Source organism: Bradyrhizobium sp. Ce-3, assembly GCF_022835695.1.
Taxonomy (GTDB): Bacteria; Pseudomonadota; Alphaproteobacteria; order Rhizobiales; family Xanthobacteraceae; genus Bradyrhizobium.
The window spans coordinates 336,491-391,299 of sequence record NZ_BQUV01000008.1; the positions used below are offsets into that span (position 1 = coordinate 336,491).

55 protein-coding genes (2 of these 55 running past the window's edge) are annotated in these 54,809 nt (G+C 64.9%); 27 read left to right on the top strand and 28 right to left on the bottom strand.

Going from position 1 to position 54,809, the window contains the following annotated elements; translation table 11 throughout:
• Positions 1–194, bottom strand: the 5' end (the start) of a protein-coding gene (locus tag BRSPCE3_RS27140) for a hypothetical protein (protein ID WP_076864932.1). 325 nt of this gene lie to the left of the window's left edge; 194 of the gene's 519 nt are visible here — the first part of the coding sequence; it begins with the start codon at positions 192–194; the stop codon falls past the left edge of the window.
• A 319-nt stretch (positions 195–513) separates the two neighbouring features.
• On the opposite strand from BRSPCE3_RS27140, the gene BRSPCE3_RS27145 reads away from it, so the two are divergent.
• From BRSPCE3_RS27145 to BRSPCE3_RS27155, 3 genes are all read left to right on the top strand, one after another.
• On the top strand, positions 514–810 hold the full coding sequence (locus BRSPCE3_RS27145; RefSeq protein ID WP_018269780.1) for a co-chaperone GroES: 297 nt from the start codon (positions 514–516) through the stop codon (positions 808–810).
• Positions 811–942: 132 nt separating this feature from the next.
• Positions 943–2,589, top strand: coding sequence for a chaperonin GroEL (gene groL / locus BRSPCE3_RS27150; RefSeq protein ID WP_244069382.1), 1,647 nt, complete (start codon positions 943–945; stop codon positions 2,587–2,589).
• Between the two features lie 95 nt (positions 2,590–2,684).
• Positions 2,685–2,975: a hypothetical protein gene (locus BRSPCE3_RS27155; protein WP_244069384.1), complete on the top strand. Its 291-nt coding sequence runs from the start codon at positions 2,685–2,687 to the stop codon at positions 2,973–2,975.
• A gap of 179 nt (positions 2,976–3,154) precedes the next feature.
• On the opposite strand, the gene BRSPCE3_RS27160 is transcribed toward BRSPCE3_RS27155, so the two are convergent.
• Positions 3,155–3,523 carry an antibiotic biosynthesis monooxygenase gene (locus tag BRSPCE3_RS27160; RefSeq protein WP_244069385.1) on the bottom strand — a complete coding sequence of 123 codons (369 nt, stop codon included), beginning with the start codon at positions 3,521–3,523 and terminating at the stop codon, positions 3,155–3,157.
• A gap of 96 nt (positions 3,524–3,619) precedes the next feature.
• Between BRSPCE3_RS27160 and BRSPCE3_RS27165 the strand changes: the two genes are divergently transcribed.
• From BRSPCE3_RS27165 to BRSPCE3_RS27175, 3 genes are all read left to right on the top strand, one after another.
• Positions 3,620–4,096 carry a MarR family winged helix-turn-helix transcriptional regulator gene (locus BRSPCE3_RS27165; protein ID WP_244069386.1) on the top strand — a complete coding sequence of 159 codons (477 nt, stop codon included), beginning with the start codon at positions 3,620–3,622 and terminating at the stop codon, positions 4,094–4,096.
• A gap of 107 nt (positions 4,097–4,203) precedes the next feature.
• The gene (locus tag BRSPCE3_RS27170) at positions 4,204–5,403 is read left to right on the top strand and encodes a hypothetical protein (protein WP_244069387.1); all 1,200 of its coding nucleotides are present in this window, start codon (positions 4,204–4,206) and stop codon (positions 5,401–5,403) included.
• A gap of 436 nt (positions 5,404–5,839) precedes the next feature.
• Entirely contained in the window at positions 5,840–6,304 is a 465-nt protein-coding gene (locus BRSPCE3_RS27175; RefSeq protein WP_173640586.1) for an ester cyclase, read from the top strand.
• 193 nt (positions 6,305–6,497) lie between these two features.
• Here the strand turns inward: BRSPCE3_RS27175 and BRSPCE3_RS27180 are convergent, their stop codons facing one another.
• From BRSPCE3_RS27180 to BRSPCE3_RS27190, 3 genes are all read right to left on the bottom strand, one after another.
• On the bottom strand, positions 6,498–6,965 hold the full coding sequence (locus BRSPCE3_RS27180; protein WP_244069388.1) for a PaaI family thioesterase: 468 nt from the start codon (positions 6,963–6,965) through the stop codon (positions 6,498–6,500).
• Positions 6,966–6,983: 18 nt separating this feature from the next.
• Complete coding sequence (locus tag BRSPCE3_RS27185; protein ID WP_244069389.1) at positions 6,984–7,562, bottom strand: bifunctional transcriptional activator/DNA repair enzyme AdaA; 579 nt, start codon at positions 7,560–7,562, stop codon at positions 6,984–6,986.
• Between the two features lie 76 nt (positions 7,563–7,638).
• Entirely contained in the window at positions 7,639–8,103 is a 465-nt protein-coding gene (locus tag BRSPCE3_RS27190; protein ID WP_244069503.1) for a GNAT family N-acetyltransferase, read from the bottom strand.
• 232 nt (positions 8,104–8,335) lie between these two features.
• Here BRSPCE3_RS27190 and BRSPCE3_RS27195 point away from each other — a divergent pair, with 232 nt between their 5' ends.
• Positions 8,336–8,962, top strand: a complete 627-nt coding sequence (locus tag BRSPCE3_RS27195; protein ID WP_244069390.1) for a hypothetical protein — start codon at positions 8,336–8,338, stop codon at positions 8,960–8,962.
• A gap of 15 nt (positions 8,963–8,977) precedes the next feature.
• Here the strand turns inward: BRSPCE3_RS27195 and BRSPCE3_RS27200 are convergent, their stop codons facing one another.
• Complete coding sequence (locus BRSPCE3_RS27200; protein ID WP_244069391.1) at positions 8,978–9,394, bottom strand: META domain-containing protein; 417 nt, start codon at positions 9,392–9,394, stop codon at positions 8,978–8,980.
• 144 nt (positions 9,395–9,538) lie between these two features.
• Positions 9,539–11,209 (bottom strand): L-lactate permease, encoded by a 1,671-nt coding sequence (locus BRSPCE3_RS27205; protein WP_244069392.1) that lies wholly within the window; start codon positions 11,207–11,209, stop codon positions 9,539–9,541.
• 309 nt (positions 11,210–11,518) lie between these two features.
• Here BRSPCE3_RS27205 and BRSPCE3_RS27210 point away from each other — a divergent pair, with 309 nt between their 5' ends.
• On the top strand, positions 11,519–13,261 hold the full coding sequence (locus BRSPCE3_RS27210; RefSeq protein WP_244069394.1) for an ABC transporter ATP-binding protein/permease: 1,743 nt from the start codon (positions 11,519–11,521) through the stop codon (positions 13,259–13,261).
• Between the two features lie 84 nt (positions 13,262–13,345).
• Here the strand turns inward: BRSPCE3_RS27210 and BRSPCE3_RS27215 are convergent, their stop codons facing one another.
• From BRSPCE3_RS27215 to BRSPCE3_RS27235, 5 genes are all read right to left on the bottom strand, one after another.
• The gene (locus BRSPCE3_RS27215) at positions 13,346–14,341 is read right to left on the bottom strand and encodes a TorF family putative porin (protein ID WP_244069395.1); all 996 of its coding nucleotides are present in this window, start codon (positions 14,339–14,341) and stop codon (positions 13,346–13,348) included.
• A 404-nt stretch (positions 14,342–14,745) separates the two neighbouring features.
• A complete protein-coding gene (locus BRSPCE3_RS27220) occupies positions 14,746–15,159 on the bottom strand; it encodes a histone (RefSeq protein ID WP_244069396.1) in 414 nt (137 codons plus the stop codon).
• Between the two features lie 245 nt (positions 15,160–15,404).
• On the bottom strand, positions 15,405–16,721 hold the full coding sequence (gene glcF, locus BRSPCE3_RS27225) for a glycolate oxidase subunit GlcF (protein ID WP_244069398.1): 1,317 nt from the start codon (positions 16,719–16,721) through the stop codon (positions 15,405–15,407).
• Positions 16,718–17,956, bottom strand: coding sequence for an FAD-binding protein (locus BRSPCE3_RS27230; protein ID WP_244069400.1), 1,239 nt, complete (start codon positions 17,954–17,956; stop codon positions 16,718–16,720). The genes glcF and BRSPCE3_RS27230 overlap by 4 nt, the downstream gene beginning before the upstream one ends.
• A 32-nt stretch (positions 17,957–17,988) precedes the next feature.
• A complete protein-coding gene (locus BRSPCE3_RS27235) occupies positions 17,989–18,678 on the bottom strand; it encodes a helix-turn-helix transcriptional regulator (protein WP_244069401.1) in 690 nt (229 codons plus the stop codon).
• 192 nt (positions 18,679–18,870) lie between these two features.
• On the opposite strand from BRSPCE3_RS27235, the gene BRSPCE3_RS27240 reads away from it, so the two are divergent.
• Positions 18,871–19,353, top strand: a complete 483-nt coding sequence (locus BRSPCE3_RS27240; RefSeq protein WP_244069402.1) for a putative quinol monooxygenase — start codon at positions 18,871–18,873, stop codon at positions 19,351–19,353.
• A gap of 55 nt (positions 19,354–19,408) precedes the next feature.
• Here BRSPCE3_RS27240 and BRSPCE3_RS27245 read toward each other — a convergent pair whose 3' ends face one another.
• A complete protein-coding gene (locus tag BRSPCE3_RS27245) occupies positions 19,409–20,671 on the bottom strand; it encodes an acyltransferase (protein ID WP_244069403.1) in 1,263 nt (420 codons plus the stop codon).
• 28 nt (positions 20,672–20,699) lie between these two features.
• Entirely contained in the window at positions 20,700–21,869 is a 1,170-nt protein-coding gene (locus tag BRSPCE3_RS27250; RefSeq protein ID WP_244069405.1) for an acyltransferase, read from the bottom strand.
• 315 nt (positions 21,870–22,184) lie between these two features.
• On the opposite strand from BRSPCE3_RS27250, the gene BRSPCE3_RS27255 reads away from it, so the two are divergent.
• Positions 22,185–22,598: a hypothetical protein gene (locus tag BRSPCE3_RS27255; RefSeq protein WP_244069406.1), complete on the top strand. Its 414-nt coding sequence runs from the start codon at positions 22,185–22,187 to the stop codon at positions 22,596–22,598.
• On the opposite strand, the gene BRSPCE3_RS27260 is transcribed toward BRSPCE3_RS27255, so the two are convergent.
• Positions 22,595–24,088 carry an FAD-linked oxidase C-terminal domain-containing protein gene (locus tag BRSPCE3_RS27260; RefSeq protein WP_244069407.1) on the bottom strand — a complete coding sequence of 498 codons (1,494 nt, stop codon included), beginning with the start codon at positions 24,086–24,088 and terminating at the stop codon, positions 22,595–22,597. The genes BRSPCE3_RS27255 and BRSPCE3_RS27260 overlap by 4 nt on opposite strands.
• Positions 24,089–24,323: 235 nt before the next feature.
• Here BRSPCE3_RS27260 and cycA point away from each other — a divergent pair, with 235 nt between their 5' ends.
• Positions 24,324–24,716: a cytochrome c-550 CycA gene (cycA, locus tag BRSPCE3_RS27265; protein ID WP_244069409.1), complete on the top strand. Its 393-nt coding sequence runs from the start codon at positions 24,324–24,326 to the stop codon at positions 24,714–24,716.
• A gap of 81 nt (positions 24,717–24,797) precedes the next feature.
• Here the strand turns inward: cycA and poxB are convergent, their stop codons facing one another.
• Positions 24,798–26,534 (bottom strand): ubiquinone-dependent pyruvate dehydrogenase, encoded by a 1,737-nt coding sequence (gene poxB / locus BRSPCE3_RS27270; protein WP_244069411.1) that lies wholly within the window; start codon positions 26,532–26,534, stop codon positions 24,798–24,800.
• 83 nt (positions 26,535–26,617) lie between these two features.
• Positions 26,618–27,595 (bottom strand): alpha/beta fold hydrolase, encoded by a 978-nt coding sequence (locus BRSPCE3_RS27275; RefSeq protein WP_244069504.1) that lies wholly within the window; start codon positions 27,593–27,595, stop codon positions 26,618–26,620.
• Positions 27,596–27,955: 360 nt separating this feature from the next.
• Here BRSPCE3_RS27275 and BRSPCE3_RS27280 point away from each other — a divergent pair, with 360 nt between their 5' ends.
• Positions 27,956–28,132: a hypothetical protein gene (locus tag BRSPCE3_RS27280; RefSeq protein ID WP_167350153.1), complete on the top strand. Its 177-nt coding sequence runs from the start codon at positions 27,956–27,958 to the stop codon at positions 28,130–28,132.
• A 99-nt stretch (positions 28,133–28,231) separates the two neighbouring features.
• Here the strand turns inward: BRSPCE3_RS27280 and BRSPCE3_RS27285 are convergent, their stop codons facing one another.
• A complete protein-coding gene (locus BRSPCE3_RS27285) occupies positions 28,232–28,903 on the bottom strand; it encodes a tetratricopeptide repeat protein (protein WP_244069412.1) in 672 nt (223 codons plus the stop codon).
• Between the two features lie 125 nt (positions 28,904–29,028).
• Positions 29,029–29,154, bottom strand: coding sequence for a type B 50S ribosomal protein L36 (gene ykgO / locus BRSPCE3_RS27290; RefSeq protein WP_002718645.1), 126 nt, complete (start codon positions 29,152–29,154; stop codon positions 29,029–29,031).
• A gap of 475 nt (positions 29,155–29,629) precedes the next feature.
• Between ykgO and BRSPCE3_RS27295 the strand changes: the two genes are divergently transcribed.
• The 4 genes from BRSPCE3_RS27295 (at position 29,630) to BRSPCE3_RS27310 (ending at position 32,747) form a co-directional block, all read left to right on the top strand.
• Positions 29,630–30,514, top strand: coding sequence for an amidohydrolase family protein (locus BRSPCE3_RS27295; protein ID WP_244069413.1), 885 nt, complete (start codon positions 29,630–29,632; stop codon positions 30,512–30,514).
• A gap of 144 nt (positions 30,515–30,658) precedes the next feature.
• Entirely contained in the window at positions 30,659–31,501 is an 843-nt protein-coding gene (locus BRSPCE3_RS27300) for a dienelactone hydrolase family protein (RefSeq protein WP_244069414.1), read from the top strand.
• Positions 31,498–32,241 (top strand): haloacid dehalogenase type II, encoded by a 744-nt coding sequence (locus tag BRSPCE3_RS27305; protein WP_244069416.1) that lies wholly within the window; start codon positions 31,498–31,500, stop codon positions 32,239–32,241. The genes BRSPCE3_RS27300 and BRSPCE3_RS27305 overlap by 4 nt, the downstream gene beginning before the upstream one ends.
• Before the next feature lie 20 nt (positions 32,242–32,261).
• Entirely contained in the window at positions 32,262–32,747 is a 486-nt protein-coding gene (locus BRSPCE3_RS27310; RefSeq protein ID WP_244069418.1) for a YbaK/EbsC family protein, read from the top strand.
• A gap of 3 nt (positions 32,748–32,750) precedes the next feature.
• On the opposite strand, the gene BRSPCE3_RS27315 is transcribed toward BRSPCE3_RS27310, so the two are convergent.
• From BRSPCE3_RS27315 to BRSPCE3_RS27330, 4 genes are all read right to left on the bottom strand, one after another.
• Positions 32,751–33,125 (bottom strand): hypothetical protein, encoded by a 375-nt coding sequence (locus BRSPCE3_RS27315; RefSeq protein ID WP_244069419.1) that lies wholly within the window; start codon positions 33,123–33,125, stop codon positions 32,751–32,753.
• Positions 33,126–33,256: 131 nt separating this feature from the next.
• Positions 33,257–34,246, bottom strand: coding sequence for a tripartite tricarboxylate transporter substrate binding protein (locus BRSPCE3_RS27320; RefSeq protein WP_244069420.1), 990 nt, complete (start codon positions 34,244–34,246; stop codon positions 33,257–33,259).
• A 165-nt stretch (positions 34,247–34,411) separates the two neighbouring features.
• Complete coding sequence (locus BRSPCE3_RS27325; protein ID WP_244069421.1) at positions 34,412–36,871, bottom strand: hypothetical protein; 2,460 nt, start codon at positions 36,869–36,871, stop codon at positions 34,412–34,414.
• Between the two features lie 190 nt (positions 36,872–37,061).
• Positions 37,062–37,976, bottom strand: a complete 915-nt coding sequence (locus BRSPCE3_RS27330) for a LysR family transcriptional regulator (RefSeq protein WP_244069422.1) — start codon at positions 37,974–37,976, stop codon at positions 37,062–37,064.
• A gap of 128 nt (positions 37,977–38,104) precedes the next feature.
• Here BRSPCE3_RS27330 and BRSPCE3_RS27335 point away from each other — a divergent pair, with 128 nt between their 5' ends.
• From BRSPCE3_RS27335 to BRSPCE3_RS27350, 4 genes are all read left to right on the top strand, one after another.
• Positions 38,105–38,857 carry an SDR family NAD(P)-dependent oxidoreductase gene (locus BRSPCE3_RS27335; RefSeq protein ID WP_244069424.1) on the top strand — a complete coding sequence of 251 codons (753 nt, stop codon included), beginning with the start codon at positions 38,105–38,107 and terminating at the stop codon, positions 38,855–38,857.
• Between the two features lie 72 nt (positions 38,858–38,929).
• Complete coding sequence (locus BRSPCE3_RS27340; RefSeq protein ID WP_244069426.1) at positions 38,930–39,628, top strand: pirin family protein; 699 nt, start codon at positions 38,930–38,932, stop codon at positions 39,626–39,628.
• Positions 39,629–39,719: 91 nt separating this feature from the next.
• Positions 39,720–40,319, top strand: coding sequence for an NAD(P)H:quinone oxidoreductase (wrbA, locus tag BRSPCE3_RS27345; protein ID WP_244069427.1), 600 nt, complete (start codon positions 39,720–39,722; stop codon positions 40,317–40,319).
• A 170-nt stretch (positions 40,320–40,489) separates the two neighbouring features.
• The gene (locus tag BRSPCE3_RS27350; RefSeq protein ID WP_244069428.1) at positions 40,490–41,437 is read left to right on the top strand and encodes a DUF5996 family protein; all 948 of its coding nucleotides are present in this window, start codon (positions 40,490–40,492) and stop codon (positions 41,435–41,437) included.
• A 22-nt stretch (positions 41,438–41,459) separates the two neighbouring features.
• Here the strand turns inward: BRSPCE3_RS27350 and BRSPCE3_RS27355 are convergent, their stop codons facing one another.
• Positions 41,460–42,650, bottom strand: a complete 1,191-nt coding sequence (locus BRSPCE3_RS27355) for a GNAT family N-acetyltransferase (RefSeq protein ID WP_244069429.1) — start codon at positions 42,648–42,650, stop codon at positions 41,460–41,462.
• 29 nt (positions 42,651–42,679) lie between these two features.
• The gene (locus BRSPCE3_RS27360) at positions 42,680–43,627 is read right to left on the bottom strand and encodes a cupin-like domain-containing protein (RefSeq protein ID WP_244069430.1); all 948 of its coding nucleotides are present in this window, start codon (positions 43,625–43,627) and stop codon (positions 42,680–42,682) included.
• A gap of 195 nt (positions 43,628–43,822) precedes the next feature.
• Here BRSPCE3_RS27360 and BRSPCE3_RS27365 point away from each other — a divergent pair, with 195 nt between their 5' ends.
• Positions 43,823–44,914 (top strand): hypothetical protein, encoded by a 1,092-nt coding sequence (locus tag BRSPCE3_RS27365; RefSeq protein WP_244069431.1) that lies wholly within the window; start codon positions 43,823–43,825, stop codon positions 44,912–44,914.
• On the opposite strand, the gene BRSPCE3_RS27370 is transcribed toward BRSPCE3_RS27365, so the two are convergent.
• The gene (locus tag BRSPCE3_RS27370; protein WP_244069433.1) at positions 44,911–46,236 is read right to left on the bottom strand and encodes an O-antigen ligase; all 1,326 of its coding nucleotides are present in this window, start codon (positions 46,234–46,236) and stop codon (positions 44,911–44,913) included. The two genes, BRSPCE3_RS27365 and BRSPCE3_RS27370, sit on opposite strands and share 4 nt — an antisense overlap.
• A complete protein-coding gene (locus BRSPCE3_RS27375; protein ID WP_244069434.1) occupies positions 46,233–47,228 on the bottom strand; it encodes a glycosyltransferase family 2 protein in 996 nt (331 codons plus the stop codon). The genes BRSPCE3_RS27370 and BRSPCE3_RS27375 overlap by 4 nt, the downstream gene beginning before the upstream one ends.
• Positions 47,229–47,635: 407 nt before the next feature.
• Between BRSPCE3_RS27375 and BRSPCE3_RS27380 the strand changes: the two genes are divergently transcribed.
• Positions 47,636–48,724, top strand: coding sequence for a radical SAM protein (locus tag BRSPCE3_RS27380; RefSeq protein ID WP_244069435.1), 1,089 nt, complete (start codon positions 47,636–47,638; stop codon positions 48,722–48,724).
• Positions 48,725–48,796: 72 nt separating this feature from the next.
• On the opposite strand, the gene BRSPCE3_RS27385 is transcribed toward BRSPCE3_RS27380, so the two are convergent.
• Positions 48,797–49,765: a hypothetical protein gene (locus BRSPCE3_RS27385; RefSeq protein ID WP_244069436.1), complete on the bottom strand. Its 969-nt coding sequence runs from the start codon at positions 49,763–49,765 to the stop codon at positions 48,797–48,799.
• Between the two features lie 418 nt (positions 49,766–50,183).
• Here BRSPCE3_RS27385 and BRSPCE3_RS27390 point away from each other — a divergent pair, with 418 nt between their 5' ends.
• The 5 genes from BRSPCE3_RS27390 to BRSPCE3_RS27410 all read left to right on the top strand — a co-directional run.
• A complete protein-coding gene (locus BRSPCE3_RS27390) occupies positions 50,184–51,110 on the top strand; it encodes a DUF6492 family protein (protein ID WP_244069437.1) in 927 nt (308 codons plus the stop codon).
• Complete coding sequence (locus BRSPCE3_RS27395) at positions 51,104–52,552, top strand: lipopolysaccharide biosynthesis protein (RefSeq protein WP_244069438.1); 1,449 nt, start codon at positions 51,104–51,106, stop codon at positions 52,550–52,552. Before BRSPCE3_RS27390 ends, BRSPCE3_RS27395 begins: the two co-directional genes overlap by 7 nt.
• Before the next feature lie 4 nt (positions 52,553–52,556).
• Complete coding sequence (locus BRSPCE3_RS27400; protein ID WP_244069439.1) at positions 52,557–53,369, top strand: bifunctional 2-polyprenyl-6-hydroxyphenol methylase/3-demethylubiquinol 3-O-methyltransferase UbiG; 813 nt, start codon at positions 52,557–52,559, stop codon at positions 53,367–53,369.
• A complete protein-coding gene (locus tag BRSPCE3_RS27405) occupies positions 53,369–54,121 on the top strand; it encodes a polysaccharide deacetylase family protein (RefSeq protein WP_244069440.1) in 753 nt (250 codons plus the stop codon). The genes BRSPCE3_RS27400 and BRSPCE3_RS27405 overlap by 1 nt, the downstream gene beginning before the upstream one ends.
• 153 nt (positions 54,122–54,274) lie before the next feature.
• Positions 54,275–54,809, top strand: the 5' end (the start) of a protein-coding gene (locus tag BRSPCE3_RS27410; RefSeq protein WP_244069441.1) for an exopolysaccharide transport family protein. The gene runs 1,784 nt beyond the window's last position; only the first 535 of its 2,319 coding nucleotides appear in the window; its start codon is at positions 54,275–54,277; the stop codon falls past the right edge of the window.

Genomic DNA, 54,809 nt, shown 5'->3' on the forward strand with positions numbered 1-54,809 from the left:
CCCCAGCGGCCGACGATTTCGTCGGGACGGATCGACGCGGGCATTTCCGGGGCAACCCCGGGTTCGACGGGCGCCGGCTCGGGGTTCGACGACAGCGACGGCAGGCTCATGCTGCCGCAAGCCCCCAAGAGTGTCGTCAGCGCCGAAACAGCCGCGAACCGTGCGACCAATCGCGCGTTGAGTGACCTGATCATATGCATCCCCCGACTATGTCCCGGCCGCACCCGTCCTGCAGCCAAGCGTAAAACTTAAGACGGAGCAATGACGTCTGACAAAATTACGTCATCGCTACGATTTGGTTTCTGGTCCACCATCCTATATTGGCCTCACCAAGGCCTTAACCCGGTTTGCTTGACAGAAACTGCGCCAAGCCATATTTCCCGGCGCACAATTAGCACTCTCGCACCACGATTGCTAAATGCGCCGGGCCTCCTGCCCGGCGCCGACCGGACCGGCATTCAACGCCGGTCTCGATGAACCGGACCTGAAACCGAGCCTCCAAGAGGGAACGTCATGGCTAAATCCACTTTCCGCCCACTGCATGACCGCGTCGTGGTCAAGCGTATCGATGCCGAGGAGAAGTCCAAGGGCGGCATCATCATTCCGGACTCGGCCAAGGAGAAGCCGTCGCAGGGCGAGATCGTCGCCGTCGGCCCCGGTGGCCGTGACGAGGCCGGCAAGCTGATCCCGATCGACCTCAAGGTCGGCGACCGCGTGTTGTTCGGCAAGTGGTCGGGCACCGAGGTCAAGCTCGACAACCAGGAGCTCCTGATCATGAAGGAGTCCGACATCATGGGCGTGCTGGCTTAAGCCCACCTCTTCCCGTCACCCTGAGGGGGCAGCGAAGCTGCCGTCTCGAAGGGGCGCATCCACAACTCATCCTTCGAGACGCGGGCCAAGGCCCGCTCCTCAGGATGACGCTTTTCCCAGGAGTTCAAATCAATGGCTGCCAAGGACGTAAAATTCGCCGGAGACGCCCGCGACCGCATGCTGCGCGGTGTCGACGTGCTCGCCAACGCCGTGAAGGTGACGCTCGGCCCGAAGGGCCGCAACGTCGTCATCGAGAAGAGCTTCGGCGCTCCCCGCATCACCAAGGACGGCGTCACCGTCGCCAAGGAGATCGAGCTCGACGACAAGTTCGAGAACATGGGCGCGCAGATGCTGCGCGAGGTCGCTTCCAAGACCAACGACACCGCCGGTGACGGCACCACCACCGCGACCGTGCTGGCGCAGGCCATCGTCCGCGAGGGCGCCAAGTCGGTCGCCGCCGGCATGAACCCGATGGACCTCAAGCGCGGCATCGACACCGCGGTTGCCGCCGTGATCAAGGACATCGAGAAGCGCGCCAAGCCGGTCGCGTCCTCTTCGGAAGTCGCCCAGGTCGGCACCATCTCGGCCAACGGCGATGCCGCGATCGGCAAGATGATCGCGCAGGCGATGCAGAAGGTCGGCAACGAGGGCGTCATCACCGTCGAGGAGAACAAGTCGCTCGAGACCGAGGTCGACATCGTCGAGGGCATGAAGTTCGACCGCGGCTACCTCTCGCCCTACTTCATCACCAACGCCGAGAAGATGACCGCCGAGCTCGAGGATGCCTATATCCTGCTGCACGAGAAGAAGCTGACCGGCCTGCAGTCGATGCTGCCGGTGCTGGAAGCCGTGGTGCAGTCGGGCCGTCCGCTCTTGATCCTCGCCGAGGACGTCGAGGGCGAGGCGCTGGCGACGCTGGTGGTCAACCGCCTGCGCGGCGGCCTCAAGGTTGCTGCCGTCAAGGCGCCGGGCTTCGGCGATCGCCGCAAGGCGATGCTGGAGGACATCGCGATCCTGACCGGCGGCCAGCTGATCTCCGACGATCTCGGCATGAAGCTCGAGAACGTCACGGTCAACATGCTCGGCCGCGCCGGCAAGATCGTGATCGACAAGGAGAACACCACGATCGTCAAGGGCGCCGGCAAGAAGAAGGACATCGACGCCCGCGTCGGCCAGATCAAGGCGCAGATCGAGGAGACCACCTCGGACTACGACCGTGAGAAGCTGCAGGAGCGTCTTGCCAAGCTCGCCGGCGGCGTTGCCGTGATCAAGGTCGGCGGCGCGACCGAGGTCGAGGTCAAGGAGAAGAAGGACCGTGTCGAGGACGCGCTGAACGCGACCCGCGCCGCGGTGCAGGAAGGCATCGTGCCCGGCGGCGGCGTGGCGCTGCTGCGCGCCAAGAAGGCGGTCGGCCGTCTCACCAACCCCAATGCCGACGTCCAGGCCGGCATCAACATCGTGCTCAAGGCGCTCGAAGCTCCGGTTCGCCAGATCTCGGAGAACGCCGGTGTCGAGGGCTCGATCGTGGTCGGCAAGATCCTCGAGAACAAGTCGGAGACCTTCGGCTTCGACGCCCAGACCGAGGACTATGTCGACATGGTCGACAAGGGCATCATCGACCCCGCCAAGGTGGTGCGCACCGCGCTGCAGGACGCCTCCTCGGTGGCCGGCCTGCTGGTGACCACCGAAGCCATGGTCGCCGAAGTGCCGAAGGATGCGGCGCCGGCGATGCCGGGCGGCGGCGGCATGGGTGGAATGGGCGGCATGGGCGGCTTCTGAGCCTCCGTCGTCACATCGCGATCGAGATCGAAGGCCGCCTCCGGGCGGCCTTCTTTTTTGCGATTTGATGACGATCGAGATGTAAGGATCAGCGCATGTCCCGCGACGCCAAATCGCTAACGTCAACGCTCGTGCTGTTCTACGCGATCGGCGCGGTGCTCGCGTTGGGCGCGTATGTCTCGAACAGCATCGATGATTTCGCGATCGTCCTGACGTTCTGGTTCAAGCAAACGCTGACGTTTGCCGTGCTCGGCGCGGCCTATGGCCTCTATTACGCCGTTGCTGGTTCGACCGGTCATCGTCCGAAAGCGCCGCTGCGGTTTCTGGACATAGCTTTCCTGGCTGCAGCTGCCACGCTCGGTGTCAGCATGCTGGTGCACAGTTGAGCGTTGACCGGCTCCAACGTTCGCTTTTTTGCCCGCCCCGACAGGATGCTTGGCATCGCCGTCATTGCGAGGAGCTCGCGACAAAATTGCAAAGCAATTTTGCGCTGATGCGACGAAGCAATACACTTTCCGCTTGCGGCGCCATGGATTGATTCGCTTCGCTCGCAATGACGCACGCTTCAAGCCACGCAGATGTCCGGCACCGCCACCTTCTGGAACAGATGCGGCGAGGCCACCGCGGAGGCCGGATAGGCCGCGAGCTTGGCCCTGAACTCGGGGTTCGCAAAGGCTGCGCGGAACGCGGCGGTGGATTCCCAGACTGCATAATTCAGATAGGCCGGGCTGTCGCCGAGCGCGCGGTGCAGCTGGGTCGAGATGAAGCCCGGCTGCCGCTTCATGATGGCGGCGTCGGCCTGCCAGGCTTTCAGGAAGGTGTCCTCGTCGACCGCATCGAGCGTGAAGAGGTTGACGAGCACGACGTTGGCGGCATCGACCGCGAGCTGGCGGTCGATCGGGAATGCGGGGTCGAGGGGGCGCATCTGCGGCATGGTTGGCTCCGCTAGTTTGGTGCTATGATGTCACTTCGATACGATGGATACATAATTATTTGACATCATGATGTCAATATAAACTTATGGTGACAAATGCCGCATGCCAAACGAACACCGGCCGGCGAGGCCCTGAGCTCCCTGATTCTCGACCTGTTCAGGCTGAACAGCCTGCTGTTCACCGCCGGTGACCGGATGGTGGCGGGACTGGGCCTGACCAGCGCGCGCTGGCAAATTCTCGGCGCCATCGTCGCCGCCGAGCGCCCGCAACCGGTCGCGTGGCTGGCGCGTGACCTCGGCGCCGCCCGGCAGAACGTGCAGCGGATCGTCAACGACCTGCAACGGGACGGGCTCGTCAGCTTCGAGACCAACCCGCATCATCGCCGCGCCCAGTTCGTCGTGCTGACCGAGAAGGGGCGACAAAGTTTCGACTCGGCGATGCGCCTGCAACTGCCCTGGGTGAACGGTCTCGCCGACGGGCTTGCGCTCAAGGACCTCGAAGCGACCTCCCGCGTCGTGAGCGCGCTGCGCGGCAGGCTGGAGGGCAGCGAGGAACCTGACGAGCGCGCATGACGGCGATTGTGCAAGCGCCGCCGTTAGGCGGCCTTCTTTTTTGGCCAATGACACGGAGGTTTGCTAGTTACGACGGAACCGATTCTGCCCCTTCGAGGACTTATCGTATGCGCGCGCTCCCGCTCCTGCTGCTCGGTCTTGCCGTCGCCTCGGCACCTGCCCTCGCCCAGATGAAGCTGCAAACCAAGCAGGCCCCGTCGAACGGCCCCGAGACGCGCTATTTCACCGCGATCGACGGCCTGATGGACGGCAATGCCGACGTCGTGCTGAAGGAAACCCGCCAGGGCAAGACCGTGACCGCGGCCGTGCTCGACGTCTGCTACCCCGCCGACAAGAGCTCCGACCGCAAGGACCGCTTCGTCGCCAATTTGACCGTCAACGGCCAGACCCTCACCGGCACCACCCAGAGCGTCGCCGACAAGCAGCCGGTGACCGTCAAGCTGAACCGCAAACAGACCGGCGACGGATTTGAGTTCCGCGGCCAGATCACGATCGGCCAGACCGTGACCGAAGTGGCGTCATCGGACAATTCCGATCTCAGCGAGAAGGAATTCCAGGACAACCAGGCCACCGAGGACGGCATCACGCCGCAGCCGAAGGACTTCACCGACGTCTCGCCGGAATCGATCGGCGTGCGGGTCAAGCTCGATGCGGCGTCGGATTTCCTCAAGGGCTTGAAGGGCGAGGCCGTCGAGATCGGCACCTCCAGCCTCTCCGTGACCTGCGATGCGATGCGCTCCGGCGAGCAGACCATCAACCTCACGGTCGATCCCGAGCACGCCGGCGCGCTGCTCGCCAAGGCGAAATCGGCTCCCGGCGTGACCGCGGCGGGCTGGACCAGCGGCGTGGTCGAGATGGACCGCACCATCCGGTTTGCCGCCGCCGACTGGCGCGACGGCGACAAGCTCAACCGCGACAAGGTCGCAACCGCGATCGCGGGCGTGCTGGCGAAGACGCTTGCCGCAAAGCCAGCCTCCGCGACCTGGAATGCGAATACCGGCAAGCTCAAGCTGGTGCTGAAGCGGCCGAGCGCGATTTACCCCGCGCTTGGCCTCACCCAGAACTACGAAGTCACCGCCCTCGTCTCGCCCGACAAGCCCGGGAGCACGGACCGGCTGATGCTGTGGGTGTCGAGCCCGACCGTCTCGACGTCGGACGACAGCGCCGGCGCCAAGCTCAATCTGTCCGACGATTCCAGCAGTGACGAGGAAGGCAGCGAGGCCAAGGACGACAACGGCGCGATCGATGCGCTGCTCAAGGAGTTCAAGGGCCAGCGCTGGGATGCCGACAAGTCGGTGTGGCGCTGATGCCGGCGCGCTGCTGATTCAAGCGACCCTCGTCCTCAGCGGCACGACGTTGTTGCACGCCGTCTCCGGAGCAGCGTCCGGACCGGCCTGCAGCATCCCATCGCTTCTGACGAACAATTCGGAACGCGGCTCGGTCGCAGCGCGATCGAGCAACGCCCGCAGCTCGGGGCGATCGCATCGAAGTTGCGCATGATGTTCTCCTGTGATCACGAAGAGGTTTCGCGTTCGTGTTGCGCAAGCCACCCGCTTCCCGATTGCGCGGCAACATTCGAGAAGCGGCGCTAAGCGCCATATCGACAAAGCGGAATCTCGTCTGAATGCCGACGCCACGCCCGATCTGGAATCGGGTGGCACGATACCCGTCTCGAGATGCCTAATGCGTGCATCGACACAAGGCCGGTCGCGATACCGGCAACACGCAAATGGAGACGATCCGATGTCAGAGGAAAACAAGAGCGTCGTGGGCCGGTGGTTCGAGGGCTTTTGGGGAAACCCATGGAATCCGCGCATCATCGATGAGCTCGCGACACCAGACATTGTCGTGCACTACCCGATGCACGAACCTAAGAAGGGCCGCGCTGCGGTCACGCAATTCATCACCGAGTTTCGTGAAGCGTTTCCGGATCTCAATTTCTGGGGCGTCGGCGATCTCGTCGCGGAAGGTGATCTCGTCGTTGGCCGCTGGGAAGGCGGCGGTACGCACACCGGGCCTGCGTTCAGCGACTTCCGCCTCGGCTCGCTGCCCGCGGCCTCCGGCCGCAAGATGACGTTCGCCGGCACCACCGTGTTGCGCGTGCGGGACGGACGGATCGCCGAGGAGCTCGGACAGGAAGATGCGCTGACCGCGATGCTGCAGCTCGGCCTCATTCGCTTGCCCGAGCAGAGCGGCTACGCCGGGTGAACCGGCATTTCATCGACGATCGCATCGCGGCTACCCGAGCGCACGTTCCATGCGCTCGGGTAGCGCAAGCGATCGGCTCGGTGAAATTGAAGCGCTCTAAGCCGCAGGCTCGCTGGAGGCATTCCAAAATCGTTGCGCCGGCATCGCATCTCCCGATGCAGTGCCGGCGCAACTGTTCCGCAGCAATTTTGCATCAAGCCGGAAAGATCAGGCACGTCGTCGTGCCGTGGGCGAGCAGGCGTCCCGTTTCGTCGGTCACCCTGCCTTCGGCGGTGCCGATGCGGCGACCGCAATGGAGCACCTGGCCCTCGGCCCGGATCGGACCGGTGTCCGGCGTGATCGGCCGCAGCAGCGAGATCTTGAACTCGAGCGTGGTCTGGCTGGTGCCGGCATCGAGCGTCGACTGCACCGCGAGCCCCATGCAGCTGTCGAGCAGCGTCGCGGTGAGCCCGCCATGCACGGTGCCGGCCGGATTGAGATGCGCGTCGGTCGGCAGCAGCGTGACCACGACGCGGCCGTGCTCGGCCTCGGTGACGTCATAACCAAGCGTCCGCGCGATGGTGTTGAGCGGCAACGCGCCAGAGGCGAGACCCTGGACGAATGCGAGCCCGCTCATCTCACGTTTCTGTTCCGCACTGACGGTGCCGTAGCTCTTGGGCATTGCCGATCTCCCTCGGGGTTATTGCATCGTGACGCCTGGCAACCGTCTCCGTCGCAACGACGTCGGCGAGCGTCCGTAAAGTCTTGCGAATGCGGCGGTCATCCGCCGTGCGCTGGAAAAGCCGGCGCGCTGCGCCACCACGAAGAGCGGAAGATCGCTCTCGTCGATCAGGCGCTTGGCGCGCTGTACGCGCAGCGACAACGCGACCTGCAGCGGTGAGGCATCGAGATGCTCGGCAAACAGCCGCGACAGATGCCGCGCGCCGATGCCGAGCCGATCGGCAAGCGCTTCGACATCGCCGCAGTCGAGCGCGCCTTGCTCGATCAGCGCCAGCGCGCGCTCGACGGTGGTCCGGGTGCCTTTCCATGCCGGGCAGAACGGCGCTGCCTCGGGACGGCAGCGCAGGCAGGGCCGGTAGCCGGCGCGTTCGGCCGACGCGGCGCTGCCATAGAACCGCACATTGCGGGCGAGCGGCGTGCGTGCCCGGCACACCGGGCGGCAATACACGCCCGTCGTCCTGACCGCGACGAACACGATGCCGTCCCAGGCCGGGTCGCGGCGTTGAAAGGCGGCATACTGTGCGGCGAAGTCGAGCATGCAACCGCTATAGCCGCGGCCATGCGCCGCGACGACCCGCTTTGCGGAGACGACGTCCGGAAACGACCGCGTGGCGTCAGAGGCGCTTGGTCATGAACAGGCTGAGCGGATCGGGCGCGTAGCCGTCGAACGGCGGGCAGTCCCGGTAGCCGGCGGCTTGGTAGAGCCCGATCGCCTCCGGCTGCCGGATCCCGGTCTCGAGGCTGATGCGCGCGATCTGCCGGCTGCGCGCTGCCTCTTCCAGCGCCTCGAGCAGGCGGCGGCCGAGCCCCTGCCCGCGCGCATCGGCGCGCACGAACATCCGCTTCATCTCGGCATGCCCGGGCGCGATGAGGCGGAAGGCGATCGAGCCGAGCGCCTCACCGTCGCGCCGCGCGACGAGAAACACGGTGCCGGGGGCGGCGAGCGCCGCGACGTCGACGAGATGGTTGCTGTCGGGCGGATAGAGCGCCTCGAGATAGGCGTCCGACAGCGCGATCAGCCGCCGCACCTCCGGCTGCCTGGGGTCTTCGGGGCCGATGCTGATCTCACCCTTGCGCATCTCGGACATGGCTCGGCGCCTGCTGTTGGGGTCGCCGCCCGCAACTGTCCGACGGCGCCGCCACCCCGTCAATCTACGGGCCTGCGACCAAAAGACTTCGTGCCGCCGCAGTTCGGTCACCGAAAATTAAGGCTCGATTTAGTTTCGGGGATCATCCTTTGCGTCACCGAACACAGGTCACGCCATGCAAGACCGCGAGCCGATCAATCCTGGGAGCATCTGGCCAACGGATGTGACGGAGGGTCATTCGCCGGCGCAGACGGCGGACCTCTGGGATGTCTCAGGCGAAAACCACGATGCCGCCCTGCTGCTGCGGGAGCCGTTTGCCGACCGCATCGGCACCGCGCTGCTGGCGGCCACCGCGCTCGCCGCAGCCTTCGTGCTGGGATGGACCGGGGGCGCCAACTGGCACGACTTCGCAATGCCTGCCGCGGTCCCGGTGGCGCAGAAGGAGGCGCCGGTCCCGCACGTCGCCGAGGCGCCGCCGAACCGAAAGAGCGAGAGCCCGCGGCGGACCGCATCCAACGCCGAGCCATCAGTCACCGGCAGCATTCCCAAATCCGCCGCCAATCCACGGCCGCAGGCGCTGGGCGCAGCACCGACGACGCTGAACGCGCAAGCCATGGCGCTCGGGCCGAAGCCGGCGGTGGCAACAGCGCCGGAAACGCGGCCGAGCACTATCCCCGGATGGTCGGTGGTCGAGGTCCGTGACGGCACCGCCGTGCTGGAAGGGCCGGAGGGCGTCAAGATGGCCGCACGCGGCGACGTTGTCCCCGGCCTCGGACGGGTCGATTCCATCGTGCGCTGGGGCAACCGCTGGATCGTCGCCACGGCGAGCGGATTGGTCGCGACGCCCTGAGCTGCGGATCGTTCCCTAGTTGCTGTTGATCACGAAACGCAGCGGCTTGCTTCCGATGAACGTGACCTGATCACCCTGCCGCCGCCAGCTCGTCATGTCGCCGAGCGCAGCCAGCAGATCCTTGTCGGCCTGCGCCCGCTCCGGCGTGCAGCTGCGGTTCTCCATCGCGCCGGGAACGAACACGATGGTGTTGCCGGCAACCGAGAACTGGCCCTTGCCGCCATCGCACCACAGTTCGAGGATCACCTCGCCATTGTCGCCGACCTCGATCGAGGGAATCCGCTTGGAGCCCGGCATGCGCGCGGCATCGAGCGTCATCACGAAACCGAACGGGAATTCTTCCTGGGCCCGCGCGGGCCCCGTGCCGACAGCCGCGGCAATCAGCGCCAATGCGGCCATGCCGCCGTTCAAAGCTCGCTTCATCGAGATCATGCCATTCCCCGCAATTGCGACCGCCCTTGTATGGGACGAGGCCGCGATTGGCCAGAATGGCGGCGCGAGAAAAAGCGCTTGAAAAGCAAAATCCCCGCGGGCTCGCACCCGCGGGGATCCTGGTTTCGGCGACGCCTCGCCGCGTTATTTCAGGACCATCGCCGTGAACGGATAGACATAGGCCTGCAGGGTCACGAACAGACCGACCAGGCACGCCAGCACGATCGAGTGCACGAATACGTAGCGCAGGATCGTGCCCTCGTGGCCGTACCAGTTGGTTGCGGTCGAGGCGACCACGATCGATTGCGCGTCGATCATCTTGCCCATCACGCCGCCCGAGGAGTTCGCCGCCGCCATCAGGATCGGCGGCAGGCCGAGCTGCTCGGAGGTGATCTTCTGCAGATTGCCGAACAGGATGTTGGAGGCGGTATCCGATCCGGTCAGCGCCACCCCGAGCCAGCCGAGCAAGGTGCCGAAGAAGGGATAGAGCACGCCGGTCGCGGCGAAGGCGAGGCCGAGCGTGGCGTCGACACCGGACAGCCGGGTCAGCGTGCCGATCGCCAGCATCGCCGAGATCGTGATCAGCGAGATCGCGCAGAGGCGGATGGTGCGGCCATATTCGGAGATCATCTTCAGCGGCGAAAAGCCCGCCAGGAAGCCCGAAATGATCGCAGCAACCAGCATGCCGGTGCCGGTGAACGACAGGTAGGTGAAGCCGAACACGGCACCTTCCGGCGTCGGCTTGGCGGCCACCGGCGGCACCTTGAGGATCAGCTTGTCGAGCTCGGGCACCGGATAGTTCCAGACGAAGTTGGCGTTCGCCCAGGTCTTGAAGGCGCCGTTGCCCCAGATCAGCATCAGCACGCAGACGATGATCCACGGCAGCAGCGCGCTCCACAGCTCGCGCTGCGTCAGCGGCGTCTTGTCCATCGGCGGAGCGGCCTGCATCGTCGCCGCCGATTCATCGCGGCCGCGCAGCGCCGGCGACAGCCAGAGCTGCCGCGGCTGCCACACCTTCAGGAACAGGATCAGCGCGCCCATCGAGATCAGCGACGCCCCGATGTCGACGATCCAGGGGTTGATGTAGTTCGAGATCACATATTGCGGGATCGCAAACGACACGCCGGTGACCAGGATCGCCGGCCACACTTCCTTCATGCCGCGCCAGCCCGCGAACGCCCACACCACCCAGAACGGCACGATCAGCGAGAACAGCGGCAGCTGCCGCCCGACCATGGCGCCGAGGATGTAGGGATCGAGCCCGGTGACCGAGGCGAGGCCCTGGATCGGCGTGCCCAGCGCACCGAACGCGACCGGCGCGGTGTTGGCGATCAGCGACAGGCCGGAGGCCGCGAGCGGCGAGAAGCCGAGGCCGATCAGCACCGAACCGGTGATCGCGACCGGCGTGCCGAAGCCCGAGGCGCCCTCGAAGAAGGCGCCGAACGAGAACGCGATCAGGAGAAGCTGCAGCCGGCGATCCTCGGTGACGCCACCGACCGCCCGCTTGAGCAACTCGAACTGGCCGGTTGCGACCGTGAGCTGGTAAAGGAAGATGACGTTGAGAACGATCCATCCGATCGGGAAGAAGCCGGAGACGATGCCGAGCACCGAAGCGCGGATCGACATGTTGGCCGGCATCGTGAACACGAAGATCGCGATCAGATTGGTCAGAATGACTGCGATGATGGCCGCGATATGCGCCTTGACCTTGCCGCTGGCGATCATGACCAGCAGCGTGACCACGGGAATGGCGGCGGCGACCGTCGACAGCCCAGCATTGCCCAGCGGATTGTAGATTTGATTCCAGGTGTTCATCTCGGGTCCTCCCCATGTTCTTATGCAGCGCGCCGGCCCGGTGCAGGCAGGCGCCGCTGGTGCGATTGCGGGAGTCCGTCGAGAAAAGTTGTAGCCCCGGCTCGCGAATGAACGATCGGTAAGGATCGCTCACATCCTCGCGAAAAATCGAAGGTCCCCCGCCCCTCGCCGTTGTCGTCATGCTAGGGTTGACTCGATCGCCGGGACAAGCCAACGCTTGCATGCCAGACCTACGACTTTAGTCGAGGTGCACTGCGATTGTCCCGATTCTTCAGGCCGTTGCGGCCGCTTCCCCGGAGACGATAATCTGTGAACAACATTCGCTCGACGCTCGCGACGGTGTGGCGCATCGCCTCGCCCTATTTCAACTCCGACGACAAATGGGCGGGCCGCGGACTGTTGGCCGCGGTGGTGGTCATCGAGCTCGCCAGCGTCTTCTTGACCGTGCTGTTCAACCGCTGGAACAATGTCTTCTACACCGCGCTGCAGGAGCGTGATCAGGCGGTCTTCACCTATCAGATCGGTTATTTCTGCGTGCTCGCGGCGTTCTGGATCGGCCTGAAGGTCTACCAGCTCTATCTCAATCAATGGCTGCAGATCCGCTGGCGGCGCTGGATGACCACGCGCTATCTCGGCGACTGGCTGCACGATGCCAACCACTATCGGATGCAGTTGCTCGGCGATGCCGCCGACAACCCCGACCAGCGTATCGCCGACGACACCCAGCGCTTCGTCGAGCAGACCCTGACGCTCGGGATCGGCTTGCTGAGCGCGGTGGTGACGCTGGCCTCCTTCGTGGTCATCCTGTGGGGTCTGTCCAATCAGGCGCCGCTGCATCTGTTCGGCAAGGACATCGCGCTGCCCGGCTATCTGGTATGGGGCGCGCTGATCTACGCGACGCTCGGAACGGTCCTGACCCATCTGATCGGCAGGCCGCTGGTCGATCTCAACTTCCGGCAGCAACGGTTCGAAGCCGATTTCCGTTTCAACCTGGTGCGGACCCGCGAGAACGCCGAACAGATCGCACTGCTGCACGGCGAACCGGCCGAGCGCACCCGATTGCTCGATCGCTTCGGCTTCGTGGTCGGAAACTGGCTCGACATCATGCAGCGAACCAAGAAGCTGACCGCGTTCACCGCGACCTATTCGCAGGCCGCCGTGATCTTCCCTTACGTGTTGATCGCGCCGGCCTATTTCGCCAACAAGATCCAGCTCGGCGGCATGATGCAGACCGCGTCCGCCTTCAGCAGCGTGCAGGATTCACTGTCGTTCTTCATCTCGGCCTACCGGACGCTGGCCGAATGGCAAGCGGTGATCGCGCGTCTCGACGGCTTCGAGAATTCGATCCGCGGCGGCGATGCGCTCGCGCAGCGGCAGGACATCATCCACGTCAAACCGGCGGGCGGCGACGCGATCGATCTCGACGATCTCCTGGTCACGCTGCCGGACGGCAAGCCGTTGCTCGCGGCTGACGGCTTCAGCCTTCGCGACAATGAACGCACCCTTGTCACCGGCCCCTCCGGCGCCGGCAAGTCGACGCTGTTCCGCGCGATGGCCGGCATCTGGCCGTTCGGCCGCGGCGCGGTCCAGGTCCCCGCCAATGCCAGCCTGATGATGCTGCCGCAACGTCCCTATCTGCCGATCGGCTCGCTGCACGATGCGGTGGTCTATCCGGGCCAGGCTGCGAACTATGATGCAGGACGGGTCCGCGAGGTCCTCGCCGCCGTCGGACTGCCGCAGCTCGCGGCGCGGCTCGAGGAACAGGCGCACTGGAACCGGATGCTGTCGCTCGGCGAGCAGCAGCGGCTTGGCATCGCCCGCGCGCTGCTGCATGCGCCGCAATTCCTGTTCCTCGACGAGGCGACGGCCTCGCTCGACGAGCCGTCGGAAGCGGCGCTGTACAGGCTGATCGCCGACAGGCTGCCCGGCACGACCGTGGTTTCGATCGGCCATCGCTCGACGCTCGACGCCTTCCACCAGCGCAATGTCGCGCTGGTCCGCGACGGCGACCGCTTCACCCTGCGTGACGCGGTCAAGGTCGGCGCGTCGTAAGGCGCGCGACGGATTCAGCGAGGCCCGCAAAAACAAAAGGGCGGCAGATTGCTCTGCCGCCCTCTCGGTCTCCGGAAGGAGAGATTACTTCAGGTTGGACATCGCGGTCAGGTCGACCGAGAGCTTGGCGATACCCGCCGCGCCGCACCAATTGGAGCTCGTGCCACCCGGATTGATCGGGGTGACCGCAGTGGTTCCGCCGGCGGTGAAGTCGCTGGTGAAGGCAGAGCAATCACCCTTCGACATGTCGGTGTCGGAGTAGCGCAGATCGAGCGTGAACACCTTGTAGGTGAAGCCGATGCCGATGTTCCAGGTGTTGTAGTCGGCATACTTGATGCCGTTCGGGAACGCCGGGACGCCGTAGAAGCTGTCGGAGGTGCCGAGCCACTGCCGACCGAACTCACCCGACACATACATGCCGACGCCGCTCGAACCGAACACGGTGCTGGGCGCGGTGTACTTGCCGATGATCGACGAGTAGTTGCCCCAGGCGCCGGTGTTGAGGAAGTTCGGCGAGTAGTACTCGTTGATGGTGAACGCCCAGTTGTCGTTGATGGTCCAGGTCGCCTTGCCATAGACTTCGAAGAACGAGACGTCCTTCTTCATGACGGCGAGGTTGGTGAGGGTATTGGCCTGGCACTCGGCGCTCAGCGGATTGCCGGCGAAGTCGGCCACGGCACCGCCGCCGTAGTAGCAGGTTCCACCCGGATACAGGTAACCCCAGACACCGATGTCGAAGGCGAAGGCGCCGAAGGTCGGGCGGATACCGCCGTAGACGTCGACTTCAGCCGCCGCGCGGTTGGCGAAGGAGATGCTTTCGGTCGACGTACCGACGTAGAGCTGCAGGTCCTTGCTGACGTTGTAACGCGGCTCGAAATAGGCGGTGACCGACGGATTGTGGTTCGACTGGGTGACGCCGCGGAAGATGTAGTCGCTCATGATGCCTGCGCCGAAGGCGATGTCCCACGGGTCGAACGGAGCCGGCGGCGGCGCCTTGACGGCCTTCACCGCCATGTCAGCTGCCATTGCCGAGCTCGAAATCATTGCTAGCGCCGTTGCTAACAAAGCCAGTTTCTTCATGACGATCCCCATCTACTGTTCCAGACAGCCCAGCTCCGGTGGCCCCCAGGGCGTGCGATAACGGACTGCAACTAAATCGCGTGGATCAATCTGAGGCCCGTGCACGGTACCGTGAAGCCAAAAAGACATGCATGTGCCGACTTTTTAGGCGTTCTAGCGATCTTGTCGCATGTTGATTTGCGGGTGTTGCATTTGCACAACAAGCCGGAAGCTCCCGTACGGGTTGAACCGCTCATCCGGCGCTGGCGACGAGCCACAGCTGGCCGGATCACCAAGCGCCGGCGCGAATCGCCATGCCCGCAAGACCACGGACTGCCGGCACGAGACACGGGCTGCCGCCGGCACGGAAAAAGCCGCAGCGGCGTCCGCTGCGGCTTCGATCGGTTGAACCGGTTCAGTTTCGGTTAGTGGTGCTCGCCCTCTGAGGTGCCCCAGCTCGGCGCCGGTTCGTGGCTCGGCGTGGCCCAGCTTGGAGCCGGCTGCGGAGCCGGCTCGGGCGCCGGAGGTGCAGCGACCGGGGCGGCCGGCTTCGGCGCGGCGGCCTTCTTCGGTGCGCTCGCCTTGGCAGCCTTCTTGGCGGCTTTCTTTGCGGCCTTCTTGGGCGCGGCCTTCTTCGGAGCGGCCTTCTTTGCAGCCTTCTTGGCTGACTTCTTCGCCGATTTCTTTGCGGATTTCTTGGCCGATTTCTTCGCCGATTTCTTGGCAGACTTCTTCGCAGCCTTCTTGGCCGACTTCTTCGCGGACTTCTTCTTCGCCGCTACCGCCTTCTTGGCCTTTTTGGCCTTCTTGCTTTTCTTCGCCTTCTTCGCCTTCGCCATCGTGGTCCTCCTGTTGCCGCTATGTGAGTCCACCGGGCGCATTGAAGTGATCGCTTGCCGAACCTTGGCTGCACCTCGGAAGAGACAGCCTCCACTTCGCTTGTCGGGCATGATGGCCGCGCGATCGCTTCGCGTCTGTGGCTGAGGAAGCGCCGGTCCTTCACACTGCGTCAGACACTTTGCGTCAGGAGACACTTTGCGTCAGGGCAAGGTTGAGGTCCGGATCATGCTCGAATGGCAGTCGATCAATTCAATCCTGGCCGGGGACCTCCTGTCGCCCAATCGAGAAGCTCAATCGTGTGCACCACAGGAACTGACGTACCGCCGGCAATCTGAACCATGCAGCCAATATTGCCCGCAGCGATCATGTCCGGTTTGACAAGCGCAATATTGGCGACCTTGCGATCGCGCAATCTGCTCGCAATGTCGGGCTGGAGAATGTTGTAGGTCCCCGCCGAACCGCAACACAAATGGCTCTCAGGCACATCTTTCACCACGAATCCATTCTTGGAAAGCAATTCTTTCGGAAGTTGAGTGATTTTCTGCCCATGCTGCAACGAACAAGCTGAATGATAGGCGACGGTGACGTCGCCTTTCTGCGTTGAAGGCGCGAGCTCGAGGCCAGCGAGATACTCGGTGATATCCTTTGCCAGCGCCGAGATTCGCTTGGCGGCTTCAGCGAATGTTTTGTCCTCGCGCAGCAGGTAGCCGTAGTCTTTGACAACTGTCCCACAGCCCGAGGTCGTCACCAGGATGGCGTCGAGCCCGTTCTGGTCCGCTTCCCTTTGCCACACCGAGACGTTGCCGCGTGCGCGCGCCAGCGCGTCGCCGTCCTGTCCCATGTGATGGGTCAGCGCGCCGCAGCATTGCTCGTCCTTGACCAGCACCACCTCGACGCCGTGCCGGGTCAGGACGTTGATCGCGGCCTGATTGATGCGTGGCGCGAGCACCTGCTGGGCGCAGCCCTGCAGCAGCGCGACGCGGCCGCGCCGCCGGCCGATCGGCGCAAACACGGTTCCCGCAGCCGGCCCCGGCTGCGGCAGCCCGCGCGGCGCCAGCGCCAGCATCGCCTTGATCCGCCGCAGCAGGCCGGGGCTTGCCGCGCCGACCGACGGCGTCGGCAGCAGCGCCGTGAACGGACGGGCGAGCCCGGCCAGGATCATGCTGATCCGGAACAGGCCCGGCCGCGGCAGCACGTAGGCGAGCACCGACCGCAGCAGCCGCTCGGTCAGCGGACGTTGGTAGTCCCGCTCGATCCGGACCCGGGCCTGGTCGACGAGGTGCATGTAGTTCACGCCCGAGGGACAGGTGGTCATGCAGGCGAGGCACGACAGGCAGCGGTCGATATGCTTGACCACGTCCGCCGTCGGCGGCGTGTCCCTCTCCAGCATCTCCTTGATCAGGTAGATGCGGCCGCGCGGGCTATCGAGCTCGTCGCCGAGCAGCACATAGGTCGGGCAGGTCGCGGTGCAAAAGCCGCAATGCACGCAGGCGCGCAGGATCTTGTCGGCTTCCTGGATGTCGGGATCGGCAAGCTGCGCCAGGCTAAACTCGGTCTTCATGCGCCCCCGCCTCGAATCATCCGGCCGCGATTGAGGATCGACCTCGGATCGAAGCTCGCCCTGATGCGTTCGCCGAGTGCGGCAAGCCCGGCCGGCTGCGGCTGGAACACGTCGACCGCGCGGCGCACATCCTCGCTGCCGCGGATCAAGGTGGCGTGCCCGCCGATCGCCTCGACCTCGCCGCGGACCAGCGTGGCCTGGGCGTCGGCGCTCTGCGGCACCGCGGCCCAGATCAGCCCGCCGCCCCAATCATAGATCACGTCGCCACCGGTGGCGCGCGCCAGCGCCTGGCCCAGCGCGCCGCCGGCGGCCGGCGGGCAAACGATGCGCCATACCGGCCAGGCGCCGAGCGCGCCGTTTGCCGCGAACGGCGCCACGTCGCGCAACTCGCTCCAGATCGCGACCGAGGCGTCGTCAGCCAGGCTGTCGACCGTTCCATAGGACGAGAGGGTCTGGCTCAGCGACGCCGCGCGATGTGCCGCCGACGCTGAAATCCCCTCGAGCCGCACCAGCGTCACCGGCTGGCCGGAGGCTGCGAGGCCGGCGAGCGCGCCGGTTCCAAGCCGCAGCGCCGAACCCGGCAGATGCGCCGCGCCCGAGACGTCGAAGGGCGAGCCCAGCGCCGCCGTCATTGCCGTGTTGGCGGTGACGTCGTCGAGCCCGCGCAGCACCAGCGTCCGCTCGGCCTCCGGCTTCGGCATGACCTTCAGCGTCACCTCGGTCATGACCGCGAGCGTGCCCCAGGAACCGGTGAGCAGCTTGCAGAGATCGTAGCCGGTGACGTTCTTCACCACCCGCCCGCCGGTCTTGAAGCTGTCGCCGAACCCGGACACCGCGTGCGCCCCGAGCAGATGGTCGCGGGCGCCGCCGGCCTTGATGCGGCGGGGACCGGCAAGGCCGGCACCGATCATGCCGCCGATCGTGCCGGCTCCGGCGGTGCCGAGCAGCACCGATGTATCCATCGGCTCGAAGGCGAATTGCTGGTTCTTGGCATCGATCAGGGATTGCACGTCGGCGAGCGGCGCGCCGGCCTGCACGGTGATGATCAGCTCGTTCGGCTCATAGGCGGTGACCGCGTTCAGAACCGAGACGTCGAGCACCGCATTGGTCGCCATCGGATGGCCGATGGCGCGCTTTGATCCATGACCAATGACCTCAAGGGGCTGCTCGCTCGCGATCGCCGCGCGCACCACCTCTTCGACGTCCTTGACGTCTCTGACTTTGAGCGTTTCCACCCGCTAGCCGGTAACGAAATTTGGCTCCGAAATCAAATGCGCGCGCCGAACAAATCCCTGAATGCCGCAAGCCCTGCCTCGGTGATCTCGACGGAACGGCCCTGCGGCCGGCGCCGGATCCAGTCGCGCTGCAACGCGAGGTCGGCAACCGCGGCCCCTGCCCGCCCGGCCAGATGCGGACGCCGCTCGCTCCAGTCGAGACAGGGCCGGCACAACAGCCGGCGGCCCCGCGCCGGCGCACGCAGATCGATGCCGAGATCGCCGAGCAAGGCGCGGCCCGACGCGGTCAGCTCGCCGGCCTCCTGATCGAGGTGGAGGTGGCCGCGCTCCCGCATCGCGTCGGCGACGGCGACGCCGAGCTCGCCGGCAAGGTGGTCGTAGCAGGTCCGGGCCCGGCGCATCTCCGCATCGATCCGCGGCGGCGGCCGGGCGGGATGCGGATCGATCGCCGCAACCGTCATCATGCCCTCGAGCATCTGCGCAACCAGCGGGGTGGCCAGCCGGTAGAGGCGGCGCGGGCCGCGCCGCTCGACCTTGAGCAGCGCGCGCTCGACCAGCTTCGAAAGATGCCAGCTTGCCGTCTGCGGCGTGACGCCGGCGACCAGCGCCAGTTCGCTTGCGGTCTGCGCGCGCCCGTCCATCAGCCGCGACAGGATGCCGGCCCGGCCGGGATCGGCGATCAGCGCGGCGAGTTCGGCGAGCTCTGGTGCAATGGTCTGCATGGCCGGCTCCTGCATCGATCTTTGTCATCCGTTTGTCGCACGACGCTCCTCCGTAACGCTTCGATCATGATCGAAATGTTCACGACATCGACACTTCGACCGCCGCCTAACCGAGCGCGCGGCACGATCCACTATCTGTCGCGTTGCGGTTCGGCCGGCAGGACGGTTGGCGCAGTTCACCTGGAGGCGATCATGAAGCGTTCGGAAGTCACGACCACGACGATGATGCTCACCCGGCGATCGGCCATCGGCTCGTTCGCCATCATGGCGATCGCCGGCGTCTCGCCCTGGGCCGGATCGCAAGCTCGATCGGAGCAAAGCAACGGAGGAATGCCAATGAAGCACTATGCGATGAGCACACGAACCATCAGCGATGCGATCAACACGTCAGGCCTTTTGGTCGTGGCGCAATGGGAAGCCAAGGAAGGACAGGCCGACAAGGTCGCGGCGATTCTCGACGGCTTCCTGCCCGAGGCGCAGAAGGACCCTGGCACAAAGCTGTTCCTGATCGGCCGCGGCAAGGACAATCCGGCGCAATTCCTGTTCTACGAATTGTTCCAGGACGAAGCCGCGTTCAAGGCGCATTCGGACAGCGCCGCCTTCAAGACCTACATCGCGGAGCAGGCGCTGCCGCTGCTCGCCAGGCGCGAACGGACGCAATACACGCTGCTCTGACCGACGACGACGCGGGGAGGGCTTGTGGCGCAGGTCCTCCCCCTCCGGTGGAATATCAGACCGGCGCGCGGCTGCTGCCGAGCGTTGCACCCAACTCGATCCGCTCGGGCGATTGACGCCAAAAGGCTGCGATCGATATCCGGGAGAGCACCGCCACCTCGATCTGCTCGAGCTGCGTCCTGAGCCGAAGCGCATGCTTCTCGACCAGATGCCAGGACACGAACGCGACGCCGAAGGCAATCGGCAGGCTGATCAGGATGTTCAGATACCAATGCTGAACCGGGGGGCCCAACGCCGCAACGCTCTGCTGGACGACGACCCCGTAGAGATACATCCCGTACGAGTAGTCGCCGGATGACACGATCCAGCTTCGCCGCGGGTTCATGAGCCCCAGATAGCACGCGACATATGCGACGGGTCCGACGATCAACGCGTCGGTGCATCCAGTGGCCATCCCGGCCGCGCAAAGCGTCAGCGCGAGCAGGAACGCGGTGCGGTTGAACGGGACCTTGTCGCGCCAGAGATAGAAGCCGACCCCTGCAAGGAAGCAGAACACGAGCAGCGGCGGACGAAGGTGAATATAGTGCACGTCCGAATGGTAGATATCGTGGCAGGCGAAACCGATCTGGGCGAACACCAGAAACGCGAGATACAGCACCCTGTTGAAGCAGATCGCGGTCACCGCGAGCAGCGCCAGGATCACGTAGCACCACAGCTCAAATGGCACCGTCCAAAGCTGCGCATTCACCGAAAGAGGCACAGGATTGCTCAGAAAGACGCCCGGAAGCTGATAGTGGACGTCGCCGACGATATTGTGAAAATAGGCATAGAATTTCGGGTCGGCGAAATACTGCGCGAGGGGAAGCGCCGTGAAGATCGGGCCGATGATGATGGCCGAGAGTGTGGTCTCGACCGCGAGCGCGGGCACGATGCGAAGCACGCGCAGGCCGAGAAATGAAATCAGGCTCTTGCACCTCAGCAAGCTCGCCGTCACCAGAAATCCGCTCAGGGCGAAGAACAGCGCAAGGACCATCGCGCACCCGATGCGGATATGGCCCAGGATCTCCATCGCCCGGTCGCTTCCGAAGACGACGCTCGCACTGTGCAGGCAGATGATGCTGGCCGCCAGCGCGAGCCGCAGATAGTCGAAGCCTGCGGGCCGATAGCGCGAAAGAGCCAACTGATCGGCCAGGCTGAACATGGGTTCGCACTGCGCTTTCGAGACAACTACGTGATCAGAAACTATCCAGCAATGAACTAACGGGGCATGAACGGATAACGCGCAAACCGGTGCATGCTCAATCCAGTCGACACGCAAGCGAATTCGCAGCAAGCAATGGTTAAGGCTATCGGCCGGAGAGGACGATCGATCGAACTGGATTGATCGCCCCCGGCTGGACGACAGCCTGTCGCTCGGTTTGTTCGCCCCGGCGCCGGAAGCCGAGGATCGAAATCCTGGAGAGCATCGCGGCTTCCAACCGCTCGACGGCAGCCCTGAGCCGCAGCGCATGCTTTTCGACGAGATGCCAGGACGCGATGGCGATGCCGAAGGCGAGCGGCAGGCTGATCAGGATGTTCAGGTACCAGTGCTGAACCGGCGGGCCAAACGCGGCAATGCATTGCTGGATGACGAAGCCATAGAGATAGAGCCCGTAGGAGTAATCGCCTGACGACACGATCCAGCTTCGCCGCGGATTCATCAGGCCGAGATAGCACGCGACATAGGCGGCCGGCACCGGAGCCAGCGCATCGCCGCGCCCGGTGGCCATCCCGGCGGCGCACAGCACCAGTGCCAGCAGGCAGACGGTCCGGTTGAACGGCACCTTGTCGCGCCAGAGATAGAAGCCGACGCCGGCGAGGAAGCAGAACACCAGGAGATGCGGGCGAAGCTGGATCGGCACCTCGTCCCAGCGGTAGAGGTCGTAGCCGACCAGCCCGATCTGGGCGATCACCAGGAAGACAAGGTAGGCCACCCGGTTGAAGCAGATCGTGGCCACCGCGAGCAGCGCCAGGATGACGTAGCACCAGAGCTCATACGGCACGGTCCAGAGCTGGGCATTCACCACGTCCGGCAGCGGATTGTGCAGGAAGACGCCCGGCAGCTCGTAATGGATGTCGCCGACGATGTTGAGGAAATAGGCGTGGAACTTCGGGTCGGCGAGATACTGCGCCAATGGCAGTTCGGTGAACAGCGAGCCGATGATGACGGCCGACAGCGTCGTCTCGACCGCAAGCGCGGGCCCGATCCGAAGCACGCGCAGGCCGAGGAAGGAAATCAGGCTCCTGCATCGCAACAGGCTCGCCGTCACCAGGAAGCCGCTCAGGGCAAAGAACAGTGCCAGGATCATCGCGATGCCGATCCGAAGCGTGCTCTGGATTTCCAGCGCCCGGCCGAGCCCGAGCGTCACGTTGGCGCTGTGCAGGCAGATGATCGTCGACGCCAGCACGATCCGCATGTAGTCGAAACCCGCGGGCCGATTGCGCGAAAGCGCCAGCTGGTCGGCCAGGCTCGGCATCGATGTGTTTCCGAAGACGCGCATCTCTCGAAAATACCGAAGAACAGCTGAAGGCCGTGTAAATGGTCCCTGGCGGAATTGCAGCGACGCGCGACGGCGCGCCACGGCCGTCGCGGCAAGCATCGGTTAAGGTTATCGGCTGACTAGCACGATCGGTCGAAATGTATCGATCGAGGCGCCAGGACGCGCGCGATGCATGTTGGCCTTGGGGCCAATAGCTGACGTGGCTCCCGATGCTCTAAAGCAGACTGGTTATCGTCATTCGGCAACCGGTGATTTGTTCGCGGCGCAACGGCCGCGGGGAGAGCCGCCACGATGAACATCAAGCTGATCGCCATCGTCCTGCTCTCGATGATCGCGCCGGAGCGGGCTCGCGCCGCAATACTGACCGACGCCGAGGCGGCATTCCTCGAGCAACTCGTCACCGCGGCCGCGGTGCTCGAACAACGATGCACCGGCTATGAGGCCGATGGGGCCGGCGGCGTCCAGCTCGGCGCCAGACTTCTCGGCAGCCCGGATGCCGCGATGGCAATGATCAACGCCTTCGACGCGGCCATCAAGGCCAACGACGGCAACCGCTACGAAGAGAGCAGATACCGCCCCGAGGTTGCCGAGGCGGCCGGCCAGACCTTCAAGCAGGTCCGAGCGGAGTTGATCCAGGACCCGGAAGGAGCCTGCGCCGATTACGGCGAGGCCAGCGTGACGCGCGGCCTGCTGCGACGGTACTAGAACCGCGGGATATCCGGGAAGGCCAGCTTGCCGGCGTGGACATGGACGCGGCCGAGCTCGGCACAACGGTGCAAGGTGGGGAACACCTTGCCGGGGTTGAGCAGGCCCTCGGCATCGAACGCGCATTTCAGCCGCTGCTGCTGGCTGAGGTCGATCTCGGTGAACATCTCCGGCATCAGGTCGCGCTTCTCGATGCCGACGCCATGCTCGCCGGTCAGCACGCCGCCAAGCTCGACGCAGCAGCGCAGGATGTCGGCGCCGAACGCCTCCGCCTTCTCGATCTCGCCCGGTCTGTTGGCATCGTAGAGGATCAACGGGTGCAGATTGCCGTCGCCGGCGTGGAACACGTTGGCGACGCCGAGGCCATATTTCTCCGAGAGTTCGCGGATCCGCGCCAGCGCCTTCGGCAGCGCGCCGCGCGGGATGGTGCCGTCCATGCAGAGATAGTCCGGCGAGATGCGTCCGACCGCGGGGAAAGCGGCCTTGCGGCCGGCCCAGAACAGATTGCGCTCGGCTTCCGAATTGGAGATCTGCAGCGTCACCGAGCCGCAGCCCTTGGCAAGGCTCTCGACCCGCGTGATCAATTCGTCAACCTCGACCTGCGGACCGTCGAGCTCGATGATCAGGAGCGCCTCGACGTCGAGCGGATAGCCGGCATGGACGAAGGCTTCCGCGGCGTGGATCGCCGGCTTGTCCATCATCTCCATGCCGCCCGGGATGATGCCGGCGCCGATGATCCGCGCGACGCACTCGCCGGCGGCCTCGACCTCGGCAAAGCCGACCATCAGCGCACGCGCCGTCTCCGGCTTCTGCAGGATGCGCACCGTGATCTCGGTGATGACGCCGAGCAGCCCCTCCGAGCCGGTGATGATCCCCATCAGATCGTAGCCGGCGTTCTCGGCTGACTTGCCGCCGATGCGCAGGATCTCGCCCGACATCAGCACGATCTCGCAGCCCAGCACATTGTTGGTGGTCATGCCGTATTTCAGGCAGTGCACGCCGCCGGAATTCTCCGCGACATTGCCGCCGATCGAGCAGGCGATCTGCGACGACGGATCGGGCGCGTAATAGAAGCCGGCATGGGCGACCGCCTGGCTGATCGCGAGGTTGGTGACGCCGGGCTCGGTGACAACCGCGCGGTTGTCGAAGTCAATCTCGCGAATCCGCTTGAACTTGCCGAGCCCGAGCAGCACGCCGTCGGCAAGCGGCAGCGCGCCGCCGGACAGCGAGGTGCCGGAGCCGCGCGGCACCACCTTGATGCCCTCCTGCTGGCAATATTTGAGGACCTTTGCGACCTGCTCGGTGGTATCGGGCAGCACCACGACCATCGGCGGCTGCCGGTAGGCGGTCAGGCCGTCGGATTCATAGGCCAGCATCTCGGCGGCGCTGTCGATCACGCCCTCGCCCGGGACGATGGCACGCAAGGCGGCCACGATCTCAGTGCGGCGGGCAAGGACGGCCTGATCGGCCGCCGGCATCATGATGGACATTGGTGTTCCCTCGGAGCGCTCTGCGCGCTTTGCCGATTTGTTACGACAAATCAAGCAGGTCTGCACCTGTTTCAGTGAGCCGGCCGAAGGTCGGATTGCCTCGCACCGCAAGGGCGAGTTCTCTCTCGGACAAGCGGGCAGCCATGAAACCTGTCAAAGTTTCGTGGCTTGTCCTGTCCAAGCCGGACATGCCACAAACGATCACTGCCTCCCGGGACGAAACGAAGAGAACCCCATGAACCTAAAGACCTTGAGCGCGCTGGCGGTCGTCACATCGCTGGCCACTGTATCCTCCGCGCTGGCGCAGGATGCCGCCGCCGGCAAGACCTCGTTCAACAAGTGCCTCGCCTGCCACGCGATCGGCGAAGGCGCCAAGAACAAGGTCGGCCCCGAGCTCAACGGCCTCGACGGCCGCCACTCCGGCACCGCGCCGGACTACAATTATTCCGATGCCAACAAGAATTCGGGCATCACCTGGAACAAGGATCAGTTCCTCGAATACATCAAGGATCCGAAGGCCAAGATCCCCGGCACCAAGATGGCCTTCGCCGGCATCAAGAACGAGACCGAGGCCAACAATCTGTGGGCCTATGTGTCGTCGTTCGACAAGGACGGCAAGCAGAAGTAATCGGCGGTATCGGACGTCATCCGCGAACGTTGGAAGGGGATGGCTTTTTTCGCCATCCCCTTCCGGCTTTCTGATTTGCGATCAGCGCGGCAGCAGGTTGGTCTTGGCGAGATCGACCACCTCGTCGCCGCGGCCGCTCATCACGGCGCGCAGCACCCACAGGCTGAAGCCCTTGACCTGCTCCAGCGTGATGGTCGGCGGCATCGACAGTTCCTGGGTCGCGGTGACGACGTCGAGCACCGCCGGGCCATCATGCGCGAGCACGTCGCGGATCGCGCCCTCGAGCTCGCCGGGATCCTCCACCCTGACGCCGTGAATACCCATCGCGCGGGCCATCGCCGCGAAATCCGGATTCTTCAGATCGACCCCGGTCTCGATGAAGCCGGCCGCCTTCATCTCCAGCGCCACGAAGCCGAGCACGCTGTTGTTGAAGATCACGACCTTCACCGGCAACTTGGCCTGGGTCAGCGTGATCAGATCGCCCATCAGCATGGCAAAGCCGCCGTCGCCGGACATCGACACCACTTGCCGTCCCGGCTGCGCCGCCTGCGCGCCGATCGCATGCGCCATCGCATTGGCCATCGAGCCGTGCACCCAGGAGCCGACCAGCCGGCGGCGGCCATTCATTTTCAGGTAGCGCGCGGCCCAGATCGTCGGCGTGCCGACGTCGGCGGTGAACACCGCGTCCTCGCTCGCCTGCTCGCTGAGCAGCCGCGCCAGATATTGCGGATGGATCGGTTTCTGGCCCAGCTTGCCGCGGGCGAGATCGTCGAGCCCGGCGCGGGCGTCTTTGTAATGCGCGAGGCTGGCGTCGAGGAACTTGCGATCGGTCTTCGGATTCAGCTTCGGCAGCAGCGCGGCGATGGTCTCGCCGACGTCGCCGACGATGCCGAGGTCGAGCTTGCAGCGACGGCCGAGATTTTCCGGGCGGAGATCGACCTGGGCGATGTTGATGCCGGTCGGGAAGAACTGCTTGTAGGGAAAGTCGGTACCCAGCATCAGCAGCACGTCGCAGCCATGCATGGCGGCATAGCCGGAAGAGAAGCCGATGAAGCCCGTCATCCCGACGTCGTAGGGATTGTCGTACTCGACATATTCCTTGCCGCCGAGCGCATGCACGATCGGGCTCTTCAGCGTCTCGGCGAGCTTGAGCAGGCCGTCATGCGCACCGGCGCAGCCGCGGCCGCAGAACAGCGTGACGCGCCTTGCGCCATTGAGCAGCGCGGCCAGCGCGTTCAGTTCGGCGTCGGCCGGGCGTACCACCGGCACCGGCGGCAGCAGGCCGGCATTCGGCGCGATGTCGCGCTTCGGCGCCGTCCGCATCGCGACGTCGCCCGGCAGCACCAGGACGGCGACGCCGCGCTTGCCGACCGCGGCACGGATCGCGTTCTCCAGCATGTAGGGCAGCTGCGCCGGATCCGACACCAGTTCGCAATAATGGCTGCATTCGCGGAACAGGTCCTGCGGATGGGTTTCCTGGAAATAGCCGCCGCCGATCTCGGCTGACGGAATCTGCGCCGCGATCGCCAGCACCGGCGTGCGGCTGCGATGCGCGTCGAACAGGCCGTTGATGAGATGCAGATTGCCCGGGCCGCAGGAGCCGGCACACACCGCAAGCTCTCCCGTGATCTGGGATTCGGCGGCGGCGGCGAACGCCGCCACCTCTTCGTGGCGCACATGCAGCCAGTCGATCGTCCCGCGCTTGCGCAACGCCTCGGTCAGGCCGTTGAGACTGTCGCCGACGACACCGTAGATGCGCTTCACACCGGCCTGGGCAAGGGTTTCGGCGATGAGGTCGGCGATGTTGTCGATCCGCATGGGGCTTGTCCTTTGGGTGAGATCTGTAGAACCGCGCGGCCGCATGATGTTCGGCAGGATGCAACCGCGCAAGCCTCACCGGATCACAGATTCGCGGGTGCGATCTTGTCCGCTGTTGCTGCCGGTTGGATCGGCCTGCCGGCCATCAACTCGATCTCGGATGCCACAAGATCGGGTGCGGCATACTGCACCATGTGGCCGACGCCGGGCAGCACGATGAGCTTCGCGTTCGGCGCCGTCGCGGCAAGCGGCCGCGAATGGATGCCGGTCGAGACCGTCTTGTCGACGTCGCCCGAAATGATCGTGACCTGTGCCGCGATTTCCGCATAACGCGGGGCCTGCGCGACCACCGCAGCCTTCAGCGTGACGAGGTCGCGCGCATTGGCGATGAATTCGTGCGGCCGCAGCAGGAGCAACGTCTCGCTGTCGCGGATAAAATCGTCCGGCATCGGCTGCGGCGCGAACACGCCGCGGGCGCCCGAATTGGCGATGAGATAACCGAGCGGCAGCGTGACGGTGTGCGCCAGCAACGGGCCGATCAGCGGCGTCGAGATCACGTCATTGGTGCGGCCGGCGCCGCCACGCCAGGGATAGGCGACGGGCGCGAGCAGCACGAGGCCCGCGACACGATCCGGATGATCGAGTGCCATGCGCAGGGCGAGCGCCCCGGCCCAGGAATGCGCCACCACGATCGCCCGGTCGACGCCGATCTTGGTCAGCGCCTCCACGATCATGCGGCCCTGGATCGCCGGCGTCGAATCCGCAACGCGCTCGCGCGTGCTCCAGCCGTGGCCCGGCCGGTCGATCAGGATCACCCGCCTCGTTTTGGCAATGCGATCGCCGAGCGGCTGCATCGCTCGCAGATTGGAGCTTGCGCCATGCAGCATCACGACCGGCGGCCCCGCGGCATCGCGCGGGCCGAGCTCGACCACATGCAGCCGCGCGCCGGCCACATCGACCATGCGGCCCCGTGGCGGAAAGGCACGCTGGATCAGCTGGACGCCGAGCTGTGTCGCCAGCGCCAGCGCCAACCCTGCAGCCGCCAGCGCAATAATCGCAATCAACATCGAAGGGGTCCGGAAGATCCTGGGTAGTTGAAGTGTTCTGGGCACCTGAAATTTACGACGAAGCCGAACCAAGGTTTCGCATGAATTTGGCCCCTGCCCGGGCATGCTCTTGTTCGGAAAGCCAATTGTCGATTTCCCGGCTCCCACCCCGGCGCGGAGTTGTCCACAATGCGCCCAGCCTGTGGATAGCGGGTTCATCCCACCGTCATTAGTAATTCCATAGATTGCCGGTGGCAATTTCGCCATCAGACGCGGGGCTACATCCAGACCGGGACGCGATCGGACTTGTACACGAGATTCACAGGAACCCGCGTCCGCACGACGAGTTCAACGGGAAGTAATCGGAGGAGTACCATGATTTCCGACCCTAGCGATGCGGCCATCGACCAGATCGTGGCGAGTTGCAATGGCGACCTGCGCGGCGCCCTGAAGGCATTGTTGCTCGTGAACGAGCACCTGGAGGCGGAGCTTCAGCAGTTCTATGCTGCCATCGCCCAGGACAGTGCGTCCCGCGGCAAGTTCCTGCACTAGTCTCCTGCGCCGGACCGTATCGCGAGCAAGCACCAAGCTCGCGAGCAACGTGCCCTCTCGCGTCCATCGGATCGCGTCCGCGACCAATCGTACGCAAAATCAGATGTCGCGGCCTTCGACCTTCTCGGTCAGCTGCTTGACGATCTGCGGCACCTTCTCGAGGTAGGGATCGACAGCCAGCGCCTTGCGGAAGGCGTCCAGCGCGCGTTTGTCGTCGCCCATGTCCTGCATGATCATGCCGACGCCTGCCAGCGCACCGAAATGGCGGGGCTCGCGGGTCAAGACCTGTTGCAGGTCCCCCAGCGAACGGACGTAGTCGTTCTTCAGGTAGTAGATCGTCGCGCGCCGATTCCAGGCCTCGACATAGTCGGGCCGGAGCTTGATCACCGCGTCCAGCAGCTTCAACGCCACATCGACATTCTGGGCCTCGAGCGCGGCCTTGGCGCGCACCATCAGCAGCGCTGCGGTATCGCTCGGGGTTTGCAGCCACAGCGCCCAGATCCGCGCCTCGACATGACGGGCGCTGTCCTCATCGGGCGCGGCCTTCAGCGCGCCGAACAGGAAATCCAGCCCGCGGGTGCGATCGGCCGGAACCTTTGGCAGCTTGGTCGGGGCTTCCGGAAGCTTTTTCTGGGCCCTGGGCGGCGGGACCACCCGCGGATCATCCTGCGCAGCGGCGGCGACAGGCAAAGTCAAAACAGCTCCGGCCAGAAGCGCGGCGATCAGGATCGCCAGCCGGCGGTTGCCAAGTCCAAGGAAGTTGAATCCCATGGACGAACTCTAGACGCACAACGCCGCACTGCAAAGCAGCGCGGCGTCAAAGACCTGTGAAGGACAAGACCTGTGAAGGAAAAGTCGGAATCAGCCGGCGATCCGCGCGGGATCAGCCTGCTCGATCAACCCTGGCGCGCCTTGAAGCGGCGCTGGACCTTGTTGATCACGTAGACGCGGCCCTTGCGGCGGACCAGACGGTTGTTGCGATGGCGGCCGCGCAGCGACTTCAGCGAGTTACGGACCTTCATGGGACAATCCTGTTACTTCGAAAGGCCCGTGTTGGAGGCCGTACCTGATCAATGCCGAAAGCTGGCAAAATGGGATTTATCCCGACAAGCGGCCTACCGCCCGGGACGGGGCGGGTTCTAAGCCATCGGACCGTTAAATGTCAACCGAGATGGGCCGGTTTTCGACCATACCCTGCCGCGGAATTGGCGCGCGCCGCCAAGCCACTCCATTGAGATCGCTTCGGAAACGGCGGCGGTGGCGATGATCCGTAGCAAGACCCCGCCGCACTGTCGCGACGGATGAGGGTTTCATCGCGGCCGAATCGGCCCCCCGGGGTCCCGGTATCCCGTGTCCGCCGACCAAACGGGACTTCGCGACCGAATGGAGCGCCGGCCGCGTGCGGGTGCCTTCCAGCCTTCAGGCCGCTTGCGAAGATCGTTATATAGTATAATTATTTTCCATCACCAACAACCACGCCGCCCCGGGGAAGCCGCAATGCCCAAGCTCAAACTGCCTGATATCGAAAAGGTCGTAGCGATCGACATCCACACCCATGCCGAGGAACCGTGCGGCATGCATGGCGACGACGGCTATGACGATTTCCAGGCGCAGATGGCCGACTATTTCAAGTCGCCGCACCAGCATCCGCCGACCGTGCCGGAGACCGCGGCGTATTACCGCGCCAAGAACATCGCCGCGGTGATCTTCCCGGTCGACGCCGAACGCGAGACCGGCTTCCGCCGCTACAAAAATGAGGAGATGCTGGAGATCGCCTCCGATCATCTCGACGTGCTGATCCCGTTCGTCTCGATCGATCCGCACAAGGGCAAGCTCGGCGTGCGCGAGGCGCGCAAGCTGATCGAGGACTACGGCGTCCGCGGCTTCAAATTCCATCCGACCATGCAGGGCTTCTATGCTAACGACCGCATGGCCTATCCGCTCTATGAGGCGATCAATGAGGGCGGCGCGATCGCGCTGTTCCACACCGGCCAGACCGGCGTCGGCTCGGGCATGCCGGGCGGCATGGGGATGCGGCTGAAATATTCCAACCCGATGTACATGGACGACGTCGCGGCGGATTTTCCCGACCTCAAGATCATCCTCGCGCATCCCTCCTTCCCCTGGCAGGAAGAGGCGCTGTCGGTCGCGACCCACAAGCCGAACGTCTATATCGACCTGTCCGGCTGGTCGCCGAAATATTTCCCGCCGATCCTGGTGCGCTACATCAACTCGATTTTGCAGGACAAGATGCTGTTCGGCTCGGACTGGCCGGTGATCACACCGGACCGCTGGCTCGCCGATTTTGCAGAACTCGACATCCGCGAGGAGATCCGCCCCAAGGTCCTGAAGGCCAACGCGCGCAAGATTTTGGGGATTTAGGGCATGATCCGGAAAAGTGTGAAGCGGTTTTCCGGGAAGATCATGCCCAAATTCAAATAAAGAGATGAGATCATGATGCGATTCCGTGGAAGCGCATCATGATCTAAGGGAGTATCATCGGCCGCACGCTTGCGGGGGCGGCCGATGACGAACCGGGCCGGACTTGCCACCCTCCTCGCCGTGCTCCTGGTCGGGAGCGCGGGCGGCAAGCCTGCGGCGGCGGCCGATGCACCTGCCGCTTTGGTCGAGTTCGAAAGCCCGCTCAGCAACGCGCAGCCACTGCAGGGCCTGTTGCGGCGGCCGGAGCGACCGGGTCTCCTGCCCGCCGTGGTGTTGCTGCATGGCTGCAGCGGGCAATGGCGAGAACTCGATGAACGCTGGGGCAAACGGCTCGCGGCCTGGGGCTATGTCACGCTCACCGTGGACCGGTTCGGCCCGCGTGGCATCAGCGACACCTGCACCGGCGGTGTCCCGGCCGCAACGGTTCACGACGCCTATCGCGCGCTGAGCTTCCTGACCCAGCAATCCCTGGTCGATCCGGCACGCATTGCCGTGATCGGCTTCTCGCAAGGCGGATGGCTTGCGCTGCTCTCGGTCGAGCGCGGCGCGATCGAGGTCAACGCGACGGAAAAATTCCGCGCTGCCGTCGCCTTCTATCCGCGCTGCCTCGGCATCAAGGGCGACATGACCGTGCCGACCCTGATCATGGTCGGCGAACTCGACGACTGGACGCCGGCGCAAGAGTGCCGAAACCTGGCGGAAGGCCGTGACGATGACGGCATCTCGCGGCAGCAGGGCCTTGGCTATCCGATCGAACTGATCGTCTATCCGGGCGCCCATCACGATTTTGACGTGCCGCAATATCGCACGCCGGCGCAGATGCTCAGTCATCACCTCGAATTCAACGAGGCCGCCCGGGACCAATCCGTCGACGCACTCAGGAAATTCCTGTATTCGACGATCGGCGGGCAAGAGAGATCACAATGACAATCAAGGCAATCGTCTTCGACGCCTACGGCACGCTCTACGATGTCCAGTCGGTGGCCGAAATCACCGAGGATGCGTTCCCCGGCTATGGCGACATCATCACCCAGGTCTGGCGCCTCAAGCAGCTCGAATATTCCTGGCTGCGCACGCTGATGCGGCGCTACCAGGATTTCGCTGTCGCGACCCGCGACTCCCTCGGCTACACGCTGCGCTGTCTCGGCCTGCAATATGACGAAGCGACCTTCGCGCGCATCATCGACAAGTATCAGCATCTCGCGCTGTATCCGGATGCGGTTGCGGCGCTCGAGGCGATGAAGGACAAGAAGCTCGCGATCCTCTCCAACGGCAGCCCTGCCATGCTGAACGCGCTGGTGCGCAATTCGGGGCTCGACCGCCTGCTCGATGCGACCATCAGCGTCGATGCGCACAAGGTGTTCAAGCCGGCGCCTGAGGCCTACACGCTGATCGAGGAGGTGCTGAAAGTACCGCCCGCGGAGGTGTTGTTCATCTCCTCCAATCCATGGGACGCCTGCGGCGCCAAGTCATTTGGACTCAATGTCGCCTGGATCGAGCGGGTGACGCCGGAGGCGATGGCGCTGGCCTGCGTCGAAAGCGAGACGGTCGCCCCATTGACGATGTTCAAGGCCCTGCGTACCCAGATGGACGAGCTCGGCGTCGTGCCCGATCACCGGATCCACGGTCTGTCCGAGCTGCCTGCCCTGGTGTCCGCCAGATCCTGACGAGCAAGGTCCTGAATAGTATGAGCCTCGAGTCCGTCCGCGCCTTCTTCGCCGAGAAGGCGCCCGATATCACCGTGATCGAATCCGCCGTGAGCTCCGCGACCGTCGCGCTGGCGGCGGAGGCCTATGGCGTCGAGCCGGCGCGGATCGCCAAGACGCTGAGCCTGCGGGTCGGCGATCGCGTGGTGCTGATCGTCGCCGCCGGCACGTCGCGCATGGACAACAAGAAGGTCAAGGCGGCCTTCGGCGGCAAGCCGAAGATGCTCGGCCTCGACGAGGTCGCCGACATCACCGGCCACGAGGTCGGCGGCGTCTGCCCGTTCGGGCTGAAGACGCCGCTGCCGGTCTATTGCGACGTGTCGCTGAAGGCATTCGACGTCGTGGTGCCGGCCGCGGGCTCGACCCACAGCGCGGTGCGCATCACGCCAGACAGAATGGCGGAATTGACCGCGGCCGAATGGGTCGATGTCTGCGAAGTCAAGGCTCCGACAGAGGTCGGCGCCTAGCGATTAGTCGTCATCATCGGGCGACGGCCGCGGCGGCGCGACCGGGGCCGGCTGCATCGGCTGCGGTGCGCGCGGCCGCTGCATCGTCGGCGGCTGCGGTGCGCGGCCCTGCGTCTGCGCCTGCTGTTGCGCATTCGACTCGAACACCGCACGACAGGAACTGCCGAGCAGCGCGGTGTTCTGCCTGAGGCAGGCGACGATCCGGTTGGTGTCGGGAATCTGATCGCTGCACAAGCGCATCACGTCGGGCGTGCATGCCATCTGCTGTTCCCACGTTCCGCGATACTCCTGCGATGACGCCGGCGCCGCAGCGCCAAAGACGACGCCAAAGCCGCCGATCGCGATCGCTAAGCTCAGGACAATCCGCTGCGTCTGCATGCCCAGTGCCCTTATTCGACTAGATTTGATCCGCGCACGCGCGGGTTCCCGCACGGCGATTGCTTCAAACTGGCAAATGAATACGGCCAAGGATCGTTCTTGCGGACAACTAAATGTGAAGCCGCGGTTCCCTACTCGACCTTGCCGATCTTCTTCACCGCCGCGATCAAGCGCGCGCTGTCGTCTGCAACAAATTTTGAAAACTCCGGCGCGTCCAGATAGGCAACCGGACTGCCGGCGGTCTCGAAGGTCCTGATCACCTCGGGCGCCTTCACCGCATCGGCCATCGCCGCGCGGAGCCGCGTCATGATCGGCGCCGGAAGCGCCGACTGCGCGAACAATCCCGCCCAGATGTAGAACTCGACATCCTTGTAGCCGAGCTCCTTGAAAGTCGGCAGATCGGGAAAGCTCGCGATCCGCTCGGCGCCCCAATTGGCGAGCACGCGCATCTTGCCGTCCTCGACCTGCTGCTTGAGCGTGCCCGGCGCCGACGCCAGGGCTTGCACGGTGCCCGACAGCAGTGCGGTGAGCGCGGGGCCCGCGCCGCGGAACGGGATATGCAGCAGCTTGATTCCGGCGCTCGCGGCGAACATCTCCATCGCGACATGCAGCGTGCCGTACGGGCCGGACGAGCCGTAGGGAATCTGTCCCGGGCGCTGCTTCGCATCGTCGACGAACTCCTGCAGCGTCTTCCAGGGCGCCGAGGCCGGCACAGCCAGCAGCGTCGGGTCGGCGAGCACGCGCGCGACCGGCGCGAACTGCGACACCTCATAGGCAACCGGACGATCGAACAGCCGGTCCGCCTCCGGCAGCACCGCGAGCGAGGACAGCGTCATCAGCAGCGTATAGCCGTCGGGCTCGGCGCGGGCGGCCTGCGCGTTGCCGATCGATCCGCCGGCGCCGCCGGCACGGTTATCGACGATCACGGGCTTGCCGAGGACGCGCTCGAGCGCCAGCGCCACCGGCCGCGCCGCGAGGTCGGCCTGGCCGCCGGCCGGAAACGGCACGATCATCGTGATGTTGCGGTTGGGATAAGCAGCTTGTGCAAGCGCGGCGTTGGCGAGCACGCTGTGGGCGAGCGGCAAAGCGGCGGCAGCGCGCAAAAGTTCGCGGCGGTTCATCGAGAGTTTCTCCCCAGGCATCTTTTTGGCGATCGCAACCGATCGCGATGCCGCGGTCAAAGCCGCAGCTTGGCCACATCGTGCAGGAGCGGGACGCCGATCTCAAGCGTCCCGCTGCCGCATCCGATGCGGACTGACCGACGAGGGAGATCGGCCGGCCGGGTCCTAATGCTTGCGCGCCGCCTTCCGCGTCTTTCCAACCGACCGCTTCCTGGCCGCGCCGCGCTTGGTCTCGGTCTTCTTGTTGGCGGCCGCGCGGCGAACCGGGGCGGCTGCGGCCGGACGCTTGCGCGCCACCGCCTTCTTCGGGGCTCTCCTGGCGGTAGTCTTGGCCGCTTTCTTGGCCGCTTTCTTGGCTGCCTTCTTCGCCGCCTTGCCGGCGGCTTGCGGGCGCGATCGGCCGGCCGTCGTTGCGCTCCGGCGCCGCGCGCCGCTTCCGCCGACCGGAACGATATGATCGTCGGAATCCAGCGTGAGTTGCTGAAGCTGATACGCCGGCAGGAAGCTCGGGTCGTTGTAGAGCTTGCTCAGGCTGCCCTGGTCGAACTTGCCGCCCTGCCCGCGATCCTCGCCCGCACCGGCGCGCCAGGCCGCTTCCCAGACCCGGGCCAGGGTCTTGGCGCCGTCCTGCATGCAGGCCGCAGTAGCGTCCTTCAGCTTCGGCCACATCGCCTCGACCTGGCCGCTGCCCATGTGGGAATTGAACAGGTTGACGATAGTCATCGGCGGCAGCCGCTTCACGGTCCGCTGCATCAGCGCGACCACGGCGACCGCAGCGTCGCGGCCGGTCGGCGTTGCGCCCGGCGCAATCTCCGCGACGTCGCTGGTCCGGGCATCGGGGATCATCTTGATGAGATCCTTGCCGTGGCGGCCGATCATCGTGGTCTCGTACACGCTGTGCACCTTGGCGTGCGCCTTGTCGTTCGGATCGAGGCCGTGGTGGAATTGCGAGATGTGCAGCGGCTGGCAGGCATCGCCGATGTAATGCGCGACGATGCCCGCGGCACAGACGAACTCCAGCTTCTTGTTGGCGGCGGCGTACTCGACCATCTCGTCGAAGATCTGCCAGACCCGGAACGGCAACGCGCCGCGGCGGTCCTCGCCGATCCCGTCGTAATAGTCGTTCCAGACCTTCGGATCGACGTTGCGCGTGGACTCCGCGCAAAGATCCAGCAGCGTCTTGCCGTCCTTGCCCGGCTTGTCCATGTCGGCGAAATGGTTGCTTTCATCAGTGTGCCGCGTGAAGCGCCAGACCAGATCGGCGACGTCGGCGAGCGGCGCGAACGCGCCGTGCTGATATGGCTTGAGGTCCTGGAGCAGCTTGTCGTCGAGGCCGATATTGTCGGAATTGGCGTCCATCATGGCCGAGAGCTTGGGCAGCTTCGCATCGATCAGACCGGTCGCGTAGGCGCCGATCTTGACGTGTCCCCATTCGCCCCAATACTCGGTATGGCCGGCGTTCCAGTCGCCGATCAACTCGACATCGAGCTCGCGGCACAGCGTCGCCATGCAGATGCCGAGCGCGACCTGCATCGGCACCTTGCCGCCCGATCCGAACAATTCCTGGCCGCCCCATTCGAGCGCCAACGGACTGAGGATGCGGGCGCCGCCGGCGTTCTTCTTGGCGTCGGGGTCATCGAGAAACCAGACCGTGCCGGAATCGCCGGGATAGTTGTTGAGCGGCGTGTCGCCGTCGCGCGGACCGATCACGAAATCGCTGACATATTCCATGCCGCCGACGGTCTTGTAGCGATAGAACAGGCCGATGATCTTGCCCTTCATCAATCCGCTGGTCGCACCGAAGGCGATCAGCGGCTGATCGATGATGTCGAGGCGGAAGGTGCCGACATTGAGATCGACGACGTCGCCGACCTGGCCGACGCCGTAGACCTGCGCAGTCCAGCCCTTGACGTCGTCGACGCGGATCAGCCCGGCATCGAGATTGGCCACCACGCGCGAGCCCGGCCAGCCGGGATAGACCTCGCTGAAGGCGCGCTTGCCGAGTTGCAGCGCATCGCTGACACCAAGCCGGCGCTCGGTGTTCTTGAAGCCGGCGAAAATCTCGCGACCGGCCGCGCCCACCACGTGACGGTTGGAGAGCGCAAACACCGTCTCGCCATTGGTGACGAGGCAGCCGATCGAGCCGCGATGGATCTTGCCCTGGATCATGGTCTGGACCGGGAAGCCGCCGCCGACCAGATCGCTCTTGAAGACCGGCGGGTCGACCGCAGCTGGGCTATTCTCGTTCGGATCGACCTTGACCACGCAGGTCGGCACGACACGGCCGTCCGGCAAATACAGGAACGGCGGCACCAGCTGGTCCTGCTTCTCGGGATGGTTCTTCAAGTCGGAGCGCTTCATCCAGTCGCGGACGAAGACCAGGATGCAAGGCCACGACCAGTCCTTGACCGACGAATTGAACAGCGTGCGCGGTCCGAGCGCCTGCGGCTTGGAATGGTGCCGCCGTTCGGTCGCATTGCGGTCGTTGTCCCGGATCAGGTAGCGGCCGATCGCCGTGGCGTAGACCGATTGCAGATGAGCCAGATGCACATGATAGGCCTCGCGGGCATCGAGCAGGTCCTTCACCGACAACGACGTGAAATCATGCTTGGTCAGGTCAATCATCTGGTTCCTCCGAAAATGTGCTGTGCGGCAACGGGTTCAGGACACAGAAATAGACGATCGCGCCCGTGCACGATCGTGGGTTAGTTCACACAACTAATACAATTTAAAAGGGATGACACGAATGTGACGGGTCTCGGAGACTGCCGTGGCCGCCTGTGGGCCGTCTCATATTTCCGGTGAGCGCGGCCCGCTATTTCCGCTGCGCGCGGCCCTTGGCGAAATGCCTGGCAAGGAAATCCGCCAGCACCTCGACGCGCGCGGGCCGCGGGCCGCCGGGCGGGGTGACGAGATGCACCGCGCCCTCGGGCTGCTTCCAGCCCTTCAGAATCACCTCGACCTCGCCGCGCGCGATCGCATCGCCGACGATGAAGTCGGGCAGATCGGCGATGCCGAGACCGGCGAGCAGCGCCGGCATCACGGCTTCGCCATTGTTGACCCGCAGCTGGCCGGCGGGACGCACGCTCGCCTGCTCGCCGGAGGCGTTGGTGTAGTGCCAGACGCCCTGGGTCGACAGATAGGCGTAGCCGAAGCATTTGTGCTCGGCGAGATGCATCGGATGGGTCGGCCGGCCGTAGCGCTTCAGGTAGGACGGCGCTGCCACCGTGTAGCGGGGCATGCCGCACAGCCGGCGCGCGATCAGCGAGGAATCCGGCAGCCGCGCGATGCGCAGGCCGGCATCGAAGCCTTCGCCGATCAGATCGACGGTGGCGTCGCTCAGATGCAGGTCGATCGCAACTTCCGGATAGGCCTCCATGAATTCCGGCAGCAGCGGCGCCACCGTCTTGATGCCAAAGCTCATCGGCACCGCGAGCCGCACCAGACCGCGCGGCGTGGTCGACTGCGCCAGCGCCTCGTTCTCGGCGGCCTCGCCATCGGCCAGCAGCCGCGCGGCGCGCTCCGACAATTTCTGGCCGGCATCGGTCAGCGCGAGCCGCCGCGAGGTGCGATTGAACAGCCGGGCGCCGAGCCGCTCCTCCAGCCGGCTGACCGCCTTCGACACCGTCGCCTTGGATAGCGAGAGCTCGGTCGCCGCCGCCGCAAATGACCGTAATTCCACGACTTTCGCGAAGATCGCGAGCCCCTCGAAGTCCGGCAGTTTTGACATGGGCCGCGGTCCTCTTTGCTCATTATTGGAAACAATGAGTTTCAATAGTTTCTATTTCTATACCACAGCCGGAGGCATATCCAAGTGCCATCAAATCCAGTCGCAAGTCCAATTGATGGAGAAATCCAATGACCAAGAAGCTCTCAGGCAAGGTTGCTCTCATCACCGGCGGTTCACGCGGCATCGGCGCGGCCAGCGCCCGTGCGCTCGCTGCGGAGGGCGCCAACGTCGCGATCAGCTACGTCGCCTCTCCCGAAAAGGCCGAAGCCGTGGTTGCCGAGTTGAAGGCCAACGGCGTCAATGCCCGCGCCTACAAGGCTGACCAGGCCTCGTCATCCGATGTCGATCAGTTGGTGAAGAGCGTCGCCCGCGATTTTGGCCGGCTCGACATCCTCGTCAACAACGCCGGTGTCGCATCCGGCGGTGCGGTCGACGATCCGAAGGCCGACACCGCGACGCTCGCCCGTCAGGAGGCCATCAACGTCGACGGCGTGATCACCGCGATCCGCGCTGCCTCGAAGCTGATGGGTGAAGGCGGCCGCATCGTCACCGTCGGCTCGATGCTGGCGGATCGCGCCTCGTTCCCCGGGCTTGCCGACTACGTCGCCAGCAAGGCGGCCGTCGTCGGTTACACCAAGGGCGCGGCGCGCGACCTCGGACCGCGCGGCATCACCGTCAACGTGGTCCAGCCGGGCTCGATCGACACCGACATGAACCCGAAGGACGGCGGCGAGTTTGCCGAAACGCAACGCTTGCAGCACGCGCTGCAGCGCTTCGGCCGCCCGGAGGAAGTCGCGGCGGGGGTCGTGTTCCTGGCCAGCCCGGAAGCGTCCTTCGTGACCGGCACCGTGCTCAACGTCGACGGCGGCTTCGGCGCCTGATCGCGAAATTGATGGAGACGCCGGGCATCAGCGCCCGGCCTGCCTGCAACATCCAAATCAAGGGGAATGACCATGATCGAACTGAAACCATTCGCAACGCTCGGCGGTGCCGACCACGGTTGGCTGAAAGCCAAGCATCACTTCTCGTTTGCGAGCTACTACGATCCCGCCAATGTCAGCCACGGCGCACTGCGCGTCTGGAATGACGACGAGATCGCGCCCAACTCCGGCTTCCCGGCGCATCCGCATGCCAACATGGAAATCATCACCTATGTTCGCGAAGGCGCGATCACCCACCAGGACTCGCTCGGCAACAAGGGACGCACCGAAGCCGGCGACGTGCAGGTGATGAGCGCCGGCAGCGGCATCCGTCACTCCGAGTACAATCTGGAGCCGGCGAAGACCAAGATCTTCCAGATCTGGATCGAGCCGACGACCAAGGGCGGCCAGCCGACCTGGGGCTCCAAGCCGTTCCCGAAGGCGGACCGCTCCGGCAAGCTCGTCACCATCGCCTCCGGTATCGACGGCGACGACGACGCGCTGCCGATCCGCGCCGACGCGCGGGTGCTCGCCACCACGCTGAAGGCCGGCGAGAGCGCGGAATACACCGCCGACAAGGCCCGTCACCTCTATCTGGTGCCGGCGGCCGGCAGCATCGAGGTCAACGGCGTGCGCGTCAATGCACGCGACGGTGCCGCGATCCGCGACGAGGCCAGACTGAAGATCACCGCGCTCGAGGATGCCGAGCTCGTGCTGGTCGACGCGGCCTGATCACCACTCACCCTGCATGCGCGGACCCACGTCCGCGCATGCCCCTCCCCCCTCAAATCATCTTCCCCTGCAAAACCTAAAGGAGGCCATCATGGCCAAGGTTCTCGTGCTCTATTACTCCGCCTACGGTCACATCGAGGCGATGGCGAATGCCGTCGCGGAAGGCGCCCGCGAAGCCGGCGCCACCGTCGACATCAAGCGCGTGCCCGAGCTGGTGCCGGCGGAAGTCGCCAAGGCGTCGTACTACAAGCTCGACCAGGCCGCGCCGATCGCTGAGATCAACGATCTCGCCAATTACGATGCGATCATCGTCGGCACCGGCACCCGGTTCGGCCGCATGGCTTCGCAGATGGCCAACTTCCTCGACCAGGCCGGCGGCCTCTGGGCCAGAGGCGCGCTGAACGGCAAGGTCGGCGGCGCCTTCACCTCGAGCGCGACGCAGCATGGCGGCCAGGAGACCACGCTGTTCTCGATCATCACCAACCTGCTGCATTTCGGCCTGACGGTCGTCGGCCTGAATTACGGCTTTGCCGGCCAGATGAAGCTCGATGAAGTCACCGGCGGCGCGCCCTACGGCGCGACCACGATTACCGGCGGCGACGGCAGCCGCCAGCCCAGCGAGAACGAACTCGCCGGCGCCCGCTACCAGGGCCGCGCGATCGCGGAGACCGCGAAGAAGCTGCACGGCTGAGCTACCCAGGTCGGGTTTCACGCCCGGCCAGATGCTTGCGCAACAGGGCGGCACTCCCAGGCGATTGCCGCCCTATCCGTTGCGTTTGCAAACGCTGGTTCCCGAAGTCATCGGGACCATTTTCGTGGTATGCCGCAAGGCGTCTTGTCGGCGCAGCCGTGAGGTTTGTCATGACCAACACACAGAACACCCGCTGGCCGGAACTGCCGACCGCGGCGTGGCGCGACAGCTGCGCCACGCTCCAGCTCTTCACCCAGATCGCCGGCAAGATCCGGCTGGCGAAGTCGCCCTGGCTCAATCATTCCTGGCACGTCACGCTCTATGTCACGCCGCGCGGGCTGACCACCTCGCCGATCCCCGACGGCGACCGCTCGTTCCAGATCGACTTCGATTTCATCGACCAGACGCTCCGTATCTCGACCAGCGACGGGACCGAGCGGCAGTTCACGCTGGCCGGTCAATCGGTCGCGAGCTTCTACGCGGCGACCATGACGAACCTGAAGGACCTGGGAATCGACGTCGTCATTGACGAGATACCGAACGAAATCGCCGACCCGATCCGGTTTTCGCAGGATACGCAGCATGCCTCCTACGACGCGGATGCGGTGCGACGGTTTCACCAGATCCTTGTCAACTGCGACCGCGTGTTCAAGCAGTTCCGGACCGGCTTTCTCGGCAAGGCGAGCCCGGTGCATTTCTTCTGGGGCAGCTTCGACCTCGCGGTGACGCGCTTCTCCGGCAGGACGGCACCACGACATCCCGGCGGCGTGCCTCATTTGCCCGACGAGGTCGCGCACGAAGCCTATTCGCACGAGGTCAGCAGCGCCGGCTTCTGGCCGGGCGGCGGCGCGATCGATTATCCCGCCTTCTATTCCTACGCCTATCCGGAACCCGCCGGCTATCGCAGCACGCCGGTGCGGCCCGACGCTGCATTCTTCAGCGAGACGCTCGGCGAATTCATCCTGCCCTACGATGCGGTGCGAACGGCTGCGGATCCGGACAAGGCGCTGCTCGAATTCCTGCAATCGAGCTATGAGGCCGCGGCCATCAACGCGAACTGGGACCGTGCCGCGCTGGAATGCGCTCCGGGCCAGGCAGGCGTGGTCCGGGGAGTCTAGCGCCGGCGCGCCGCAGCAACGCTCAATCCTCTTCGCGCGACGGCGTCGCCTTGCCGAGCGCCTGCTTCAGCCGCGCCGAGAGTTTTGGATAGTGGCGCAGCGCCAGCACGGCGCGGTCGCGCAGCGCGCGCGGCTGCCCGCGCCAGCTCAAGGCCGCGCCGAGATCGACCAGCGGCGTCCGCTGCGGCCCGAACCGCCGCTTGTAGCTGTAATTGCCGATCGAGAATTCGAACTCGCGCACACCGTCCCTGTGCAAGGCTTCGATGGTGCGGTCGATGATCAGCCGACCGGGCGAGCATGCCGACCACTTCTCTCCGGCATTGCTGATCCGGATCATGATGTAGCGCGAACCGGTGCGGATACCGAGCAGCGTCGCCACCACTTCGTCACGCGTCGTGAGCGCGGTCATCAGAGCATAGCCGCGACCGGTGCCTTCGCGAACCAGGTCGCGATAGAAGGCAGTGCAATCGGCATTGTCGAGAACGTAGTTGAGCCCAAGGCCCAGCAACCGATCCCCCTGCTGCGCCTCCGTGACCGAAAGCAGCTCCAGCGCTTCATCGGTATCGACAGCGAATTTGAACGCCGCAGACGGCTCGCGCGTGAACACGCGCCAGCTCCGTCCCAGCTCCTTGCGAACCTTACGGTCCAGCTCGTAGCGCCAGGCATTGTAGTCGTCGCCGACCGTCAGCAGATTGCCGTTGACGACCGACGGGCCGACGCCGTCGAGCAGCGCCAGTGGATTGGCGCGCGCCGCGAGCTTGAGCGGCATCTTGCGAAACCGAACGAGATCGGCGCCGCCGTCGACCTCGCGCAGCGCAGCCTGCAGATCGCGCCAGAATTGCCATGCAGCCAGGTCGTCGCGCGGCGCGGCAGGGCCGAGAATGGGCGCATTGAAGTCGGTGAGGTTGAGGTCGGCGAATTCGACGATGCGAAGGCCGACCTGCCGGTGACGGATCAGCGGCAGCAGCGCCGCCCGCTCGCCGGTCGCGGCATCGCTGACGAGCGCGATCAACGGCTCGACGCCGTCGGTCGACGCGAAGGCCCGGTACCACGACGCATACCATTGCGGATGCTGGAACGCGGTGAGCGGCTCGAAGGCCCCCCAGCGGGCGGCCGCCTGCGCCCAATCGTAAACCAGCTCGACGCGATAGCCGATTGCATAGGACGCGACCCGCGCCCCGAATTTCTCTACCGCTGTCGTCAAGACTGTCATGTCAGTACCTGCTGCCGGCGCAAGCTCGCTTACGCCGCTTCCAATGCCGCCTTGGGCAGATCGACGATCTTGCCGAGATCGCTCTCGTCAAGACGGAAGTCGATCGGGCGGCGCACCGCGCGCTCGCGCTTCACCCATTTGCTGTCACGCAGCAGCTTCTGCATCACCTGCTTGGCCAAGAACGTCGGGCCTCGGATGCTGCGGCTGCGCGGCGTATAGCCGAAGCGATGGCGCAGCATGCCGTTGGCGAGATGCAGGATCTGGGCACGGCGGATGTCGTCGTTCACATAGGAGATCGTCATCGAGATGTTGACGGTGTCGAGGTTCTCGACGCGATGCGGCGCGTTGAGCGGCCAGTTCAGCATCTGGCCGGGCTCGAGATCGATCACCTGCGCGTGCCAGTCGAACCAGGGCTCGTAGGGGATATCGACCTCGACATCGAACAACGCGATGCTCTCCAGATGCTCGGGCCGGATGAACGGCTGGGTGTTGGGATAGATGTAGACCCGCTTGCGGCCGGCGATCTGGACCAGGCCCTGTCCCGGCAGATCGGCATGGTAGTACACCTGCGCATCGGGCGACGAGATCAGGATGCCGGCCTGATGCGTCGGCGCGTCGAAGCCCGGAACCTTGGCTGCGATCTCGCCGAACATCTGCTCTATCATGTCGCGGTAACGGCGATCGACCGCGGTGACGTTGCGCAGGTTGAGCCACAGGCCGCCGCGCGAAATCGCCTCGATCACCTGATGGCCGCGCAGCCGGCCGATCTCGCCCTCGCGCCAGACCCGGCTCGAGCCCTTGGCGCCGGTCTTGACCAGGCTGTAATGCTCGCGCGGATAGTGCTCGATCAGCTTCGCGAGATCGTCCATCGAGAACGCCGGCCGCTGGTGCATGGTGTGCTCGAGCCGGATCGGCTGATGGCTCCAGAGCTTGGAATGGCTGTCATCCCAATTCGCGAAGATCTTGCCCGTCGTCATGGTCGCGCTCCTGGCTGCTGCGCCGTTCCGCTTCATCCGATGTCCCGTTCCGGGACGAACTGGCAGCTCTTGCGCAAAGCTTGGCAAGAACGGTGCCGTCACGTATGCGCGCGGGGTTACCCAAAGCTAATGTCTCGCCGATATGGCTAACCGCGACCTCGTCCGGGACCCACGTCGCCTAAACCATCGAGCACGATGAGAAAAAAGACCCGATATCGCGCGCTGTTTCTCGGCGCCGGGCCGCAGATGCACTGCGGCGTCGGGCAATTCACCCGCCTGTTGCAGGAGACGATCGAGAAGATCGAGCCCGGCGCTAGCACGGCGTTAACCCTGACGCAGACCGACGGTGCGATCGGCGAGATCTGGCGCGCCGTCGGCGCCGCCGACTGCGTGATCTGCAACTTCCCGATCGTGGCCTGGAAACGCGTGATCGCGCGGCCGCTGCTCGCGCTGCTGTTCGCCCGGCTGCGCCGTCGCAAGGTTGTCCTGATTCAGCACGAATGGGCCGGCCTCAACGGCATCCGCCGGCTGACCTATATCCCCGCGCTATGGCTCGCCAACACCATCGTGATGTTCTCGCCGCTGGTGCGCCGCGAGCTCGCCGACGATCCGGTCATGCGCGGCATGGTGCGAAAATGCGTGCTGGCGCCGCTGCCCCCGAACATCGCGGCGCCCGCCGGCTTCGCGGATTCGATGCTGCTGCATCGGCTCGTCGCCGCACGTGGCGATGGCCAGCTCATCGTCGGCCATTTCGGCTCGATCTATCCCGGCAAGCAGCCGAATGGATTGCTCGAGATCGGCGCGATCCTGAAACAGCGCGGCTTGCGGCCGCTGATCGTCTATGTCGGCTCGTTCATCCGCGGCGTCGACAACACCGAGCAAAAATTCTATGCCCGCGTCGCCGAGCTCGGATTGAAGGGCGACGTGGTCGTCTCCGGCTATGTCGCCTCCGATCACGAGGTGTTCGGCCTGCTCGGCGAAATCGACGTGTTCTGCTACTCGCTGGCGGAAGGCCTGACCGCGCGGCGGTCGAGCATCCTGGCCTGCGTGCAGTCCGGCCGGCCGCTGATCGTCACCGGCCCCGCATTGCCGGACGAGTTCGACCACCATCCGCGCTTCAAGGAGCTGATCGACCGCGGCGCCATCCTGCTGGTGCCGCGCGGCGCCGAGAGTGCTGTATATGCCGACCGTATCGTCACCGCATTGAAGCGGCCTACCGTGCCGGTGCCATTCGATTTCGACGGCTGGTGGACCGATGTCGCCAAGGCGATCCGCGCCGAGCTTTAGAAAGCGCTTTCGGTCCGCATCCGGAACCGGGCCAGATAATGCAACCCGAACACCGCGATCAGAAACGTCACCCAGATCGTGTCGGCGCGGTCGAGGAAAAAGCTCTCCATCGACGACAGATAGAGGCCGAACAGCCAGATCCGCAGGAACAGCAGCGTCAGTGGCGTGTCGTTGCCGCCGAGATCGGCGGCCTGGAAGTCACGCAGCGGCTTGACGACGACAGCGGCGATCAACAGCACGAGGCCCGGCAAGCCGGTGCCGAGCGCTGTGTCGAGATAACCGTTATGACTGTGCGAGGCATAGCCCGCCCACTCCTTGCCTTCCTGCAGATTCTGGATCGCGTTGGTGCCCCAGAACGACTCGAAGCCGTAGCCGGTCCATAGCCGCTGGTGCAGCGAGTCGAGGGCGAAAGCCCAGATGTCGGCGCGGCCGGTAAAGGAAGTGTCGAGCGGCAGCAGGTTGGCGATCGCATCCAGCGTGTCGCTCATCACCGTCCCGACGCTCAGCAGGTTGAGCAGCAGCAGCGGCGTCAGCAGCAGCAGCGCACGACCCCAGAGCGAGCGGATCACCGGCATCAGCGACGTCAGCATCAGCACGGCGACGCACAGCACGACCGCGCTCTTGCCGGCGGTGAAGAACAGGAACACCGCGGCAAGCCCGGTCACGGCGATACCCGACAGCCAGCCGCCGGCGCGCAGCAGATAGACGCCGAGAAAGATCAGCATCGCCATCATCGCGGCGGCGACGTTCTTGTGGCCGAACGCACCGCGCCAGTTGCCGGCCAGCGCCGGCTCCTGCGGATCGGTAGCCTGGTGGATCGACAGATGCGGCGCCAGGAAGACGCCGATGTAGCAGGTGACGAGCAGGACCAGCGCGGCAATGCTGAACCAGCGCATCAACTCGCCCTGCGACTTCGGCAGCAACAGCAGCGTCGCCGTCACCACGATGACGAACCCCGACAGCGCCAGTCGCTTCAGCGAGGTGGCCGGATCGAACGAGAATACGACGGTGACGCAGATCCAGGCCGCAAACAGCAGGAAGGCCGGCGTCAACAGCGATTTCAGCGCCGGCAGATTGTCTCGCACGGTCAGCGCCAGCATCGCGACCATCAGCACGCCGAACAGGCCGTAGAGAAACGCCTCCCTGCCCGACGTCACCTCACCGACATAGAAGCCGCTCAGATCCTCGAACGGATGCAGCGAGATCCAGACCAGCAGAAGGATACCGACGAAGAAGGCGCAGCGGACGATATCCATCACCGGCCGGCGCGCGATGTCGGCGATCAGCGCCCGGCTCTCCGCGGTGACGGACAAGTCGCTCACGCGGCGATCTTCGACGCCGCGTAGGGCTGCGGCTCGATGCCGAGCACCGCGAGCGCGCTGCCGATGGCGACCACCATCGGGTGCATCGCGATCACGGCCTGGTGCTCGCGCAGCACGATGCGCGTGAACCGATACAGCGAGAACGGCACCAGGCCGAACATCTTGGCCTTCACCGCCGCGCGTGACCACACGGTCTGTGCCGCCTTGCGCTCGATGTGATAGTTGATCGCGCCGATCCGCAGGCCGCGCCGCACGATCCAGCCGAGATTGGTGCGGGTCGAGGGAACGGTCTCGCTGATCACGGCCTCGGTCACCCAGAAGAAGCGGAAGCCGGCGCGGCGCGCCCGCGCGAAGAAATCGTGGTCGCCGCCGCCGAGGAAGTTGAACCGCAGGTCGAAGGCGGGCTGTCCGAGCCTCTCGAACACCGCGCGCCGGATCAGGCAGTTGCCGCAGCCATAGATCACCGGAACGGGACCGCTGGCATGATAGGCCGGCGCGAAGGCCGGATGGCGCTTGAGGCCGCCCTTGTGCTTGTCATCGAAATTCGGCCACACCGGCCCGCCGATGATCGCGGCACCGGAGCTCTCGGCCGCCTGCACCATCCGTTCCAGCCAATCCGGCGAGGCGACCTCGTCGTCGTCGATCATCAGGAAGTTTTGCGCGTTCGGAAAGGTTTCCAGCGCGGTCTCGAACGCCGCGTTGATCGCCTGGCAATTGCCCTGCCGGGGTTCGACGATGCAGACGCCGCGGAGCTCGCCGGAATTGAGAAGCTCGGCCGCGACCGGCGCGCTCTCGCAGTGCGCGGCGTCATTCTCGACCACGACGATCGCGAATCTGCGTTCGGTGCGCTGGGCCGCGATGGAGTCCAGCGTCAGCCGCAGGTGCTTCGGCCGGCGGAAGCTCGGAATGCAGATGACGGTCTCGACGGAGCAATCAAGCGCCGGTGACGTCGTCACCCAGGCGCGGTCGGCTACAGCAAGCTCGGTCGACATCTCGATGCCCTCCTGGCAATCGCGATCCGCGAAACACGCATCATCCCGGCACGGATCGGAATGGGACATGGCCGTCCCAAAGTGACCGGCACGCGCGGCAATACGGACGCGGAGCGAACGTTACGGCTGGCTCATGGCAAAATCCGCTCCAGAGCGGACCCGCGTTACCGCAACTTCGTCGCAAGGTTAATTTGAAGTCGAACGAAGCGATTTGCCGCGGAAAACAGCTACGTGAGTGGCGCGGCCTCGCGATCGGGGCAGCGTCGTTAGCCGATCCTTAGGGTTAAGAGCCGCCACGCGCGCGTGCCGCCTGTTTCGCGCTTCAGCTGGCATTCAATTTGCTGATCAACCCATAAATCTCCGATTGATCCGGTCGCAACAACACAAAACACTGCCTGAGGTTCACCTTGAAAGCGCTCGACCTCGTCTCGCTCGGCACCAAGCACGTCCGCAACGCCCTCTCGGAAGAGCTCTATCTGCGTACCGGACGCGACGTCACGCGCCCGGCCGCGATCTTCGCGGAGGTGGTCGAACGCTGCAATTACAAGTGCCGCTATTGCGACTACTGGCGCCGCCCGAACTATCGTGACGAGATGACGATCCCGGAGTGGCAGCGTGCGCTCGCGAGCCTGAAGGAATTCATCGGCGCCTATCATGTCGAGTTCGCCGGCGGCGAGCCGTACATCAAGAAGGGCTTTCTCGACCTGCTGCGGTTCTGCCGCGACAACGACATTCACTGGGGCGTCACCACCAATGGCGGCGCCTATCTGAACAAGAAGATCGTGGCGCAAACCGTCGAGGCGCATCCGTTCAACATCAACATCTCGATCGATTCCACCGATCCGGCGATCCACAACTATTCGCGCGGCGTCGACAACTCGCTGGCGGACATCGTGCAGGGCATCCGCAATGTCGCCGAGCAGCGCCGTGCCGAAGGGCTGGACTTTCCGATCATCATCAAGCCGGTGGTGCACCGGCTGAACTTCCGCCGCCTGCCCGAGATGGTCGACTGGATCCAGGAGATCGGCGCCACCGCGCTGAGCTTCCAGCCCGTCGAGCAGGGCACCCAGGAGGTCGAGGACGAGTTGTGGATCGGCGAAGGCGAGCTGGACGATCTCATCAAGGTCCGCGACGAGCTGTTGCGGTTGAAGCGCGAGGGCGCGCCGATCCTCAACGGCGAGGCGGTCCTGCGGGCCTGGCCGAACCATTTCCGCCGCGAGAAGGCGCCGAAGGAAGTGATGCCCTGCCGGGTCGGTATGCGCAACTACTTCATCCGCTCCGACGGCCGCCTCGAAGTATGCTGGTTCTTCAAGCCGATCGGCAACGTGCGTACCCAGACCGCACGCGAGATCTGGTACAGTGAGGAAGCGCAGGCCCGCCGCAAGGAGACCATTGCTTGCGACAAGCTCTGCCTGTTCACCTGCCTCGCGCAGCGCACGCTGCAGGACAAGCTGAAGATGGGCCTGACATTGCTGACCAACACCAAGGCGGCCTGACGCAGCAGCAAGGAAATGGAGGAGCCCGATCAGTCCAGTGGACGGATCGGGCTTTTTCTTCAGCGCGGTCGATCAGCCCGCGAACAGTTTCCGGAACAGGCCGGCGGATTGCGGAAACTGGCCGTTGTCGATCTGCGTCGGCCACAGCCCGTCGACATCGAAATAGGCCGCATAGGCGATCGCAGCCTGGTTGGCGGCGAACCAGTCGTGCATCTGCTGGATAAAAAACGCGTTGTCGCCGGACTGGCCGACGCCCCATTCCGGATAGCTCATCAGCTTACGATGGCTCGCCGCGAACGTGCGCTGCCATTCGAGACCGAAAGGTGCCTTGAGATAGGAATTGGTCCAGCGCTCCGCCGCGCTGGCTTCCGATTTGAAATCGTAGACGTCGAGGCCGATAGTATCGACGACATCATCGCCGGGATAGGCGGCGTCGGCCGGCATGTCCTGAGGGCCCCAACCCGGGCACCAGTCGAATCTGAAGCTGCCGGAGCGAGCGCGGAAGATCCCGACCACGCGGCGGAACGCCTTGATGTAGTCGCCCTCGTGTCCCCTGGCGAACCAGCCCATGTTGGAGATGTTCATCTCCCAGCCGAGGCGGATGATCGCCTTTGGATGGGCTTCTCCGATCGCGCGCGCGGCCGCATCGAACTCGGCGTCATGCAGCCCGCCTGCGACGTCGGCCAGCGGCGTGCCTGACATGGTGAGCGGCACCGACCAGACCAGATTGCGCGCCGGATTGAGCTTCTTCCAAAGCCCCGGCACCCAGTTCAGCTTATGAAAGTCATCCCAATCGTTCTGGCCGTAGAAATCGACGCCCGGCACCGACGAGCGCGGCCGATTGAGCCATTTTTCCCAGCCTTGCAGCATGTGCTCGCGGCCGGTCTCGCCCCAATTCACGAAGGCGCCGGCGAACCGCGCCGAATTCGCGCCGAGCCGCGACCGGGCTGACGGCGCGGCCCACGCGGCCGGCAGTCCGCCGACCGCTAGCGTCGCAATTGCGATGACGCCACGTCGCGTGATTCCGCGATCAATCGGCATTGTGCGCTCCGACGATCTTGCACGCGGCGCGCGTACCAAAAGCGCACAGCGCCGACAGCAAGGCTGTCTCGAAATGGACTGATGGTGCGGCCGGCCGTTCGCCCGCGCCGTCGACCAGTCGGAAATGCCACCGAATCCGCATACGCACCCACCTGCGCCGACCGTGTCGGCAATCAAGGCACGAACACTGCAATATCCGGGCAAGATCGCGATCCAGCGGCAAAATCTCGCAGCCGAACGATGGCTTCCGATCCGTTAACCGCCGCAGCGCATCGCCATTAACCGATGATTAACCATCAGCGCCGCCGATGGGGCCATCAAAACTCTCCGGCACCGATCTTGCTGAACCGAGGCTCAGGACAAGTTTGGCGGCAGCGATGTTCCGCCCTGAAACGCTGTCGCCGGAGAGAGTCACGAGATGAACCCTGTCGCGTTGCTGACCCCGACCTATGGGCGCGATCTGGAAATCTGCACGCTGCTTTGCGAAAGCGTGGATCGCCACGTCACGTCCTTCTCCAAGCATTACCTGCTGGTGCCGGATTGCGACCTGCCGCTGTTCGCGCCGCTGGCAAGCGAGCGCCGCATCATCATTCCGGCCTCCTCATTCCTGCCTGACTGGCTGCGGCCGCTGCCGCGCATGATCCAGCGCAAGCGCCGCCAGTTCTGGTGGTCGTTGCGCGCCAAGCCGGTGAACGGCTGGCACGTGCAGCAGATCCTGAAGATCGCCGCAACGATCTCGCTGCCCTATGAGCGGTTCTGCATCCTGGATTCCGACATCGTGTTCTTCCGCGATTTCGATCTGGCGCGCTTCCAGTATCCGAACACGATCCCGCTCTTGAAAATGGCCGATGCCGTCACCGCCGATCAGCCCCGCCATTCGCGCTGGTTGGACACCAGCCATCGGCTGATCGGCCTGCCGACGCCGCCGTTCCCGGCGCCGGATTTCATCGGACACATCATCTTCTGGGACAAGCAAACCACCCGCGCGCTTGCCGAGCGCATCCAGACGGTCAGCGGCATGAGCTGGATCGAGGCGCTGTGCCGGACCCGCGAGTTCTCCGAATATCTGCTGTACGGCTTCTTCGTCGAAAACGACGAGGCATCCGCATTGCGTCACTCCGTCGTGCCGAAGACGCAATGCGTCAGCTATTGGGATGATCCGACCCTGAGCAAGGACGAGCTCACCCGGCTGTTGCTGCGCGCCAACAAGGACGACGTCGCGTTCTCGATCGCGTCCTTCTCGGGCACCCCGGTCGCGACCATTCGCGAGGTCGTGGCCGAGAGCGACGCAATCCTGGCGTCGTCGGCGGCCACAAGGCTTTCGGAGCTTGCCGCGTCATGCTGATCGGACAGGCCAGCATCAACCTGACCGCCAACGTGCTTTCGGCGTTGCTCGGGCTGCTGAGCGTGTTCATCTTCACGCGGCTGTTCGCGCCGCACGACTATGGCGTCTATCTGCTGGGCACCGGCTTCGCCTCCGTCATTTCGGTGTTTTTGGTCGGCTGGTTTCGCAACCTGATCCTGAGCGGCCATGCCCGCAACGACGGCACCGACATCCGCGGCCTGGTGGCGTCGGGCTATCTGATCACCTGCCTCACCGCGCCGATCGCCTATCTGCTGGCGCGTCTGGTCGGGCTCGATGCGACCGCCGCACTGGCCGCCGTCGTTCTCGCCATCGCGATCGGCCTGTTCGAGCTGACGCAGGACCTGCTGCGTGCAAGGCTGAAGGCGCTCTCGGTGATGAAGGCTACGCTGGTGCGGGCCGGCGCCCTGCTCGGCTTCGGCGCCGTCGTTGCCCTGATCGGCCCGACCGGCGTCCTGCTGCTGCTCGCGGCCGCCACGGCCTATCTGGTCGCCGTGCTGGTCCAGTCGCGCAACGCGTGGCGCGGCACCAACATCAATTTCGACCGCGCCGACCTGTGGTCGCTCGCCCGCACCGGCCTGCCGTTGACCCTGTCGTTGACGCTGCTCGCGATCTCCAGCGTAACCGACCGCTTCATGATCGCGAACCTGATCGGCACGGCCGATGCCGGCAAATATGTCGCGGCGCTGGATCTGGTGCGCCAGACCCTGATGATGCCCGCGATGAGCATGGCCGCGGCCTTCTTTCCGATGGCGGTGCAGATCCAAGCTCGGCAAGGCGACACCACCGGCGCCATCAGGACGCATCTCGCCGATTGTCTGGAACTGCTTGCCGGCGTCACGCTGCCGGCTTGTCTCGGCTTTGCCTTGATCGCCCCGCACGTCGCCAACATTATTCTGGGCGTCGACTTCCGCGCGCTCGCCGGCGAGATCATGCCGATCGTCGCGGCCGCGGTGCTGTTCCAGGTGCTGACGCAGCAATATCTGCATGCGAGCTTCCTGCTGTCGGGACGTAATTCCTTCTACCTGATCAACACCGCCTCGATCATTGCGGCCAATGTGATCCTGTCCTACGTGCTGGTCAGCCTGTACGGCACGATCGGCGCGGCGTGGGCGCGGCTCGGCGCCGACATCACAGGCTTTGCCTGCGCCCTGATCCTCAGCCGCTTCGCGTTCCGGATTCCGATCCCGCTTGCCCGCCTTGCCCTGATCCTGGTCGCCGCGCTCGCGATGGCGCTCACCGTCGGCGCGCTGGACCGCGTCCTGCAGCTCGACGATCTGCCCGCCAGCGTCGTGCTGGTCGGCGCGGGTTTCACCGTCTACGCCGCGCTCTGCTGGCTGTTCGATATCGCGCGACTGCGCGGCCGGCTGAAGCGGGGCCTCGTCATGTTCCGCACCCGATTCGCAAACAGCAACGTTGGATGAGCCGATGAACAAGTCCCTTGCGCTCGCTGCGCGTCCCGCCCCGATTGCCGAGTTATCGATGCCCGTCCCCGCCGAGATTCATCCGGACTCCCTGCTCGCATTGCCGCCCGGCGAGGCCAAGCAAAGCCTGCTCACCGTTCACAGCATCCTCGAGGCCCGGCTGCCGGCCGGTCCGCTCGCGATCTACGAGGCCGGCGGCGGCTCGACCAGCTATCTGCCGCTCGGCGTGCTGCGCCGTGCGCATGTCACCGTGGTCGACATCGACGCCGACCAGATCCGCAACAACGATTATGCGCAGGAAGCCATCCTCGGCGACATCCAGACCTATCGCTTCCCACCGCAGCGTTTCGACCTGATCATCTGCTACAATGTCATCGAGCACATTCCCGATGTGCAGGCCGTGCTGAGCGGGTTCTGCGAGGCGTTGAAGCCCAATGGACTGCTGCTGATCGGCGCGCCGAACCCGAAGTCGCTGTCGGGCATTGTCACGAAGTATTCCCCGCACTGGTTCCACGTCTGGTTCTACCGCCACATCCGCGGCGAGAAGAAAGCCGGGCTGCCGGGCGAGGCGCCGTTCCCGACCCATTTCCATCCCCTGGTCACGCTCGACAAGCTCGAAGCATTCGTGGCGGGCCGTGGGCTGCAAGTCATCTACCGGAAGAAATACGAGAGCCCGCGTTATCCCGAGATGCGCCGGCGCAAGCCGCTGCTGGCTGCGGCGATCGACGCGGCTGCGAGGCTGATGAACGCGATATTGCCGGGCAAGATCGACGTCCGGCACGGCGACTACCATGTGATCTTGCGGAAACTTGGCTAATGAACGCGTTGTGGTCGGAAGCCAGGGTCAAGGTCAGCCACCGGCTGGCGATGCATGTGCAGGTCGAGCGCTTCCGCCTGAACAACGCCACGCCGATGGTCACCTTCACCTTTGACGATCTGCCGAAGAGCGCGGCGACGTTCGGCGCCGACATTCTCGAATCCTACGGCGCGCGCGGTACGTTCTACGTGTCGGGGGGACTTGTCGGGCTCGACGCGCCGGGCTGGACCACCGGCAGTGCCGACGACGTGGTCTCGCTGCATCGGCGCGGCCACGAGGTCGGCTGCCACACTTTCTCGCACCGTCGCGCCTGCGATCTCGACGAGACATCGCTGGCCGACGAGATCGCGCGCAACCGCACCTATCTGCATTCACTTGACCCGACCATGCCGGTCGAGACCTTCGCCTATCCGTTCGGCTACGGCTCCTATGCGCGCAAGCACCAGCTGAAGTCCGAATTCCGCACCTGCCGGAGCATCGTTCCAGGCGTCAACAGCGGCGAGGTCGACCTGCAATTCCTCCGGGCCATGCCGCTGATCGACCGCCAGACGCCCCGCGAACGGATCGATGCGGTGTTCGCCGAGGCGGCGAACATGAACGGCTGGTTAATTTTCTACAGCCACGACGTCGCCGATGAGCCGAGCCTTTATGGCTGCACGCCCGAGCTGATGACCTACGCGCTGGAAGCAGCGGCGCGGCGCAATGTCCCGGTCCTGACCATGGCGGAGGCGTTCCGATGCGCCCGCGCTTAAACCCTTTGTTTGCCTTTCTGGTGAATAGTCGGCGAATGAGTATGGTTAATTTTTCGTGTTGCGTGTTTTCCGCGTCGTTGCCTGCGCGTTGCGTGGCCCGAAAGATTGCTCCTCAGCCGATGCGTACGGCCATTCAGACGGAAGCTGGGGTCGATGCTTAGCTATGACCAGCCGATCAACCGGGCCAAGCCGGAGCCGCGCCGGGCTGCAATCCCGGCCGGCTTCAACGTGCTCGAGCTGATCCGGCTGCTGTGGGAGCGCAAGGTCGCGATCGTCTCGGCCGCGCTGCTCTGCGCCTGCATCGCGGTTGCGATCGGCAAGAGCCTGACGCCCAAATACACCGCGGGCGCCCAGCTCTATGTTGACCCGCGCGAGCTGCAGCTGGTCGAACGCGAGCTGACGCCGCGCGCGCAAGACGTCTCCGGCCTCTCGATGGTGGTCGAGAGCCAGTCGCGCCTGATCACCTCCAACAACGTGCTGCTGCAGGTGATCCGCGACACCAACCTGGTCAAGGATCCCGAGTTCGGCGGCGGCGCCGCGAGCCGGGGCCTGCTCGCTTCGCTGCTCGGCCTGATCGGCATCGAGCCGCGGCAGACTGCCGAGCAGCAACAGCAGATCGAGATGAACACGCTCGATACGCTCAACCGCCACATCAACGTCAAGAAGACCGACCGCACCTTCATCGTCG

What these genes read in the sequence shown, in the direction of transcription:
- cycA (WP_244069409.1), top strand. Translation starts at nt 24,324, where the DNA reads ATGAACCTAAAGACCTTGAGCGCGCTGGCGGTCGTCACATCGCTGGCC.
- BRSPCE3_RS27405 (WP_244069440.1), top strand. Translation starts at nt 53,369, where the DNA reads ATGAACGCGTTGTGGTCGGAAGCCAGGGTCAAGGTCAGCCACCGGCTG.
- BRSPCE3_RS27205 (WP_244069392.1), bottom strand. Translation starts at nt 11,209, where the DNA reads ATGAACACCTGGAATCAAATCTACAATCCGCTGGGCAATGCTGGGCTG.
- glcF (WP_244069398.1), bottom strand. Translation starts at nt 16,721, where the DNA reads ATGAAGACCGAGTTTAGCCTGGCGCAGCTTGCCGATCCCGACATCCAG.
- BRSPCE3_RS27145 (WP_018269780.1), top strand. Translation starts at nt 514, where the DNA reads ATGGCTAAATCCACTTTCCGCCCACTGCATGACCGCGTCGTGGTCAAG.
- BRSPCE3_RS27300 (WP_244069414.1), top strand. Translation starts at nt 30,659, where the DNA reads ATGACGAACCGGGCCGGACTTGCCACCCTCCTCGCCGTGCTCCTGGTC.
- BRSPCE3_RS27250 (WP_244069405.1), bottom strand. Translation starts at nt 21,869, where the DNA reads ATGCCGAGCCTGGCCGACCAGCTGGCGCTTTCGCGCAATCGGCCCGCG.
- BRSPCE3_RS27310 (WP_244069418.1), top strand. Translation starts at nt 32,262, where the DNA reads ATGAGCCTCGAGTCCGTCCGCGCCTTCTTCGCCGAGAAGGCGCCCGAT.
- wrbA (WP_244069427.1), top strand. Translation starts at nt 39,720, where the DNA reads ATGGCCAAGGTTCTCGTGCTCTATTACTCCGCCTACGGTCACATCGAG.
- BRSPCE3_RS27180 (WP_244069388.1), bottom strand. Translation starts at nt 6,965, where the DNA reads ATGCCCAAGAGCTACGGCACCGTCAGTGCGGAACAGAAACGTGAGATG.
- BRSPCE3_RS27395 (WP_244069438.1), top strand. Translation starts at nt 51,104, where the DNA reads ATGCTGATCGGACAGGCCAGCATCAACCTGACCGCCAACGTGCTTTCG.
- BRSPCE3_RS27350 (WP_244069428.1), top strand. Translation starts at nt 40,490, where the DNA reads ATGACCAACACACAGAACACCCGCTGGCCGGAACTGCCGACCGCGGCG.
- BRSPCE3_RS27280 (WP_167350153.1), top strand. Translation starts at nt 27,956, where the DNA reads ATGATTTCCGACCCTAGCGATGCGGCCATCGACCAGATCGTGGCGAGT.
- BRSPCE3_RS27285 (WP_244069412.1), bottom strand. Translation starts at nt 28,903, where the DNA reads ATGGGATTCAACTTCCTTGGACTTGGCAACCGCCGGCTGGCGATCCTG.
- BRSPCE3_RS27335 (WP_244069424.1), top strand. Translation starts at nt 38,105, where the DNA reads ATGACCAAGAAGCTCTCAGGCAAGGTTGCTCTCATCACCGGCGGTTCA.
- BRSPCE3_RS27200 (WP_244069391.1), bottom strand. Translation starts at nt 9,394, where the DNA reads ATGATCTCGATGAAGCGAGCTTTGAACGGCGGCATGGCCGCATTGGCG.
- BRSPCE3_RS27190 (WP_244069503.1), bottom strand. Translation starts at nt 8,103, where the DNA reads ATGCGCAAGGGTGAGATCAGCATCGGCCCCGAAGACCCCAGGCAGCCG.
- BRSPCE3_RS27305 (WP_244069416.1), top strand. Translation starts at nt 31,498, where the DNA reads ATGACAATCAAGGCAATCGTCTTCGACGCCTACGGCACGCTCTACGAT.
- BRSPCE3_RS27155 (WP_244069384.1), top strand. Translation starts at nt 2,685, where the DNA reads ATGTCCCGCGACGCCAAATCGCTAACGTCAACGCTCGTGCTGTTCTAC.
- poxB (WP_244069411.1), bottom strand. Translation starts at nt 26,534, where the DNA reads ATGCGGATCGACAACATCGCCGACCTCATCGCCGAAACCCTTGCCCAG.
- BRSPCE3_RS27360 (WP_244069430.1), bottom strand. Translation starts at nt 43,627, where the DNA reads ATGACGACGGGCAAGATCTTCGCGAATTGGGATGACAGCCATTCCAAG.
- ykgO (WP_002718645.1), bottom strand. Translation starts at nt 29,154, where the DNA reads ATGAAGGTCCGTAACTCGCTGAAGTCGCTGCGCGGCCGCCATCGCAAC.
- BRSPCE3_RS27255 (WP_244069406.1), top strand. Translation starts at nt 22,185, where the DNA reads ATGAACATCAAGCTGATCGCCATCGTCCTGCTCTCGATGATCGCGCCG.
- BRSPCE3_RS27375 (WP_244069434.1), bottom strand. Translation starts at nt 47,228, where the DNA reads ATGTCGACCGAGCTTGCTGTAGCCGACCGCGCCTGGGTGACGACGTCA.
- BRSPCE3_RS27220 (WP_244069396.1), bottom strand. Translation starts at nt 15,159, where the DNA reads ATGGCGAAGGCGAAGAAGGCGAAGAAAAGCAAGAAGGCCAAAAAGGCC.
- BRSPCE3_RS27160 (WP_244069385.1), bottom strand. Translation starts at nt 3,523, where the DNA reads ATGCCGCAGATGCGCCCCCTCGACCCCGCATTCCCGATCGACCGCCAG.
- BRSPCE3_RS27390 (WP_244069437.1), top strand. Translation starts at nt 50,184, where the DNA reads ATGAACCCTGTCGCGTTGCTGACCCCGACCTATGGGCGCGATCTGGAA.
- BRSPCE3_RS27240 (WP_244069402.1), top strand. Translation starts at nt 18,871, where the DNA reads ATGAAGCGTTCGGAAGTCACGACCACGACGATGATGCTCACCCGGCGA.
- BRSPCE3_RS27260 (WP_244069407.1), bottom strand. Translation starts at nt 24,088, where the DNA reads ATGTCCATCATGATGCCGGCGGCCGATCAGGCCGTCCTTGCCCGCCGC.
- groL (WP_244069382.1), top strand. Translation starts at nt 943, where the DNA reads ATGGCTGCCAAGGACGTAAAATTCGCCGGAGACGCCCGCGACCGCATG.
- BRSPCE3_RS27400 (WP_244069439.1), top strand. Translation starts at nt 52,557, where the DNA reads ATGAACAAGTCCCTTGCGCTCGCTGCGCGTCCCGCCCCGATTGCCGAG.
- BRSPCE3_RS27325 (WP_244069421.1), bottom strand. Translation starts at nt 36,871, where the DNA reads ATGATTGACCTGACCAAGCATGATTTCACGTCGTTGTCGGTGAAGGAC.
- BRSPCE3_RS27170 (WP_244069387.1), top strand. Translation starts at nt 4,204, where the DNA reads ATGCGCGCGCTCCCGCTCCTGCTGCTCGGTCTTGCCGTCGCCTCGGCA.
- BRSPCE3_RS27215 (WP_244069395.1), bottom strand. Translation starts at nt 14,341, where the DNA reads ATGAAGAAACTGGCTTTGTTAGCAACGGCGCTAGCAATGATTTCGAGC.
- BRSPCE3_RS27355 (WP_244069429.1), bottom strand. Translation starts at nt 42,650, where the DNA reads ATGACAGTCTTGACGACAGCGGTAGAGAAATTCGGGGCGCGGGTCGCG.
- BRSPCE3_RS27340 (WP_244069426.1), top strand. Translation starts at nt 38,930, where the DNA reads ATGATCGAACTGAAACCATTCGCAACGCTCGGCGGTGCCGACCACGGT.
- BRSPCE3_RS27295 (WP_244069413.1), top strand. Translation starts at nt 29,630, where the DNA reads ATGCCCAAGCTCAAACTGCCTGATATCGAAAAGGTCGTAGCGATCGAC.
- BRSPCE3_RS27175 (WP_173640586.1), top strand. Translation starts at nt 5,840, where the DNA reads ATGTCAGAGGAAAACAAGAGCGTCGTGGGCCGGTGGTTCGAGGGCTTT.
- BRSPCE3_RS27165 (WP_244069386.1), top strand. Translation starts at nt 3,620, where the DNA reads ATGCCGCATGCCAAACGAACACCGGCCGGCGAGGCCCTGAGCTCCCTG.
- BRSPCE3_RS27365 (WP_244069431.1), top strand. Translation starts at nt 43,823, where the DNA reads ATGAGAAAAAAGACCCGATATCGCGCGCTGTTTCTCGGCGCCGGGCCG.
- BRSPCE3_RS27320 (WP_244069420.1), bottom strand. Translation starts at nt 34,246, where the DNA reads ATGAACCGCCGCGAACTTTTGCGCGCTGCCGCCGCTTTGCCGCTCGCC.
- BRSPCE3_RS27235 (WP_244069401.1), bottom strand. Translation starts at nt 18,678, where the DNA reads ATGCAGACCATTGCACCAGAGCTCGCCGAACTCGCCGCGCTGATCGCC.
- BRSPCE3_RS27330 (WP_244069422.1), bottom strand. Translation starts at nt 37,976, where the DNA reads ATGTCAAAACTGCCGGACTTCGAGGGGCTCGCGATCTTCGCGAAAGTC.
- BRSPCE3_RS27315 (WP_244069419.1), bottom strand. Translation starts at nt 33,125, where the DNA reads ATGCAGACGCAGCGGATTGTCCTGAGCTTAGCGATCGCGATCGGCGGC.
- BRSPCE3_RS27385 (WP_244069436.1), bottom strand. Translation starts at nt 49,765, where the DNA reads ATGCCGATTGATCGCGGAATCACGCGACGTGGCGTCATCGCAATTGCG.
- BRSPCE3_RS27185 (WP_244069389.1), bottom strand. Translation starts at nt 7,562, where the DNA reads ATGCTCGACTTCGCCGCACAGTATGCCGCCTTTCAACGCCGCGACCCG.